Consider the following 57224-nt stretch of genomic DNA (forward strand, 5'->3'; position numbering starts at 1 on the left):
GGCCTCCACGAGGGCGAGCAGGGGGGCCTGGTCGTCGGGGAGGCCGGGGGTGGAGCCGCTGGCGAGGCCCAGCGAGCGCAGGAGGTGCGCCGCTGTCGCCGAGTCGGGCTCGCCGAGGTCGGCGAGGCCCGCGGGCAGCGCGGCGAGCACCGCGGCCGCGTCCACGGGCGGCACGCCGCGCGCCTCGTCCGCCGCGCCGCGCAGGGCCGCCTCCAGCTCGTCGATCCGCCCCTCGGTCACCGGGGTGACGGTGAGGTGCGTCGTGTGCGGGAGGTGCGTCCCGTCGGCCTGGGTCAGTCCGGGCTGCAGCTGCAGCACCCAGCCGCGGCGTCGCGCACGGTCCGCCCAATGGTGCGGGTCGACCCTGCGCTCCGGAGGCACGGTGTCGTCGGTCACGACGGCCAGCAGCGGGCCGGTCGGGTCGCCCAGCACGCGCAGTCCCTCGATGTCGGCCACGATGTCCTGCAGCGCCCGGGTGGCGCGACGGCACGACTCGGCGAGCTCCGCGAAGCCCCGGGCGCCGAGGGCCTGGATGATCGCCCACGAGGCCGCGAGGGCTCCCGCCGACTTCGACCCGAGCAGTGTGGGGTTGACGACCGGGTAGCCCGGCCATCCGGTCGTCGCGAAGTACTGCCGCCGCTGCCGGTCGCGTCCGCGCTGCAGCAGGACGCTGGCGCCCTTCGGCGCGTAGCCGTACTTGTGCAGGTCCGCCGAGAGGCTGGTCACGCCCGGTACGCGGAAGTCCCACAGCGGCAGCGCCGAGCCGTCGGCGGCGCGCCAGAACGGCAGGATCCATCCGCCGATGCAGCCGTCGACGTGGCAGGCCACCCCCGCCTCCTCGCAGGCCACGGCGACCGCCTCCACGGGGTCGAGGGTCGCGTACGGGTACGAGGGCGCCGAGACGACGACGAGCGCGACGTCCGGGCCGATGCGCCCGGTGAGCGCGGTGGCGTCGAGCACACCGGTCTCCGGGTCGACGGGGACGAGATCCAGAGTCAACCCGAACAGCGCGGCCGCCTTGTGGAACGCCGCGTGCACGGTGACCGGCGCGAGCAGCCGCGGCACTCCGGAGCCCCCGGCCGCCCGCCACACGTCGCGCGCGGTCTTGACCGCGAGCAGGCACGACTCCGTCCCGCCGGAGGTCACCGAGCCGATCACGTCGTCGTCGCCGTGCAGCAGCTCCCGGGCGAAGCCGACCACCTCGCGCTCCATCACCGCGACCGAGGTGAACGTCGTCGGATCGAGCCCGTTCACCGGCTGCACCAGGCGCATCGCCTCGGCGGCCAGCTCGTCGAGCTCCGGCATCCCGGAGTCGTACACGTAGCTGAGCACGCGGCCGCCGTGCGTCGGCGCGTCCGCCGCCCGCAACGCCGACAGCCGGGCGAGGATCGCCCGCTGGTCAAACGACGCCATCGATGTCCTCCTTCCGCAGCCGGTACCGCGCCAGCGGAACCAGGCTGATCGCGACGACGGCGGCCGGGATGAGGCTGAAGCTGAGCACGATGCCCGCGACGGCGCTCCCCGGCTGGGCGGCGCCGGCCGACTCGGCCGCGGTCCGCGAGACGTAGCCGCTGACCGCCAGCACCAGGCTGAGCACGGTCGCGCCGAGCGCCATGCCGGTGGTCTCCCCCGCCGTCCACATCCCGCCGAACGTCCCGGCCCTGCCCTCATCGTTGCGGCGGGCGTCATGCGAGATCACGTCGGGCAGCATGGCCATCGGCAGCGACTGCATCCCGGCGTACGCGGCGCCCGCCACGGCGACGGGTGCGTACACCCAGGCGCCCGGCGCCCACAGCAGGCCGAGCATCGACAGCGCGGCGGCGGCGAACAGGATGCTGGCGACGACGAACCCGCGCTCCTTGCCGACCCGGCGCGCCACGACGCCCCAGAGCGGCGTGACGACGAGCGCTGGCGCGATCAGGGCCACGAACAGGAACGTCACCGCGTCCTCCGAGCGCAGCACCCAGGTGGCCACGTAGTTGGCGCCCGCGAGCATCATCCCGGTGGCGAGCCCCTGCAGCAGGAACGTCAGCAGCAGTGCCCGGAACGGCTGGCTGTCGCGCAGCACCCGCACCCCGGCCGCGTAGTTCGACCGCAGCGTCGCGGCGACGCTCTCCTTCGGCGGCGGCACAGCAGCGGGCAGGCCGCGCGGCGCGACGAAGGCGGAGGCCAGCATCCCGGCGCCGATCACGACGCCCGCGACGAGCGCCATCAGCAGGTAGCCGGCGAAGGAGTTGCCGCCGCCCAGCGACCGGAGCGCGGGGCCGCCCGCGCCGAACAGCAGGATCGCGAACGTCAGCACCACCACCCGCCAGGTGAGCAGCCGCGTGCGCTGGTCGTACCCGGAGGCGAGCTCGGCCGGCAGGGCGATGTACGGCACCTGGAACAGGCTGAACGCGGTCGCCGTCAGCACGAACGCCAGCAGCACCCAGAGCGCGGCCGCGACGGCCGGAGTTCCCGGCGGGACGGCGAAGGTGAGCAGGAAGAACACCGGCAGCGCGGCGCCGCCCAGCAGCATCATCGGGCGGCGCGACCCGCGCACGGCGAGCATCTGGTCGCTCCGGGCGCCGATCACCGGGTCGATGATGACGTCCCAGACCTTGGCGACCGTCACCACCACGCCCGCCGCCAGGGCTGCGACGCCGAGTGAATCGGTCAGATAGTAGACGAGCACGAGGCCGGGCAGGGTCGCGAACCCGCCCGTGCCGAGCGACCCGACGGCGTAGCGCGCGACGGTCGCCCTGCTGAGCGACTGCTCCGTTGCGATCATGTCCGCAGCGTAGTGGATGCGTGCTCGCCCGGGCCGCCGTGCCGCGTCAGGTGGACTCGGTGTCGTACGGCGGCACGGCGCCCGCGGTGAGCGGCATCCGGCGCTGCGCGTACGCGGACTGCGTCACCGGCTTTATCGCGCCCGGCGCCTCCGCCTGGTCCTCCAGCAGCGCCTCGCGGATGATCCGGCGCGGGTCGTACTGCCGCGGGTCGAGCTTCTTCCAGTCGACCTCGTCGAACTCGGGGCCCATCTCGTCGCGCATCCGGTCCTTCGCGCCGTTGGCGAAGTTGCGCAGGGAGCGCACGAAGGTGCCCAGTTTCGCGGCATAGGCGGGGAGCCGTTCCGGGCCGATGACGAACGCCGCGATCACCGCCACGATCAGCAGCTTGTCGAAGGTCAGCCCGAACACGTTTCCAGGGTATCGCGGCGGTGCCTCCACGGATGCCGTGCGAGCCGACCGTATCCTCGGAGTTGGCCGGACGAACGGCCGGACGACGGGAGCGCTGTGTCAGACAAGGACTCGAACTGGAGGTTCGCCGACGACGTGGTCGTCGAGAGCGAGGTCATCGTCCGCGCGCGGCAGCAGTCGCTGGAGCTGGGCATCGAGCCCATCTCGCCGGCGACGGGCGCGCAGGCGGCGGTCGTCGTCGCGGCGACCCGGGCGGAGAACGTGGTCGAGATCGGCACGGGCGTCGGCGTCTCCGGCCTCTGGCTGCTGACCGGCGGCACCGAGGCGCAGCTGACCTCCATCGACGTGGAGGTGGAGAACCAGCAGCACGCGCGCGCCTTCTTCACCGAGGCCGGCATCCCGGCGAACCGTGTGCGGCTCATCCCGGGCCGGGCCCTCGAGGTGCTCCCCCGGATGAACGAGAACTCCTACGACATCGTCTTCATCGACGCCGACCCGCAGTCGGTCATCGAGTACGTCGAGCACGGGCTGCGCCTGGTCCGCCCGGGCGGCACCGTGCTCGTGGCGCGCGCCCTCTGGCGCGGTCGCGTCGCCGACCCCGCCGCGCGCGACGAGGTCGCCACCGGCTTCCGCACGCTCATCACCGAGACCTCCGCGTCCGGCGCCGTGATCAGCGCGCTCTCGCCCGTCGGCGAAGGACTGCTGCAGATCACGAAGCTGGCGCCGTAAGGCCTTCTGCGCACTACGACGAGGTACCCGTCGAGGCTGCCTCGATATCGGTGATCCGCTGGACGAGACGAAGGCTGCTCGGGATGCGGACGAAACCGAGCCGTTCATAGAAGCCGGCGACGGCGTCGGACAGCGCATCGACGACGACCAGTTTCGCCCCGATCACCTGGGTGGCCGCAAGCACGCGCGAGAGGGCATCGGCGACGAGCACTTCGCCCATTCCGCGGCCGTGGAGGCTCGAATCGAGCGCCAGCTTCCCGATCAGCACCGACGGAATCTCTCGCGGGCCACCACGTCCGATCCGCGCGGGCACGTCGTCGCGCTGAACCACGTGAGCCGAAAGCGTGTAGTAGGCGATGACGGCCCCGTCCGGCGCCCAGACCCACGTGACCGCGGTCCCACGCCGAGCGGCCGCGACGGCGCTCTCCCGCAACCAGGTGTCCAGTTCCTCGATGCCGCAACGGAACGCGGTCAGGTCGTCTCGCAGAGGGTCGAGGGCACGGGACGGCAGAGCATCACTCACGTGTCAGGTCCCGGAGCCGGTCGAACGCCGAGGCGAGCGCAGCATTGGGCCGAGCCGGTGCATCGAGAAGGGCTTGGAGTTCGTCGAAGAACTCCGCGGGGACATGAGTGCGAGCGTCGTGCTCACGGAGCACCTGCTCGGCACGGTCCTCGGCGGCGTCGCGCACGAACTCCGAGGTGGTTTCCCCCGACAGTGCGGCAGCACGAGCGATGCGCTCGAGCTTCGCCTTCTTGACGCGGATGTCCACGCGTTCGGATACGGACATGACACCTCCTGTGGGACAATTGTACGACACGTCGGCGACGTGTGCGAGTGTGCACCGCAGACATGAGAAGGGCCCCGATCCGCGGATCGGGGCCCTTCTCGCTACGGCTTGGTCAGGCGGAGGCGACGACGCTCGCGAGGGCGTCGTGGAGTTCTTTGGCCTCCGCGTCGTTGACGGACACCACGAGACGTCCCCCACCCTCGAGCGGCACACGCACGATGATGAGCCGTCCCTCCTTCACAGCCTCCATCGGCCCGTCCCCGGTCCTCGGCTTCATGGCCGCCATGCAGCTCCCCTTTCGTGGATGTCCTTCTATTATCCGACATCCTTGCGGACCTGCGGAAATCGTAGGGGTCACGGAGGTGACCAGTCGTATCCGTCGATCGACCAGCAGATCGCCACCCATCCCGCCTGCAGCGCGACGAAGAGCACGACCATCGCCGCCCGGTAGACCCGGCTCCGCGGCAGCGCGAGCGCTCCGAGCAGCGGGAACAGCGGCATCAGCAGGCGGAACGTGCTCGACTGCGGGAAGAACACCGCGAACAGGTAGAGCGAGTACGCCGCGACCCAGAACCGCAGGTCGACGCCCAGCCGGCGCACGGCGGGCGAGAACAGCAGCACAGCGTACAGCGCGACGATGACGACGAGCGCCATCACGCCGATCCAGCCGGGGATGCCGAGCATGGCGCTGCTCCACCAGTCGGCACCCTGGAACCACGGCGCGAAGGGCACCAGGTGCTTGTAGCCGATGTACGGCGCACGCCAGGCCAGCTCGGTGTCGGTGTACGCCGTCCAGGAGCCGGTCGCGACCGCCGCGATGGCCGGCCAGGCGAGACCCGCCAGACCGCTGAACGCCGTGAGCGCGACGCTGAGCACCCGCTCGCGCACCGGGAACGGGTCGGATCGCCGCCGCACCCAGCGGTAGACCACGTGCAGGCCGAGCGCCAGCGCGAAGGCCAGGCCGCTCGGCCGGGTGAAGGCCATGGCGAGCACGACCGGGAACAGCCAGCCGTACCGCCGCTCCACCAGGAGCAGCAGGGCGGTGACCAGCAGCAGCAGGTACAGCGACTCGGCGTAGGCGACCTGGAACAGCGGCGACACCGGGGCGACGCAGAACAGGACGACCGCGAAGAGGCTCGTGGACGCGTCCAGCCCGACCCGCCGCAGCAGCCGGTGGAAGACGAGGGCCGCACCCGCTCCGGCCAGCACCGACACCAGCACGGCGGCGTACGGCCAGGACAGCCGGGTGACGAACATGACCGCGTCGACCACGCCGGGGTAGCCCGGCATGAACGCCCAGGCGTTCTCGCTGACGTGCACGCCGTCGCTCATCGGCAGTGTCGCCGGGTAGCCGAAGCCCGCGACGATCTCGTACCAACGGCCGTCCCAGATGTTGGCGAAGGTGAAGTAGTCGGGCGACGCCGACGTCCACGCGTTCTTCCCCTCGCCCGCGGCGAAGGCGAGCATGATCGCCGTGGTGACCACCCGCGCGCCGACGTAGACGGCGAGCACGCGCACCCACCACAGCGTCCACCAGGGACCGCGAGCGGAGGGCTCGGAGGCCGCGGTGTCGTTCAGCGCCGTCGGCGCCGCGGGTGTCGGCTCAGCGGGCGCCGCCGGTGAGCCAGGCACGCAGTCCCTCCTCCACCGCCACGATCTGCTCCACGTCGACGCGCTCGTCGTCGGCGTGCGCCTTCAACGGGTCGCCCGGACCGTAGTTGACGGCGGGGATGCCCATCGCGCTGAAGCGGGCGACGTCGGTCCAGCCGTACTTCGGCTTCGCCACGCCGCCGACGGCCGCGACGAACTCCTGCGCGAGCGGTGCGTCGAGGCCCGGCCGGGCCCCGTCGGCGCGGTCGACGACCGTGATCTCGTAGTCTCCGAACAGCTCGTGCATGTGCTCGATGGCCTCCTGCGAGCTGCGCGACGGCGCGAACCGGTAGTTGATGTGCACCATGCACTCGTCCGGGATGATGTTGCCCGCCACTCCCCCGGAGATGCCGACCGCGTTCAGGCCCTCCTTGTAGACGAGCCCGTCGACCTCGACCTCGCGCGCCTGATACGACGCCAGGATGTCGAGGATCGGCGCGGCGTTGTGGATGGCGTTGTCGCCCACCCAGCCGCGCGCCGAGTGCGCCCGCAGGCCGTAGGTGCGGACCTCGACGCGCAGGTTGCCGTTGCAGCCGCCCTCCACGACGCCGTTGCTCGGCTCGCCGAGGATGCCGAAGTCGCCGACGAACAGGTCGGGGCGGTTGCGCGCCAGCCGGCCGAGGCCGTTCAGCTCGGCGTTGACCTCCTCGTGGTCGTACCACATCCACGTCACGTCGACGGAGGGGTCGGTCAGCTCGGCGGCGAGCTTCAGCTGCACCGCGACGCCGGCCTTCATGTCGACCGTCCCGCGGCCCCACAGGTAGCGGATGCCGTCGTGCTCCTCGAAGCGCGTCGGCAGGTTGCCGTTGAGCGGGACGGTGTCGATGTGACCCGCGATCAGCGCCCGGCGCTCCCGTCCGAGGTTCGTGCGGGCGACCAGCGTGTCGCCGTCGCGGATCAGCTCGAGGTGCGGCAGGCCGGAGAGCGCGGCCTCCATCGCGTCCGCGAGGGACCCCTCGTTGCCGGAGACGGACTCGATGTCGCACAGCTGACGGGTGAGGTCGATGGAGGAGGCGGTGAGGTCGAGGTTCTGCACCCTACTAACCTAGGGGCATGCCTTCCGACGCGCCTGAAAGTTCTCCCGCGCCCCGCGCCGCCTGGGGCTACGGCCTCGCGACGGTGGCCTCCGACGGCACCGTGCTCGACACCTGGTTCCCGGAGCCGCGGCTCGGCACCCTCCCGGCCGGCCGCGACCGCTGGATCGCGCCCGCCGAGCTGGAGGAGCTGGCCGGCGAGGACACCCGGCGCGCGGTCCGCATCGACATCGTCACGGTGGAGATCGACCTGGATGCGCCGCCGGCGTCCACGCCCGACGCCTACCTGCGGCTGCACCTGCTCTCGCACCTTCTGGTGCGACCCAACGGCCAGAACCTCGACGGGATCTTCGCCCACCTGCCGAACGTCGCCTGGACCAACGCCGGACCGGTGCACCCGGCCGACCTCGACCGCCTGCGGCCGCGGCTGCAGCGGGCGGGCATCCAGGTCTCGGGCGTCGACAAGTTCCCGCGCCTGCTCGACTACGTCACCCCGGAGCGCGTGCGCATCGCGGACGCCTCGCGCGTGCGGCTGGGCGCCCACCTCGCGCCGGGCACGACGGTCATGCACGAGGGCTTCGTGAACTACAACGCCGGGACGCTCGGCTCCTCCATGGTCGAAGGCCGCATCTCGCAGGGCGTCGTGGTGGGCGACGGGTCCGACATCGGCGGAGGCGCCTCCATCATGGGCACGCTCTCCGGCGGCGGCACGCACCGCGTGTCGATCGGCGAACGTGCGCTGCTCGGCGCGAACTCCGGCATCGGCATCTCGATCGGCGACGACTCCGTCGTCGAGGCCGGCCTCTATGTGACCGCGGGGACGAAGGTCGTGCTCGTGGGCGAGGCGCCCACCGCCGACGGCCGCCCGCAGACCGCGAAGGCCGCCGACCTCTCCGGGGTCCCCGGCCTGCTCTTCCGCCGCAACTCGCTCACCGGCGCCGTCGAGGTGCTCCGCCGCGCCGGCGCCGGCGTGGAGCTCAACGCGGCCCTGCACGCCTAGGTGACACGACACGCCGTCCGCCCCTGCGGCGCGGCGGCGTGTCGCGTCAACCAGGTGGCCGTCAGACCATGGCGAGGACGGACGCGGGGTCGCGCAGGATGCGGCCGATGTCGGCGAGGAAGCGGCTGGCCTGCTCGCCGTCCACGATGCGGTGGTCGAACGACAGCGCGAGGGTGAGCACGTCGCGCAGTGCGATGCCGCCCTCGTGCTCCCACGGCTGACGACGCACGGCCCCGACTGCGAGGATGGCGGCCTCGCCGGGCGTCAGGATGGGCGTGCCGGCGTCCACGCCGAACACGCCGACGTTCGTGATCGTGATCGTGCCGCCAGAGAGGTCGGCGGGCGCGGTGCGTCCGGCCCGGGCGGTCTCGGCGAGGCCGCGGATCGCGGCCGCGAGCTCCCCGAGCGACCGCGCGTCGGCGTCCCGGATCACCGGCACCAGCAGCCCGCGTGGCGTCGCCGCGGCGATTCCGAGATGCACGTACCCGGCCTGCACGATCTCCTGCGCGGCGTCGTCCCACCGCGAGTTGACCTCGGGCGTGCGGCGGACCGCTAGCAGCAGCGCCTTCGCGACGATCGCGAGCAGTCCGGGCTTCGCGTCGGCGAACTCGGGGCGCGCCTTGAGCCGGGCGGAGAGCTCCATCGTGGCGGTCGCGTCCACCGTGAGGAAGACGGTCGCCTGTGGTGCGCCGAACGCGCTGCGGACCATGGCCTCCGCCGTGGCCTTCCGGACGCCGCGGACCGGGATGCGCGTCTCGCGCGACCCTGCGGCCTGCTGCGGCACGGGCTCCGGCTCGGTGTGGCCGCCGCCGGCGAAGGACTGCACGTCGCCGCGCGTGATCAGCCCGCGATCGCCGGTTCCGGTGACCGACGCGAGGTCGACGCCGAGCTCGCGGGCGAATTTGCGCACGGGCGGGGTCGCGCGCGGGCGCTCGGCCAGCGCGGTCGCGGACGCGACGGGGGCTGCGGCGACCGCGGCCGGGGCCGTGATCGCCCCGCCACTCTCCCCGCGGTCGGACACCAGCCCCGGCCGGGCGCGCCGCGCAGGCCGCGCGCCGGACTCGGGCCGAGCACCGTATCCGACCAGCGTCGGCTCCGGTGCGTCGGCGGCCGGTGCTGCCGGAGCGGGAGCTGGCGCCTCCCCCGCCGGCTCGTCCGCATCCACCTCGAACGCGACCAGCGGCTCGCCGACCGCGACCGTCACTCCGGGCTCGACAAACAGGCGCGAGACCCGGCCGTCGTACGGCGCAGGCAGCTCCACGAGCGCCTTGGCGGTCTCCACCTCGGCGATGATCTGGTTCAGCTGCACGGTGTCGCCGACGGCGACTTTCCAGGCGACCAGCTCCGACTCGGTCAGGCCCTCGCCGAGGTCGGGCAGGGCGAACTCCTTGACGGCCATCAGTCCTCCACCCCGGTGAGCGAGTTCGGCCGGTCCATGGCGCGGTCGATGCCGTCCAGGATGCGGTCGAGGTCGGGCAGGTGCGCCGACTCCAGGCGGGCGGGCGGGTACGGGATGTCGTGCCCGGTCACCCGCACCGGTGCGTGCTCGAGGTGGTAGAAACAGCGCTCGGTGATCGACGCCGAGATCTCCGCCGCGAGGCCGCCGGACAGCGCGGCCTCGTGCGTCACGACGAGGCGGCCGGTGCGCTTGACCGAGGCGACGACGGTGTCGAGGTCGAGCGGGGACAGCGAGCGCAGGTCGACCACCTCGACCGACACCCCCTCGTCGCCCGCGGCGACCGCGGCATCCCGCGCCAGCGGCACGAGGCCGCCGTACGTCACCAGCGTGACGTCGGAGCCCTGCGCGACCACACGCGCCGTGCCCATCGGGCGGGCGTCGGCGAGCGGGGCGTCCTCGTCCACCTCGCCCTTGGCGTGGTACCGCCGCTTCGGCTCGAAGAAGAGCACCGGGTCTTCCGAGGCGATCGCCTGCTGGATGAGCGTGAACGCGTCCTGCGGGTCCGACGGGCTGACCACGCGGAGGCCGGGCGTGTGCGCGAAGTAGGCCTCGGGCGAGTCGGAGTGGTGCTCGGCCGAGCCGATGCCTCCCGCGAACGGCACGCGGATGACGATCGGCATCCGCACGTTGCCCGCGGTGCGGTAGTGCATACGCGCGACCTGGTTCACGATCTGGTCGAACGCCGGATAGATGAAGCCGTCGAACTGGATCTCGACCACCGGCCGGTAGCCGCGGTACGCCATCCCGACGGCGGTGCCGAGGATGCCGGACTCGGCGAGCGGCGAGTCCATCACCCGGCGCGGGCCGAACTCGGTCTGCAGGCCGTCGGTGACGCGGAAGACGCCGCCGAGCGTCCCGATGTCCTCGCCCATGAGCACCACGCGTTCGTCGGCGGCCAGAGCGCGGCGGAGGCCGGCGTTGATGGCCTTCGCCATGCTGAGTGAGGTCATCGTCCGTCGCTCCCCACGAAAGTGCGCAGGTAACGCGAGTAGTGGTCGCGCTCGCGGGCGAGCCCCGTGTGCGGCTCGGCGTAGACGTTGTCGAAGACGCTCAGCGGGTCCGGATCCTGCAGGGCCGTGATGCCGGAACGCATCTCGGCGGCGACGGCATCGGCTTTCGCCGCGATCGCGGTGCGGCGCTCGTCGGTCAGTGCGCCCTGCGCGGTCAGGTACGCCTCGACGCGCGCCAGCGGGTCCTTGCCGCGCCAGACGTCGAGCTCGGCCGGGTCGCGGTAGCGGGTGGGGTCGTCGGCGGTGGTGTGCGGGCCCATCCGGTACGTGACTGCCTCGATGAAGGTGGGGCCGCCTCCCGAACGCGCCCGATCGAGCGCCGCTCGCGTCACCGCGAGCACGGCCAGCACATCGTTGCCGTCGACGCGCACGCTCGGGACGCCGAACCCCGGCGCCCGCTCGGCGATCGGACGCTGCGCCTGCAGCGAGACGGGCTCCGAGATCGCGTACTGGTTGTTCTGGCAGAAGAACACGACAGGGGCGGCGTAGGTCGCGGCGAAGATCAGCGCCTCGCTCACGTCGCCCTCGCTGGTGGCGCCGTCGCCGAAGTACGCGACCGCGACCGCATCCGTGCCGTCGGCCTGGATGCCGAGGGCGTAGCCGGTGGCGTGCAGAGTCTGGGCGCCGATGATGACCTGCGGTGTCGCCATGTTGATGTCGTACGGGTTCCAGCCGCTCTGCGTCGTGCCGCGCCACACGCGCAGCAGATCGACGAGGCCGGCGCCGCGGCAGTAGGCGACGCCGTGCTCGCGGTAGCTGGAGAAGACGAAGTCGTCGGAGCGGAGCGCGCGGCCGGAGCCGATCTGGGCGGCCTCCTGGCCGAGCAGCGGCGGCCAGAGACCCAGCTCGCCCTGGCGCTGCAGGGCGGTGGCCTCGGCGTCGATGCGGCGGATGACGCGCATGTCCTCGTAGAGATCGAGGAGCTGCTCCAGGCCGATGTCGGAGACCCAGGCGTCGAACCGGTCGTCGCCGTGCCGGACGCCGTCGGCGTCGAGCAGACCGACGAGGTCGAGTCCGTCGAGGCGGAGGTCGCCGAGGGACTCGAGGCCGGGGTGAGCGTCACTCCGGCGGGTGGCAGGCTGATTGTCGATCGTCACGGTTCACGCAACCTTCACTCTCGCGCCCGGCGGGCGGCGCTTGTGGCGCGCCCGACGGCTTCCGGCCCCTTCGCCGGAATTACCGGAAGGCTACGCTGCGGGGTCAGCCCGCACAACCATCGGCGTGTCGACCGTGCACCCTGCACTACCGCGACGGAGCTACGGGTGCTAGTTTTCACACTATGCGCAGCTTCGACAATACCGACCGCCGCATCCTCCTCGCCCTCGCGGACGATCCCCGGTCGACCAACGTCGCCCTCGCCGACCGGCTCGGCCTCAGCCGCAACACGGTGCAGGCGCGGGTCGCAGAACTGGAGCGCAACGGCGCGTTCCTGTCGTTCGAGCGGCGCATCTCGGCGCGGGTCGCGGGCTACCCGCTCGCCGCGTTCGTCAACGTGCACGTGCAGCAGCAGCGCCTGGCGGACGTGGTCGAGAGCCTTGCGGCGATCCCCGAGATCGTGTCGGCGCACGGTCTCTCCGGGCCGTCCGACCTGCTGCTGCGCGTCGTCTGCGTCGACGCCGAGGACCTCTTCCGGATCACCGGCATCATCCAGTCCACCGAGGGCGTCGACCGCGCCGAGACCTCCCTCGACATGGGCGAGCTCATCCCCTACCGCCTCCGCCCCCTCCTCACCCGAGACGCCTGACCCTCTCCAAGCCGTCAGCTCCTGAGTTCTTCGAGCGACACGCCGCGCGCATCTCGAAGAACTCAGGAGCTGATGGCTTGGGCGTGCGGCAGATGCGCGAAGGCCGCGCCGACTTCAGTCGGCGCGGCCTTCGTGAGAGGCGAGGCGGGTTACGCCTCGGCGGGGGCCTCCGCAGGGGCCTCGGCGGCCTCGGGGGTGTCCTCGGCGATCACCGGGGCGAGCGAGAGCTTGCCGCGGTCGTCGATCTTGGTGATCTCCACCAGGATCTTCTGGCCGACGCCGAGCACGTCCTCCACGTTCTCCACACGCTTGCCACCGGCGAGCTTGCGGACCTCGGAGATGTGCAGCAGGCCGTCCTTGCCCGGGAGCAGCGAGACGAACGCACCGAACGCGGCGATCTTGACGACGGTTCCGAGGAACTGCTCGCCGACCTCCGGGTTGGTGGGGTTCGCGATCGCGTTGACCTGGGCGCGGGCCGCCTCGGCCGACGGGCCGTCGACCGCGCCGATGTAGACGGTGCCGTCCTCCTCGATGGAGATGTCGGCGCCGGTCTCATCCTGGATGGCGTTGATCGTCTTGCCCTTCGGGCCGATCAGCTCGCCGATCTTGTCGACCGGGATCTGGACCGAGATCACGCGCGGCGCGGTCGGGGCCATCTCGTCCGGACGGTCGATCGCCGCGTTCAGCACGCTCAGGATCGTGGTGCGGGCGTCCTTCGCCTGGTTCAGCGCGCCGGCGAGCACCGACGACGGGATGCCGTCGAGCTTCGTGTCGAGCTGGATCGCGGTGACGAACTCGCTGGTGCCGGCGACCTTGAAGTCCATGTCGCCGAGCGCGTCCTCGGCGCCCAGGATGTCGGTGAGCGCCGCGTAGCGGGTCTCACCGTCGACGACGTCGGACACCAGGCCCATCGCGATGCCGGCGACCGGGGCGCGCAGCGGCACACCGGCGTTCAGCAGCGACAGGGTGGAGGCGCAGACGGAGCCCATCGAGGTGGAGCCGTTGGAGCTGAGCGCCTCGGACACCTGACGGATCGCGTACGGGAACTCCTCGCGGCTCGGCAGCACCGGCACGAGCGCGCGCTCGGCCAGGAAGCCGTGGCCGATCTCGCGACGCTTCGGCGAACCCACACGGCCGGTCTCACCGGTCGAGTAGGGCGGGAAGTTGTAGTGGTGCAGGTAGCGCTTCTTGGTGACCGGCGACAGCGAGTCGATCTGCTGCTCCATCTTGAGCATGTTCAGCGTGGTGACGCCCAGGATCTGGGTCTCGCCGCGCTGGAAGATCGCCGAGCCGTGGACGCGCGGGATGACCTGCACCTCGGCGTCGAGCGGACGGATGTCGGTCAGGCCACGGCCATCGATGCGGACGCCCTCGCGCAGCACGCGGCCGCGCATGACCACCTTGGACACCGACTTGTAGGCGGCCGAGAACTGGTCGAGGGTCTCCTGCGGGAGCACGCCCGCCTCCACCTTCTCGATGATCGCGGTCTTGACGCGCTCCTTGAGGGCGTCGTCGGCGTTCTGGCGCTCGACCTTGTCGGCGATCTGGTAGACGTTCACCAGCTCGTCGTAGGCGAGGCCGGCGACGTTGTCGTAGGTCTCCTGCGAGTAGGGCAGGAAGACCGGGTACTCCTTGATCTCCTTGGCCGACTGCTGAGCCAGGACGTTCTGCGCGCCGACGAGCTCGCGGATGAACGGCTTGGCCGCCTCGAGGCCCTGGGCCACGACCTCCTCGCTCGGCTTGGTGGCGCCGCCCTGGATGAGGTTCCAGCTGTTCTCGGTGGCCTCGGCCTCGACCATCATGATCGCGACGTCGCCCTCGGAGCCGTCCTCGTTGACGAGGACGCGGCCCGCCACGACGAGGTCGAACACGGCCTCCTCGAGCTGCGAGGCCTTCGGGAACGCGATCCACTGGTCCTCGTGCGTCCCGTTGCCCGGGATGAGCGCGAGGCGCACACCGGCGATCGGGCCGGAGAACGGCAGACCGGAGATCTGCGTGGAGGCGCTGGCCGCGTTGATGGCGAGAGCGTCGTAGAACTCGTCCGGGGCGATGCTCAGGACGGTGATGACGATCTGCACCTCGTTGCGGAGGCCGTCGACGAACGACGGGCGCAGGGGGCGGTCGATCAGGCGGCACACCAGGATCGCCTCGGTGGACGGGCGGCCCTCGCGGCGGAAGAACGAGCCGGGGATCTTGCCGGCGGCGTAGGAGCGCTCCTCGACGTCGACGGTCAGCGGGAAGAAGTCGAAGTTGTCCTTCGGGTGCTTGCTGGCGCTCGTCGCGCTCAGCAGCATGGTCTCCTCGTCGAGGTAGGCGGCGACGGCGCCCTGCGCCTGCTGGGCGAGGCGTCCGGTCTCGAACCGGACGGTGCGGGTGCCGAAGCGGCCGTTGTCGAGGACGGCTTCGGCGAATTTGATCTCAGGACCTTCCAAGAGGTCTGTCTCCTTTGTTTAACGTCGCCACCCCGTGTGGGCGCGACTTCATCCAAGGAGCAGGAACAGGCAGATCGACACGCGTATGTACGGACATCGAGCGTGTACGGGGCATCCCATCGGGGTGCGTGGGCCGAGCCCGTCTGGCCATCAGTAGAAATACACGGTTGCGCCCTGCGCATCCGGATACCACCACCGAGGACCAGCTCCTGCCGGCCTGCTCCGGGTTCCTTCTCGGTATTGAGTTGGACGGTCGGCGCACGGCCGACCACCAGTATCCTATCAGTCGGCGGCGTGGAGTACGCAGGAGGCGGGTCTCCCGCCCGCGCGCCGGGGTTACGATGCTGCGCATGGACGAGGGAGTCTCGCGGGCGATGCGGCCGGTGGTGGACGCCTCCTGGCGTCGCGCCGAGCGGGCGCGGCTCGACCCGGAGCACGTCAGCGCTCCCCTCGTGCTCGACGGCCCGGCGCTGGACGACGCGCGGAGGGCGCACCCGATCTCCGCGGCGCTCCCCGTGATCCGGCAGCTGCTGGTGCGCGACGCCGATCCGGACTCCCGCGTCGTCGTGGCGATCGGCGACGAGCGCGGACGACTGCTCTGGGTGGAGGGCGACCCCGTGCTGCGGCGCCGCGCGGAGTCCATGCTGTTCGTGCCGGGCGCCGCCTGGGCCGAGGGCGACGTCGGCACGTCGGCCCCCGGCACCGCGCTCGCGATCGGCGGCGGGGTGCAGATCCGCGGCGCCGAGCACTTCTCTTACGAGGTGAAGCCGTGGAGCTGCACCGCCGTCCCGGTGCGCGACCCGGAGTCCGGCGACATCATCGGCGTCGTGGATGTGACGGGCGAGGACCAGGTGGCCGCGCCGCACGTGCTCCCCCTGGTGGAGGCGACGGTCGCCGCGGTCGAGCGCGAGCTCCTCATCGCCCGGCTGCGCGACCGCGGGAGCGGTCACCCGGCAGCATCCCGCGCCCACCGCTCCCCCGCCCGGGCCGCGCAGCTGCGCATCCTCGGCCGCGACACCGGCGAGCTCACCGGGCAGAGCGGCCGCACCGGGACGCTGAGCACCCGGCACAGCGAGCTGCTGGCCCTGCTGGCCTGGCACGGCGATGGGCTCTCCGCCGAGCGCCTGGCCGAGCTGGTGTACGGCGACGCCCGCCGCGCCGTGACGCTCCGCGCCGAGATGGTGCGGCTGCGGCGGGCGCTCGGGTCGGTCGCCCCGGAGCTCGGGCCGCTGACGCGTCCCTACCGGCTCGCCGCGCCGCTGGAGACCGACATCGGCGCGGTCGTCGACCTGCAGCGGCGCGGGGCGCACCGCGCGGCGGTCGCTGCCTACGGCGGCGGCCCGCTGCCCGGTTCGGCGGCACCGGGGCTGGACGAGCTGCGCGAGGAGGTCGTCGGGCGGCTCCGCGAGGCGCTGCTGGAGTCGGGCTCGGCCGACCTGCTCCTCGCCTGGGCGGAGACCGACCGCGGCGCCGACGACGTGGAGATCTGGCGTGCCGCCCTGCACGCCCTCCCGCCGCAGTCGCCCCGGCGCGCACTCGTCGTCGCGCACCTGCTCGCCCTCGAGTCCGCCGAGTAGCCGCCTCCCGCATCCACGGCGATGCAACGGGATGCAACCCTCCTCCGGCTAGCGTGCGGAGCGCGCGCGACCGGCGCGCACCCATGTGAAGTCGAAGGAGACCAACCATGACTCTGAGTCCGGAACAGACCGCCGACGAGACGACCGCCCCGGCCGAGAAGCCGAGCGTCTACGCCCGCCCCGGCAGCGAGGGCGCCGTGATGAGCTACGCCCCGCGCTACGACCACTTCATCGGCGGGCGCTACGTCGCGCCGCGCGGCGGCCAGTACTTCGAGGACGTCACCCCGGTGACCGGCCGCCCCTTCACGGAGATCGCCCGCGGCACCGCCGCCGACGTCGACGCCGCGGTCGACGCGGCCTGGGCGGCGTTCCCGGAGTGGAGCCGCACCTCCGTCGCCGAGCGCGCGCTGCTGCTGACCCGCATCGCCGACCGGATGGAGGCCAACCTCGAGGTGCTCGCCGTCGCCGAGACCTGGGAGAACGGCAAGCCGGTGCGCGAGACCCTCGCGGCCGACATCCCGCTCGCCATCGACCACTTCCGCTACTTCGCCGGAGCGATCCGTGCGCAGGAGGGCGGCATCAGCGAGCTCGACCACGACACGGTCGCGTACCACTTCCACGAGCCGCTCGGCGTCGTCGGGCAGATCATCCCGTGGAACTTCCCGATCCTCATGGCGACCTGGAAGCTCGCCCCCGCCCTCGCGGCCGGCAACTGCGTGGTGCTGAAGCCGGCGGAGCAGACGCCCGCGTCCATCCACGTCTGGCTCGACCTCATCCGCGACCTGCTGCCGGACGGCGTGCTCAACATCGTGAACGGCTTCGGCTTCGAGGCCGGGGCGCCGCTGGCGTCGCACCCGCGCATCCGGAAGGTCGCGTTCACCGGAGAGACGACCACCGGCCGGCTGATCATGCAGTACGCGAGCGAGAACCTCATCCCGGTCACGCTCGAACTCGGCGGCAAGAGCCCGAACATCTTCTTCGAGGATGTCGCGAGCGGCAAGGACGCGTTCTACGACAAGGCCCTGGAGGGCTTCTCGTTCTTCGCCCTCAACCAGGGCGAGGTCTGCACCTGCCCGTCGCGCGCGCTCGTCCAGTCGTCGATCTACGACGGGTTCGTCGCCGACGGCCTGCAGCGGGTGAAGGCGATCAAGCAGGGCGACCCGCTCGACGTCTCGACGATGATCGGCGCGCAGGCCTCCAACGACCAGCTGGAGAAGATCCTCTCCTACATCGACATCGGCAGGCAGGAGGGCGCCCGGCTGCTGACCGGCGGCGAGCGCGCCGACCTCGGCGGCGAGCTCTCCGGCGGCTACTACGTGCAGCCGACCGTGTTCGAGGGCGACAACTCGATGCGCATCTTCCAGGAGGAGATCTTCGGGCCGGTGCTCGCTCTGACCCGGTTCGACGGCTTCGACGACGCGATCGGCATCGCCAACGACACGCTGTACGGCCTGGGCGCCGGCGTCTGGAGCCGCGACGGGTCCCAGCTGTACCGGGCGGGCCGGGCGATCGAGGCCGGCCGCGTCTGGTGCAACACGTACCATCAGTACCCGGCGCACGCGGCCTTCGGCGGCTACAAGCAGTCGGGCATCGGCCGGGAGAACCACCGGATGATGCTCGACCACTACCAGCAGACCAAGAACCTGCTGGTGTCGTACGCCGACGGCGCGATGGGCTTCTTCTAGGAGTCGCCGTGACGGACTCGCCTGCCACGCGGGTGGACGTCACGCCGGCCGCCGCGGACATGCTGCGGCGCCTGGCGGCCGTCCACGGACCGCTCCTGTTCCACCAGTCCGGCGGCTGCTGCGACGGGTCGGCGCCGATGTGCTTCCCGGTCGGGATGTTCCGCACCGGAGGCTCCGACGTGCTTCTCGGCCGCCTGGCCGTCGAGGGCATCGATCCGGTGCCGGTCTACATGTCGGCGTCCCAGTTCGAGTACTGGAAGTTCACCCACCTCACCATCGACCTGGTCGACGGCCGCGGCAGCGGCTTCTCGGTGGAGGCGCCGGAGGGCAAGCGCTTCCTCCTGCGCTCCCGGATGCTGTCCGACGCCGAGCTGGCCGCGTTCGGCCTCGTGTAGCGGGCGATGAGCTGCGGGAGGGCGTCGCATCGAGGCGCGACCGGCGTCCTCCCGCGATCACTCAGTGGGCGTCGTGGTCGGCGCGCGGGTAGTCGCCGATGCGCTGCCGGGTGCTGCGCACGAGCGGCGGCTCGCCGTCGTGCTGGGCGCCGACGTAGGCGCCGAGCGTCTCCTGCTCGACCGGGTCGTCGTCCGCGCCGGTGTACCGGCCGTGCACGCGCCGCGGCTCCGCCGTCTCCGGCTGCGCCTGCGTGTAGCGGCCTTCGACGAGGTCGCGTTCTCCGCGTTCTGTCATGGTCCTCGCCTCCTTCAATTGCGATAGCGCAATCATCCCGCGTTCCGGGGCGGGTGTGAAGGGGGGCTCAGGATGCTGTGCGCCGACGTTCAGAGGGCGAGCGTCGCCCGCGCGGCGTCGGCCAGCGCGACGCCGTACGACGGCCCGTGGCCGGCGGCGTGCACCGCGAGCGGATGCAGCTGGTGCACCGGGATCCGGCCGCGCCAGCCGGCGCGCAGCGGCCGCGCCGTGTCGTAGCCCGCAACGATCTCCTCCAGATACGGGGCACCGAACAGGGCGAGCATCGCCAGGTCCGTCTCCCGGTGGCCGCCGTGGGCCGCCGGGTCGATGAGCACGCCGCCGCGGTCGTCCCAGAGCAGGTTGCCGTTCCACAGGTCGCCGTGCAGCCGGGCCGGAGGCTCGTCGTCGTCGAACTCCCCCGCCGCGACACGGTCGATCGCCTCGCGGATCACGGGAAGCTGCGACGACGTCACGCCGCCCGCGTCGACCGCGATCGACAGATACGGGAGCACCCGGTCGCGCGCGTAGAAGCGGCCCCAGCTGCTCTCGTGCGCGACGGGGAGCGCCCGCCGCCCGATGAACAGCGGCCCGTCCCAGCCGTCGGGCGGCGCCCCGAAGGCGGCCGCGCCCGCGGCGTGGGTCACGGCGAGCGCCGCCCCGAAGGCGCGCGCGCCGGCCGGCGTCGGCCGGCCCTCGTGGATGCGCTCCAGCTCGATCCGGCCGGCCCCGGCCGCCACGACGCGCACCACGCGGGCACCGCCGCCGGCCGCCGGCTCCCCCAGCCAGCGCAGGCCCGCCGCCTCCGCCTCGAAGAATCCGTCCGGCGCGTCCGCGCGCTGCTTCACCACCGTGTCCACCCGGCCACCCTACGACCGGCTGCGGCGCGCGTCGGGTGACTGCGGCCTGTCGGAACCTGCGCGCCCGCTCGCGCAGCCGCACTCGTTCCGTAGCACCGCAGTCGCCGCCGGCGGCCAACAACTGTGGCGACAGCGGGCGAGATCGCGGGCTAGCGTCGCTCCATAGGGGAAGGAGGCACCATGCTGCTCAGTGTCGTCGCGTTCGTCAGCCTCGACGGCGTCGTGCAGGGACCGGCCGCACGCGATGAGGACCGCAGCGGCGGTTTCACGCGCGGCGGCTGGCTGGTGCCGCACGCGTCTCCGGCCCTCGACGCCGTGGTCCGCACCTGGATGGGCCAGGCGGGCGCACTGCTCGTGGGGAGGAACACGTTCGAGCGGATGTGCGAGCACTGGTCCGAGGTGGCCGATCCGGGTGACGCCGTGGTGAGCGTCCTGACCGCCGGTCCCGTGTTCGTCGTGAGCTCGACGATTCCCGACGACGAGGTGGGAGCGACGACGACGCTGATCCGCGGGGACCCGGTGGCAGCGGTCCGCGCCCTCCGGGAGCAGCCGGGCGGTGAGCTGCAGGTGCACGGCAGCTGGCGGCTGACGCGCACCTTGCACGACGCCGGACTCGTCGACTCCTACCGGCTCGTGCAGGTGCCGGTGGTGATCGGTCAGGGCAAGCGCCTGTTCGAGGCCGGCGCGGTCCCGGCGTTGTACCGGGTCGACGCCGCCGAGTCGGTGCTCCTCGAACGGGGTGCGGTGGCGCTCACACTCCGGCGCGAGCGGTCCGCGGCCTCCCACCCGGGACGGCACGCGGTCACCGCGGCGACCCCGCGGCACGCCGTGACCGGGAGGTGACGGCGAAGGCGACCGCCGCGCCGATCAGAGTGCCGAGCGTGTTCGCCAGCACGTCCCGCGCATCCGTGAACCGGGCGGGCAGGAACAGCTGCACGAACTCGATCCCGAGCGTCGCCGCGATCCCGAGCGACACCGCGAGCCACCAGCGCCACCTGCCGAGCAGCAGCGTGAACAGCAGGCCCATCGGCACGAACAGCAGGATGTTGGCGGTGAACTCGGCCACCGCGTAGTCCACCCAGCCGAGGCCGGGGACGGCGGAGACCGCGCGCAGCAGCGAGCGCAGCAGCGGGTTCCCCGCGGGGTCGCCGGGCGCCGGGTTCAGGGTGATGTACGCGACGGCGGCCAGGTAGACGACGGTCAGCACGGACAGCACGGGACGTCGTCGCATCCTCCTATGCTGGCGCACATGACCGCTGCCTTCCGCATCCCGATGACCGGGCGCTCCACCGACGAGCGGCACCGCGTGTCCAGCCCGCTCGAGCTGCTGTTCGACCTGACGTTCGTCGTGGCGATCGCCCAGGTCGCGGGCCGGCTCGCCCTCGCGGGCGAGGAGGGGCACATCCTCTCGAAGCTGCCGTTCTACTGCATGGTGTTCTTCGCGATCTGGTGGGCGTGGATGAACTTCACCTGGTTCGCCTCGGCCTACGACACCGACGACGTGCCGTACCGGCTGATGACGCTCGTCCAGATGGGCGGCGTCCTGGTGCTCGCCGCGGGCATCCCCGCCGCCTTCGACGAGGAGAACTTCACGGCGATCATCGTCGGCTACCTGATCATGCGGTTCGCGCTCGTCGGCCAGTGGCTGCGTGCCGCGGCCGAGCACCCGGAGGGGCGGAAGACGGCCCTCCGCTACGCGTTCGGCGTGGCGGCAGTGCAGGTGCTCTGGGTGGCGTGGGGCTTCGTCCCACCGCAGATCGCGGTGTGGATGTTCCCGATCGGCGCCGTGCTGGAGCTCGCCGTGCCGCTGTGGGCCGAGCGGCCGGGCATGACGAGCTGGCACCCGCACCACATCGCGGAGCGCTACGGGCTGTTCACGATCATCGTGCTCGGCGAGTCGGTGTCGGCGTCCGCGATCGGCGTGCAGAACGCGCTCGCGCGGTCCGGCTTCTCGGCCGCCCTGGTCTGGATCGCCGTCGCCGCCCTCGTGCTGCTGTTCGCGCTGTGGTGGCTGTACTTCCTCGAGCCCGCGGCGGAGGGCCTGCGCTCGCGGCGGAGCCGGTCGTTCTACTGGGGCTACGGGCACTACTTCGTGTTCGCGTCCCTCGCCGCGCTGGGTGCCGGCCTCGAGGTGGCGGTGCAGGAGGGCGCGGCGCACTCGGCCGCGACGAACACCGCGGTCGAGTACGCGATCGCCGTCCCGGTCGCGCTCTTCCTGCTGATGCTCTACGTGCTGCATGCTCCGCTCGTGTCGGAGGTGGTCATCCGGCCGCTGAAGACCGGCATCGCGCTGGTGCTGATCCTGGCGCTCCCGCTCGCCTCCCCCGTGCTCGGGCTGGTCGGCGTGGCGGTCGGGATCGCGCTGATCGCGTCGGGACTCGTCGCAGCCACGCTGGTGGACCGCGCCGTCGCCGCACGGCGCGCTGCCTTGTCGTGACGGCCGGACCGCGGGAGAGTCGGAGGATGAGCCAGCGAGACGACCGCGCCGACCAGTTGACCACCGGCCCCAAGGCCGACGAGAGCGACGCGGCGCCGCGCATCGACGTCACCGAGGGCGACGACGGCCGCCGCCGCATCGACCTGCGCGACGACGCTGCGGTCCGGCCGGGCGCCGACCCCGACCACCGCTGAGGGGGCGCCGTGACCGCACCGATCCCCGGCTCCCCCCGCCCGCCCGCGGTGGAGCGCCCGGATGCGCTGAAGGGCATCCGGAGGGCGGCCGTCGTCGTGCTCATCGCCTCCTTCTCGGTGACCGCGCTCGTGGGATGCGTCGTGCTGCTGACGAGCGGCTTCGGCGAGACGCAGGGGCGCGTGATCCTGACCACCCTGCTGATCGGCGTGTTCAGCTCGGTGTCGCTGTGCCACCTCGCCGTCGTGTCGCGCCCGGTCAGGGCGGTCGGGTTCGCCGGGCTCGCGGTGAGCGCGGTCGCGCTCGTGCTCGGGCTCGTGCTGATCTGGGTCCCGTGGGGTGCCGGCTCGTGGGAGCTGCTCGGTCAGGCCTTCCGCTGGTTCGGCACGGCGGGGATCGTCGCGCTCACGCTCGCCCAGGTGAATCTGCTCCTGCTGCTGGCCGGCCGTCGCCGTCACGCCATCGTGCGCGTCGGCCTGCCCGTGACGATCGTTGCCGCCTCGGTGGTCGCCCTGATGCTCGTGCTGCCGGTCGTCACCGAGGGAGCCATCCCGGGCAGCGGCGCGGGCGACCTGTACTGGCGGCTGTTCGGCGTCATCGGCATCGTGGACGCGCTCGGCGTCGTCGCACTCCCGGTGCTCGCGCGGCTGCTGCGGGCCGGCACGCCGGGCGAGACGGGTGCCGCACCGGTCGCACCGGTCGCACCGGTCGCACCGGCGGCAGCGACGCTCGACGCCCGCATCGCCGCGCTCTCCGCGGCGACCGGCCTCGACCGCGAGACGCTCCTGCAGCGCGCCCTGGACGCCTTCGAGGCGTCGAGCCACGGACGACCGTGATCCCGGACGGCCGTGACCCCGGGGGCAGGGAGTCCCCGAGCACAGCAGAACGGGCCGCCGCCCGAAGGCGACGGCCCGTCCTGTAAGAAGTTCGCGGTGTCGATCGACTAGCGACGAAGACCGAGACGCTCGATCAGCGAGCGGTAACGGTTGATGTCGATGTCTGCCAGGTAGCCCAGCAGACGGCGACGCTGACCGACCAGCAGAAGCAGGCCACGACGCGAGTGGTGGTCGTGCTTGTGCTCCTTGAGGTGCTCGGTGAGGTCCTTGATCCGCTTGGTGAGGATCGCGACCTGCACCTCGGGGGATCCGGTGTCACCGGGGTGGGTAGCGTACTCGTCGATGATCGCCTTCTTGGTGTCTGCATCCAGCGCCATAGAGGGATCCCCTTTCTGTTCGTTGCGCGGTGCCCGGGGCCGTATGCCTGGGCTCTCTTGATCCGCGGCCGTTCGACGGCAACTGGAAGAGTCTACCAGAGGCGGCGGGCGCGAAGACCCGCTCAGACGGGCTCGGGCTCCGGCTCCAGGAGGCCGAACACGGCACCCTGCGGGTCGACGACCTCCGCCCAGCGGCCGACCCCCGCGGCCGACTGCGGTTCGGTGCGCAGCGTGCCGCCGAGCTCGGTGGCGCGCACCACGGCGGCGTCGAGGTCCGCGACGTTGAAGTAGAGCAGCCAGTGCGGCTCGCCAGTCCCGTCGCTGTGGTCGGCGCCGTCGCTGCGGTAGGCGCCGGCGACGCTGGTGTCGCCGACGTCGAAGAGCCCGTACGGCTCGTCGCCGACCCGCATCTCGCTCACGCCGACGCCCAGCACCCGCTCGTAGAACGGGTAGGTCGCGGCGGGGTCGGCGGCGACCAGCTCCAGCCAGTCGACCGCTCCCGGCTCGTCGCGCAGCCACGGAGCGTTCCGCTCCTGGCGCTGCCAGAGGCCGAACACGGCCCCGGCCGGGTCCGCGACGATCGCCAGCCGGATGCCCGGGACGGGCTCCCCGGGAGCCAGCAGCACCGACCCGCCGGCGTCGAGCACGGCGGTCGCGGCCGCATCCAGGTCGTCGACCGAGAAGTAGGCGGTCCACGTCGTCGGGGCCGGCGCGTCCGGCAGCGGGCCGAGGGCGGCGACGGCCACTCCCCTGGCCGTGGCGAGCGAGAAGCCGCCCGTGGCCTCGTCGGCTGCTCCCACCTCCCAGCCGAAGAGCTCGCGGTAGTACGTGCGGGAGGCGGGCTGGTCGCCGCTCTGGTGGTCGACCCAGATCGGGGTGCCGTGCGGGAACGCGTCTTCGATGGGCATGCGGCAACGGTAGTCCCCCGGCAGCCCTGCGCAGCAGGGGTGAGGTCAGGCGGTTCCCGGAACGATGCGCTCGCGCTCGACCGCCTGCGCGAGCGTGCGCAGGCCGTCCGGGATCTGATCGGCCGGGATGCCGCCGAAACCGAGCAGGATGCCGTCGGCGCCCGACGCGACCCGGAAGCGCGAAACCGGCTGGACGGACACGCCCGCGACCGCCGCGCGCTCGGCGACCCGGCGCCCGTCGACCGCCGCCTCCTCCGACCCCTCCGGCGCGAGCAGCGCCAGGTGCAGCCCGGCGGCCGACGGCACGGGCACGAAACCGGGAAGCAGCTCGGCCGCGGCCGCCTCGAGCACGCGGTGCCGCTCCTCGTACACGCGGGTCGCCTGCTTGACGTGCCGCGCGAAGCCCCCGGAGTCGAGGAAGCGCGCCATCGCCCGCTGAGTGACCACGTCGTTGTGCCAGTCGGTGAGCCGCTTCGCGTGGCGGAGCGCGGGCAGCAGGCCGGGCGGCGCCACGATGAAGCCGAGCCGGAGGGCGGGGAGCATCGTCTTGGAGAAGGTGCCGACGTAGACGACGCGGCCCTGCGCATCCAGCCGCTGCAGCGGGTCGAGCGGCCGGGAGCCGAACCGGTACTCGCTGTCGTAGTCGTCCTCGATCACGACCGCGTCGTTGCGGGCGGCCCACTCCAGCAGCGCCACCCGGCGCTCCAGCGGGAGCACGCCGCCGAGCGGGAACTGGTGCGACGGCGTGACGTAGACCAGCCGCGCGCGCGGCAGGAGGTCGACCCGCAGCCCGCGCTCGTCGACCGGCACCGTCACGACCCGCGCGCCGAACGTCTCGAACAGCTGGCGGACGGGAGGGTAGCCCGGGTCCTCGATCGCCACCGTGTCGCCCGGGCGCAGCAGCACGCGGGCGATCAGGTCGAACGCCTGCTGCGCGCCGTGCGTGACCAGCACGTCGGCCGGCGACGCCTCCACGGAGCGGGCGAGGCCGAGGTGCCGCGCGATCCCCTCCCGCAGACGCTCGACGCCCGCCGGGTCGCCGTACAGCCCGGCGCGCCGGAGGCCGCCGCGCAGCTCACCGGCGACGAGGTGACGCCAGGTATCCAGCGGGAAGACCGCGGGATCGGGCGAGCCGACGCTGAAGTCGTAGGCGATCGGGCGCGGCTCGGTCCAGAGCGGGTCGTCGAGGTCGCGCCATGCGGGCGCCGGACGTGCAGCGCCCGCGGGCCGCCTGCCCGAACCGCCGTCACCTGCGCCCGCGTAGGCGACGAAAGTGCCCGCGCCGACCCGCGCGGCGAGGTACCCCTCGGCCGTGAGTCGCTCGTAGGCGGTCGAGACCGTCGAACGCGACACCTGCAGTCGTTCGGCGAGCTCCCGCGTGGCGGGCAGCCGCTCGCCACGGCGCAGGCGCCCGTCGACGACGGCGTCGCGCAGCTGCCGGTAGATGCGGTCGGCGCGGTCGCCGCGACCGCCGATGGCGACGTGGATGTCCACAGGCGGCCTCCGAATGGTCTGGTTGGAATCGATCCGATTGGAGCTTACAACCGGCCAATGGCGTTCGTAGCGTGGAGCCATGACCGAACGCATCCAGATCCCCGCCCTCGCAGCAGAGGGCTACCGCACCATCGTCAAGCTCGACGGCTACGTCGGCCGGAACATCGAAGAGCCGCTCGGCGACCTGATCAAGCTGCGCGCCTCGCAGATCAACGGCTGCACCTACTGCGTCGACATGCACTCCGTCGACCTGCAGGGCCGCGGCTTCCCGCTCCGCAAGGTGTTCGCCGTCTCCGCCTGGCGGGAGTCGCCGTGGTTCGACGAGCGCGAGCGCACCGCGCTGGAGCTCACCGAAGCGGTGACCCTCATCCACGAGGACGGCGTGCCCGACGAGCTGTACGAGCGGGCGCTCGCGGAGTTCGGCGAAGAAGGGCTCGCCAACATGCTGCTCGCGATCGCGACCATCAACGTGTGGAACCGGGTCGCCATCCCGACCAGGATGCAGCCGCCGAGCCTCTGACCCGGTACCATCTGCACCCGGAACGACGAAGCGCTCCCCCGGCCGTGGCCGAGGGAGCGCTTCGCGTGTGCGGGGACGCTCAGCTGACGCCGAGCAGGTCGATGACGAAGATCAGGGTCTTGCCCGAGAGCGGGTGACCGCCGCCGGCCGGGCCGTAGGCGAGCGCCGGCGGGACGGTGAGCTTGCGGCGTCCGCCGACCTTCATGCCGGGGATGCCCTCCTGCCAGCCCTTGATGAGGTTGTTGAGCGGGAAGTTGATCGACTGGCCGCGGCTCCAGGACGAGTCGAACTCCTCGCCGGTCTCGTACTCGACGCCGAGGTAGTGCACGTCGACCTTGGCGCCCGGCGTCGCCTCGGCGCCGGTGCCCTCGACGATGTCGACGATCTCGAGGGTCGCGGGGGCCGGACCCTCGGGAGCGTCGACCTCGGGCTTCTGGTTGGTGTTCTCTGCCATGTCCCCCATCCAACCGGTGCTGCGGGCCCCCGTCAAAGCCCGTTCGCTCAGCGCGCAGAACCGGGCGGGGCGCGATCGGGGGTTGCTTTCCCGGGATGGCGGGGGCATCCTTAAGGCCATAACTCGATCCCCCGGGAGAGCTGCAGGCATCGCCGCACCACCGGGGGTCGAGTCCGTTAACGGCCCCCGAAGACCTTGCCCGGGTTGAGGACGCCGAGCGGATCGAAGACCGACTTCAGCTTCACCTGGAGCTCGTACGAGTCCGGTCCGACCTCGTCGGCGAGCCAGCGGCGCTTGAGCACGCCGACGCCGTGCTCCCCGGTGAGGGTGCCGCCGAGCTCGATGGCGGTGCGGAACAGGTCGTTCGCGGCGTCCCACACCACGGCGGGCACCTCGTCGCCCGTGTACACGAAATTCGGGTGCAGGTTGCCGTCCCCGGCGTGCGCGACGGTGGGGATCGGGATGCCGTAGCGGGCGGAGATGCGCTCGATCGCCGCGAACATCTCCGGCATGCGGGAGCGCGGCACCGCCACATCCTCGATCAGCACCTCGCCCGACGCGGCGAGCGCGGGGTGGAACGCCCGGCGCAGGGCCAGCAGCCGCTCCCCCTCCGCCGCGTCCGCGGCGACGCGGACCGTGCCGCCCGTCTCCGCGATGAGCGTGCCCGCGGCCGCGGCGTCGGCCGCGGCCGTCGCGCCGTCGAACTGCACGAGCAGGTAGGCCGCGCCGTCGCTCGCGCCGAAGGCCTCCTCCAACGTCGCCCGGCCGAGGTGCGCCGAGATGCGTTCGAGGGCCGGGGCGTCGAGCAGTTCCATGACCGCGGGGCGCAGCCGGGCGGCGGTCACCCGCGCCGACGCCTCCGCCGCGGTGCGGACGTCGGGGAACAGCGCACCGAGGGTGACGGGCTCCCCCGGCGGGATGGGCTGCAGCCGCACCGTCGCGCCCACGATGACGCCGAGGGTGCCCTCCGAGCCGACGAACAGGGCGGTCAGGTCGTAGCCGGTGACGCCCTTCACGGTGCGGTGTCCGGTGCGGAGCAGCCGGCCGTCGGCCAGCACGACCTCGAGGCCGAGCACCGCCTCGCGGGTGACACCGTACTTGGCGCACAGCAGGCCGCCCGCGTTGGTGGCGATGTTTCCGCCGACGGTGGAGACGGCGCGGCTGGCCGGGTCGGGCGCGAAGAACAGCCCGTACGGCTCCAGTGCGGCGTTGAGGTCGCTGTTGATCACGCCGGGCTCGACGACGGCGAGCTGGTCCTCCGCATCGATCTCGAGGATGCGGTTCATGCCGGACACGTCGAGCACGATCGAGCCGTCGGTGCCGTTCGCCCCTCCGGCCAGCCCCGTGCCCGCGCCGCGCGGGACCACCGGGACGCGGAACTCGCTCGCCGCACGCAGCGTCGCCTGCACGTGCTCCACGGTGCGGGCGCTGACGATCGCGAGGGGCATGCCGTCGGCGGCCCAGCCAGACTTGTCCGCGCGGGCCGCGTCCAGCAGCCCGGGGTCCGTCGAGAGCACCCCGGCCGTCCCGGCCTCCTCGCCCAGTGCCGCCGCCAGCCACTCCAGAACGTCCATCCCCTCAGGCTACCGACCGCTTTCGTCGGAGATCCGCACCGCCTTCGCCCGAACCTCCGACGGGATGCGGCCCAGACGGGGATTCGAACGTCCGGGTGCTCGGTTCGACCGCCGGGTGATGTCCGATTTCCGCTATGAATCGTCGGTGGCCGGTGCGAGGCTGAGGACATGAGCACTATCGAGCACGCCAAGGGACCGCTCGCCGACCCGGTGTTCGCCGAGCGCTACCGGGCGATGAGCGCGAGGGATGCCCGCTTCGACGGGCAGTTCATCACCGGCGTGCACTCCACCGGCATCTACTGCCGGCCGAGCTGCCCCGCCGTCACGCCGAAGCCCGGCAACGTCAGCTTCTACCTGACCGCCGCGGCCGCGCACGAGGCGGGGCTGCGCGCGTGCAAGCGCTGCCTGCCCGACGCGGTACCCGGTTCGCCGGAGTGGAACGTGCGCGACGACCTCGCCGCCCGTGCCATGCGACTCATCGCCGACGGCACGGTCGAGCGGGAGGGCGTGCCCGGCCTCGCCCGCCGGCTCGGCTACACGCCGCGCCACCTCGGGCGGGTGCTCACGGCCGAGCTCGGCGCGGGTCCGCTCGCGCTGGCCCGGGCCCACCGGGCGCAGACGGCCCGGCTGCTGCTCACCGGCACCGACCTGCCGATCACCGACGTCGCGTTCGCGGCCGGCTTCCGGAGCGTGCGGCAGTTCAACGAGACCATGGCCGAGGTGTACCGGCTGACGCCGGGGGCGCTCCGGGCCGCGGCGAAGCGGCCGACGGCGGTCGCGCACGCAGAGGCGGGCGCGACGACGCTGAGTCTGCGGCTGCCGACCCGACCACCGTTCGACGGGGCGTCGGTGCTCGCCTTCCTCGGCGCCCGCGCCGTCGCCGGCGTCGAGGCGTCGTGGACGACGCCCCATGGTCCCGTCTACGCCCGCGCCCTGCGCCTTCCGCACGGGCCGGCCGTCGTGCGGCTCGCCCTCTCGGGTTCCGCCGCCTCGCCGGCGGTGCAGTGCGACGCGGCCCTCGCCGATATCGCCGACCTCGCACCGCTCGTGGCCCGGGTGCGACGGCTGCTCGACCTGGATGCGGACGCCGAGGCCATCGACGCCGCCCTCGCCGCCGACCCCGCGCTCGCTCCGAGCGTTGCCGCGTCGCCCGGCGTCCGCCTCCCCGGAGCGGTGGACCCGGAGGAGATCGTGTTCCGCGCGCTGATCGGTCAGCAGGTGTCGCTGGCCGCGGCGCGCACCGCGCTCACCCGGCTGACGGACGCCGTGGGCGAAGCGATCGAGTTGCCTGTGCCCGGGGTGGATGCGCCCGGCGCCCCGGAACGCTTCACCCGCCTGTTCCCGACCGCTGCGGCGATCGCCGAGCACGGCCGGGAGGTGCTGCGCGGACCCGGCCGCCGCATCGACGCCATCGTGGGCGCGGCGTCCGCGCTCGCGGACGGCAGCCTCCGGATCGATGTCGGCGAGTCGCGGGAGGACCTGGAGGCGCGCTTGCTCGCGCTCCCGGGCATCGGGCCGTGGACCGCCGGCTACATCGCGCTGCGCGTGCTCGGCAGCCCGGACGTGCTGCTCACGGGAGACCTCGCCCTCCGCCAGGGCGCCGCGCGGCTGGGCCTCCCCTCCGACCCCGCCGGCCTCCGGGAGCACGGCGCGCGCTGGGCGCCGTGGCGTTCCTACGCCGGGTTGCACTTGTGGCGCGCGTGAGTCGTCTCGTGGTTCCGTCACCTCGGTCATAGGCTCATCCTGTGCCCACCATCTCCGTCGTCATCCCCGTGCTCGACGACGCCGCCATGCTCGCGCGGTGCCTCGCCGACCTCGCGGCGCAGCTGCGACCGGCGGACGAGATCGTCGTCGTCGACAACGGCAGCAGCGACGACAGCGCCGCGGTCGCCCGTGCGGCGGGCGCGCGCGTGGTGGAGCAGCCGGTGCGCGGGATCTGGCCGGCCGCCTCCGCCGGGTACGACGCTGCGGCGGGCGACATCATCGCGCGCCTCGACGCCGACTCCCGCACCCCGACCGACTGGCTGCTGCACATCGAGGCGGAGCTGACCGCCGACCCCGAGATCGGCGTGCTGACTGGCCGCGGCGTCTTCTACGACGGCAACCCGATCGTCGCCGGGCTCGGCCAGGTGCTGTACATCGGCGGCTACTTCTGGTCCATGGGGATCTGGCTGGGCAACCCGCCGATCTTCGGCTCGAACTTCGCCATGCGCCGTGAGGTGTGGCTGGATGCGCGCGAGCGCGTCCACCGCGACCGGGGCGACATCCACGACGACCTCGACCTGTCGTTCCACCTCGACCTCGACACCGTGGTCCGCTACGACGACCGCCTCACGGTGGGCATCTCGGCCCGGCCGTTCTCGACCTGGCGCGGTTTCGGCCGGCGCCTCCGCTGGGCGTACACCACGCTGGCGCTGCACCTGCCGGAGCACTCCCCCTGGCGACGCCGCGTCGCCCGCCGGCGGCGTGCCGACGAGCACGAGGCCCCGGGCGCCGTCGCCTGACAGCCACGGGTTCGGCCGCTGAGGAGAACCCGGATAGCCTGGGTGGGTGAGATTCTCGCACCTCAGCACCGACGCCGATGCCCATCCCCGACTCGCCGCCGTCCTCGGTGACGGGGCGCTCTTCCTCGACGAGGTGATGGAGCGGGCGCCGCGCGACCTGCAGGATCTGATCGAGCGCGGCGACGAGGGTCTCGCCGAGGTCCGCGCCGTCGTTGAGGCCGCGGAGGCGTCCGGACGCGAGCTGACCCCGGTCCACGGCCTGCGCCACGCGTCGGCGGTGCTGCGCCCGCCGCACGTCATCGCGATCGGCGCGAACTACGCGGCGCACGCCTCCGAGCTGAAGCTGCGGAGCGAGAAGGCCGCCACCGTCTTCAACCTGTGGCCCAATTCGCTGACCGGCCACGGCGCCACCACCTCCTGGCCCGCCGACCTCTCCACGCAGGTCGACTACGAAGCCGAGCTCGGCGTCATCATCGGAACCCCCGCGCGCAATGTCTCTGTGCGCGACGCCCTCGACTACGTCTGGGGCTACACGGTCGTCAACGACATCACCGCCCGCGACCTTCAGTTCTCGGAGGCGCAGTGGTCCCGCTGCAAGTCGTTCGACGGCTTCACCCCGACCGGCCCGGTGGTCGTCACCGCCGACGAGATCCCCGACCCGCAGGACCTGTGGCTGACGACCAACGTCGACGGCGCCATCCTGCAGGACGCCTCCACGGCCGACATGGTGCGCTCGGTCGCCGAGATCATCGAGTTCCTGTCGCGCTCCGCCACCATCCCCCCGGGGACCCTGATCTCCACCGGAAGCCCCGGCGGCGCCGGCTACTCCCGCACCCCTCCGGTGTTCCTGCGCGACCGCTCCACCGTGACCGTCTCCATCGGCGGGATCGGCTCGCTGACCACGTACTGCCGCGTCGTCTGAGCCCCCCGGCGCGCCGAGTGGGCTAGCGTAGCCTCGTGTCCATCGGTGAGAGGCGCCCGGTCACGGGCGGGGACGACGAGGCCGCGCGCCTCGATGCCGCCCTGCCCGACATCGACTGGTCGGTCGCCCCGGTCGGGACCGTGTTCTCGGGTTTCCGCGCCCCGAGCGGCGAGCTGGCGGTCGCCTCGCTGGGCGACCCCGGCGACCCGCGCGTCGTCCTCATCCCGGGCGTGACGGGCTCGAAGGAGGACTTCTACCTCCTCGCCCCCATCCTCGTCGCCGCCGGCTACCACGTGCAGAGCTTCGACCTGGCCGGCCAGTACGAGTCGGCCGATGCCGGGCCCGCGGCGGGCGAGCGGTACACGTACGACCTGCTGGTGGCCGACGTGGTGGCGTTCCTCCGCGACGGCGCCCCCGCCCATGTGCTCGGCTACTCGTTCGCAGGCATCCTCGCCCAGCTGGCGCTCGTGCAGCATCCCGAGCTGTTCCGCTCCCTGACGTTGCTGACCGCGCCGCCGGAGCCCGGGCAGTCGTTCCGCGGGGTGCGCATCATCGGCTGGCTGAGCTGGCTCACCACGCCGCACATCGCCGCCTCGCTGATGATCTGGGGCATCGTCACGAACAAGAACCGGGTGTCGGACAGCCGGCTCGCTTTCGTGCGGTCGCGGTTCTCGCTCACCCGCCGGTCCAGCGTGGACGACATCGTCGGCCTGATGAAGCATGTCCCTGACGTGCGCGCGCGGGTCGCCGCCAGCGGCATCCCGCTGCTCGTGGTCACCGGCCAGCACGACCTGTGGCCCACGCATCTGCATGCCGCGAACGCAGCTGCCCTCGGCGCCCGCTTCGCGGTCTACCGGACGGGTCACAGCCCCTGCGAGACCGCCCCGCACCAGCTGGGCCGCGACATGCTCGCGCTGTTCCGCGAGGCCGAGGCGCGCGGCGCCTGACACCGGCCCAGCACGGACTCGTGCCACTTTTGGGGGATAGCGTCGATCCTGCGAATCGCCTCAGGATGAAGGTGCAGCGAGGGGGACGAGATGAACAGATGTCGGAAGCCGACTTCCTTCACCCGCCGCACGCGCCGCGGCTTCGCGAGCATGTGGGGATGATCCGCTGGCGCCGGACAGGCGACGGCGAGTGGGCGATGGAGACAGCCCGCGGCCAATACGTCGGGGGCGACAGCAAGGTCTGGCGGGTCCGCCTGTACGACGGCATCGAGCTCGAGTACGACCTCGACGATTGGGCGCCCTTCCAGTGAACCCCTCCGGCGTCCTCTCCGGCCGAGGCACCGGCCCGGGCGGAGAGGACGTCGCATCCCCTCGATTGGGGGAATACCGCACGTTTTAATATCGGCCGTAGTGTGCATCCATGACGCATCGGCCGCTGCACCCGCGCACACCGGAGCACCCCCGAATTCGGGCGACGCCACGACCCGGGTGCAGGCGGTACCGTGTGTCGGAGACGGACCCCCGCGGCCCTCAGCCGTCGCGGTGAAGGACGGGTGCCGGCGCCCGGTGCAGCGAGAGTCAACGGCGCCGGCACCCTTGTCGTCATGTCAGGCATGACGACCTCTGTGAAGGCCTGCCTCAACTCTGGCGAACGACCGGCCGGGAAGCCTAGACACCAATGTCCGCATATCGGCGCCGGCGGCGCAGGAGCACCGTCCAGAGCAGGGCGCCGGAGGCCAGCAGCGCCAGCGCGAGCCCACCGGCCGCGGACAGGTCGAGGCCCGTCGCGGCCAGCAGCGTCGCCACACTGAGGTACACGACGGCGGTCGCCTGCGCGCACTCCGTGACCGCGGCGGCATCGCCCTGGTGCCGGGAGCAGACGCTCGCGGTGTTGGAGATGCTGGATGCGGCGGTCCCGGTCCGCACCGTCACCCGCACGTTCACCTCCGGCGCCGACGGCGCGGACGCCGAGAGCGGGCCGAACAGCGTGCAGGTCAGCGTCCCGCCGAACCCGTCGCCGTCGGAGCCGACGACCGCGCAGTCCTGCCAGCGCGGGAACGCCGTGGTGTCGGTGGCGATGGAGTCGACGCGCAGGTCCGCCGGGATCGGATCGGTCAGTGTGACCGGATCCGCCGCGCCGAGGCCGAGATCGTCCACCTGCAGCGTGTAGCCGAAGGTGCCGCCCGGATGCGTGAGCGGGGTGCTCGCGGTCTTGACGATGCCCACCTTGGCGACCCGGGCGACCGCGCAGGCCGTGGCGGCGGGCGGGTACACCACGGTGTAGGTCTCGGTCGGGTTGACGCGGATGGTCACCGTCGACGGGTACCGCCAGGCGTCGGTGGCGACCGTCGACGGGTCGTAGACCAGCCCCTCGAACACCTGGGCGGGCGGGAAGCGCAGTGCGCCGCTCGCGTCGTAGTCGCTCTCGGCGATCGGCCGCCAGCCGGGGAAGCCGACGCCGACACCGTCGCCGTCCACGGCGGCGCCCGGCCACAGGATGGTTCCGCTGTCGCCGTCGTGCAGCGTCCTGGTGACCCCGGCCGGGTCGGGGGCCAGATCGCTCGCGGGCACACCGTTCGTCCCCGGCTGCGACGGCGTCCACTGCAGCGTCACCGGCTCGCCGGACAGGTTCGGCGTGGTGCGGACGTCGTAGTGCAGGTACGGGACGTCCGCCTGGCACTGCACCCAGACGTTGGCCGCGACGGCGCTCTGCGGCACGGACGCCGCAGAGCAGTCGTTCGACGGGTCGACGTCCTCCGCGACCGCCACGCACGCCCGGTTATCGATCGTCGCGGGCGGGGTGACCGGGTCGGGCCCGTCCTGCCCCGGCGGTACGGCCCCGACCGGCGCGTCGACCGAGCCGTGAACGACAGGCCGCACCAGGACATGGATCCGGATGGCCGCGGTGCCGCCCACCGCGAGCGACGGGATGCGCACGGTCACGGTGGAGGTCGCCGGGTCGAACGCGGGTGTCCAGCCGGCGGGGACGTCGTCGAAGCCGCCGCTCCCCTTCTCGACGTCGAGGTCGATCTGCTCCGGGAGCACGTCGGTGACGACGGCGTCGGTCGCGGCGGTGTCGCCATGGTTGGTCACCGTCAGCGTGTACGCGTACTCGCTGCTCGCACCCGGGTCGTCATCCACAGGACCCTCCGTGGAGGCCGTCTTCACCATCCCGAGATCGATGCGCGGCACGTCGTTGCTGGTCGTGCAGCTCGGGCCGTCGTCGGCTGGCGGCAGGCAGTGACCGGTGCCGGGCACGAGGGTGTTGGTGAGCGTGCTCCCCGCGGCGTCGTCGGCGACCGTCGCGGTGTAGCCGACGGACACGGTCGCCCCCGCGGGCACGGCGGGCAGCGTCCACGTGAGCCGGTCGGAGCCGTCGCGGCTCAGTCCCGCGCCGAGGGCACCGAGCGTGGCGCGGCCGGTCAGGCCGCTCACATCGTCCGTCTCCGTCTGCCCGGCCGGCAGGTCGACCGCGGTCGGGTTGTGGGCGGACAGCGTGTAGGCCACCGTGCCGCCCGGGAGCACCCGCGTCGGGTCGGCCGGGTCGGCCTTCGACGTGACCGTGGCCGTCTTCCACAGTTCGAGGTCGGGAGTGCTCGACGTCGTCTCGCAGGTGCCCTCCGGGCAGGTCACGTCGCGCGGCGGCGTCAGCGCGTTCCGCAGGGTGACGCCCCACGCATCCTGTGCCACCCGGAAGCTGTACGCGACCGTGAGGGCCCCGCCCGACAGGTCGGTCAGGGTCCAGTCGAGCCGGCCGTCCTGCAGGGTGGCGGCGCCGGACGAGGCGGACAGGCTTCCCGGCACGAACGCGGCGTGCGGTGTCACCCCGCTCAGGTCGTCGATGTCGCGGAGCAGCAGCAACCGCGGCAGCACGCCGGCGGTGTGCGTCAGCGTCAGCTCGTAGCGGATGACATCCCCCGGCATCACGGTGGCACCGCGGTTGCTCGTCTTGCTCAGCGTCCAGGCGGCCGGGATGGCGCGGTTGGTGAAGGTGCACACCACGTCGTCCCCCTCCGCCAGGTGTAGGGTCGGGTCGGCGACGGTGGTGTCGAGCACGGTGCCGTCGACCGTGTTCGTGCAGCTCAGGCCGGCGAGCTCGTACCCCGCGGGGGCCGCGGACGCGTCCTCCGAGAGGGTGTAGTCGCCGACCGCGGCGCCGATGTGCGTGATCGCGGGGTCGGGCTGCGACGGGTCGTCCGAGCCGGGGCCGCCGAAGAAGGTGGGGCCGGCGGCGGAGACGATCCAGTCGCTCGGCACCCCCCGGCCGCCCGTGTCGCCGTTGTCGACGACCTTCACCAGCGTCAGCCGAGGCAGAGCGGCCGTGTTGGTGATGGTGCAGGTGACGTCGGCGCCGAGCGGGATGGTGACCGCCGAGCCGTCGACGCTCGCCCCCTCACAGGTCCACCGCCCTGCGGCGAAGCCAGAGGGGCCGGACTCGGACAGGTCGTACCGGCCCGCCCAGACCGCGACGGAGGAGACGCCGTCCGGGCGCTGCGGGTCGCCGCGGCCGCTGACCGGCTCGAAGCCGTCGAAGGCGGGCGTGGCGGTCAACGTCCAGTCGTGCGGGGTCCTGGTCGTGCCGCTCCCGTCCGGATCGGCGACCTCCTTGATGAGGGTCAGGTGCGCGGGGCGGGGCGTGTTCGTGAACGTGCAGGTCAGGTCCATCCCCGGGGCCAGCTCGACCGCGCCGCCGCGGACGGCCACCGCGCCGTCCTTCGCGTCGGCGCAGGTCAGCCCGGTGAGCGCATAGCCCGGGATGGCCGGCCCCTCGGTGAGCGCGTACGAACCGGTCGGCACCACGACCTTCGTGATGGCGGGGTCGGGGTCGCTCGCGGTGTAGCGTCCGCTGATCGTCCGGCCGCTGCTGCCGGCGGCGGTGAGGGTCCACGCGTCGGAGCGCTGGTCGCCGCCGAAGCCCGCCGCGACCGTCTTCACCAGGGTGATCGTGCCGGTCGGCAGGTCGGCGCAGGCGTCGGCCTCGGTCGTGATGCTCCCGGTGCTGAGGGTCGCGGCGTTGAACAGCCCGGTGCTTGCGCCGTCGCAGGTCGCCTGCGCGGTCTCGAAGGCGGCGACGTCGACCTCCAGGGTCACCGTGTAGTGGTCGGTCACGGGATGCTCGGGGCTCCCGCCGCCGATGCCCGCCCCGGAGGCGAGGGTGCCGCCGTCGTAGGGCACCGGGTCGCCGTTCTTCGTGGCCGTCGCGGAGACCACCGTCGCACCGGGGGCCGGCTGCGGCGTGTCGGCGAGATCGTAGAACTGCGGCTTCGGCGTCGTGTTGCTCACGACGATGTCGTAGCCGATGGTGACGTGCCCCTGCGGTCCTTGGGCGACCTCGCCCGCTGTCTTCCGGACGGTCAGCGTGCCCGGGCTGTCGCAGGCGGACGACGAGCTCGTCTCGCCTGCAGAGGTGACGGTCGCGGTGTTGAGGAACCCGCCGTCCCCCGAGCCGTCGGGGCAGTCGGTGGTCCGGTCGCGCCAGGCGGACGCCCCGACCGTGGCCGTGACGCTCACCGTGAAGTCGGCGGTCTGGCCCGCGGCGAGCGCCGCGCCCTGAGCGAGGGTGGCCGTGGTTCCGGAGAAGGCGCCGGAGGTGGGACCGCTCCAAGTCGCCTGCTGCACGACGATGCCGCCGCCGAAGTGGAGCGCGTCGGCGAGGTCGTACGTCGTGGCGGCGAGCGCGCTGCGGTTGGCGACGGCGAGTGTGTAGCCGATCGTCCACGTCCCGTCCGGGTTCTGCGTGGCGGGACCGGCGAGCGTCTTCTGCAGGCGGACGCCCTGGTCTTGGTGGGTGTTCGTCACGGTGCAGACGACGGCCTGGCCGGCCGAGAGTCCGCGCAGGGTCGCCGCTCCGGGCCCTGTGCGGTCGACGGTCAACGATCCGCCGGCGGTGTCGGTGCACGTCCACTCCCCGGCGGCGAACTCTCCCGTCCCGTCGGCGCCCGCTTTCGGAGCCTCGGAGAGGGTGTACGCGGCGCCGGTCCGGACCGCCACCGCCGCGGTGCCGCCGCCGTCCGGGTCGGTCACGGTCGGCGAGTAGTCGCCGGTGCCGGTGAGCACCCAGTCGGTGGGCGGCAGCACCTCGTCGGTGACGATCTTCTCCAGCTGCAGCGTCGGATGGATCTCGGCGAGCGGGTTCTGCACCGTCACGGTGGCGTCGCCGCCGGCGTCGATGGTGAGCGGTGCCGGGTCGAACACGGGATCGCCCCAGGTGCCGCCCGGCACCGCGGCAGGCGCGTCCTCCTGGAACGTCACCACGGCGCCCGCGGGCAGGCCGGTGACGCTCTGCGGGACACCGGCGATCAGGCCGAGGGTTCCCGCACCCGGCCGGCCCGCGATCCCGCCGGTGTAGCTGTAGTGGACGGTGAAGACGGCTCCCGAGGGCGCGAGGTACGCGCCGTCGCCGCTGACCCGCTTCGCGATCGTGAACCCGCCGGTGTCGACGGTGTAGACGTTGGTGAGGGTGACGGCCACGGTCTGCCCGTCGCCCTCCACGACGACGGGACCGGCCGGGCTGAAGGTCCCGGAGCGCCAGCCGACTCCCGGGAACGACGGGTGCGCGCCCTCCGTCAGGGTGACGGCCGCACCGACCGGCACGTCGGGGATCTCGACCGCGACCCCGTCGTTGTGGACGGTGATGGTCCCGTCGCCCGCCGGGTAGCCTCCGTTCGGCGCGGCCTCCCAGCGGTACGCCACCGTGAAGGCGGCGTCGGCGGGAACGGCGCCCGAGCCGTCGCCCGCGACCGATTTGACGACGCTGATCGTCCCGGTGTCGTGGCTGATCGGGTTGGTCAGGGCGATCGCGACGTCGGTGCCGTCGCCGATCACGATGTCGTTCGCCGAGAACACCGGGTCGCCCCAGGTGCCGTTCGCGATCGGCGGCCGGGCCGCCTCGGAGAGGTGGACGACGGCGCCCTGCGGGAGGGGATCCGAGCGCACGGCGCCGCCGTCCGGGGTCACCGTCAGGTGGCCCGACCCGGACGGGTAACCCGATCCCGCCGGGTAGCTGTAGTCCACGGTGAACGGCGTGTCGCCCGGCACGAGCCCGGCGTCGCCGGAGAGGTGCTTGGCGACCGAGAACGTCCCCCGGTTCAGCGTGTAGGTGTTGGTGACGACGACGTGGATGGTCGCGTCCTTGTCCGCGATGCGGAGGGGGCTGTCCGGAGCGAAGGAGACGTCGCTGAGCGACGCGCCCGCGACCGGCGCGGCCGGCAGCTCGCCCAGCACGACGCTCGCGCCGACGGGAACCCGCGGTCCGGCCACGACGACCCCGTCGTTGCGGATGGTGAGGGAGCCGTCGCCGGCCGGGAAGCTCCCGTCCGCCGCGGCATCCCACTGGTAGTGGATGCGGAACTGCGCGTCCGCCCCGACCAGCCCGGCGGCGTCTCCCGCGACCGCTTTGCGCACGTCGAAGCTGCCGGTGTCGTGGGTGATCGGGTTGGTGAGGGTGACCGCCGTGGTCGTGTTCGCGGCGATCGTCACCGTGGAGGACGGCGCGAACGAGGGGGTGCCCCAGGTGGCGCCGGGCACGGCGGCCGGCGCGGCCTCGGTCAGGGTGACGACGGCTCCCGTCGGGAGGTTCGGGCTCGTCGCCGTCGCGCCGTCGGTGATGCTCAGGTCGCCGCTGCCGGCGGCGTAGCCGGCGCCGGCCGGGTAGCTGTAGTGCACGGCGAAGCCCGTGCCCGCGGCCGCCTGCGCGCCGTCGCCGGTGACGTGCTTGGTCACGCTGAACGTGCCGTAGGTCTGCACCTGCTTGTTCACGAACACACACGACATGGCCACGCCCGCCGCGCCGGTGAAGCTGATCGTCGTCCCGCTGCCGCCGATCGCGACGGATTGGCCGTCGACCCGGCAGGAGGAGTTCGCCCGGTCGAGCGTGTAGCCCGGCTGCGGGGTCTCGGTGAGGGAGACGGTCGGTGACGAGCCGGCGGCGACGCCCACGGGGGCGCTCGTGAAGCCCGTGCTGCCGTTCTGCGTCGCGGTCGGGGCGAACGCGTCGATCGTGCCGGAGGAGACGCTGCCGGAGAAGTTCCAGCCGTTCGCGGCCGGTGAGTTGTCGACGATCGTGCCCGAGGCGGTCTCGATCCGCTTCTGGACCGTCACCGTGTTGCTGCAGGAGCCGGTGGCCAGCTGCTTGAGCGTGTCCCCGAATCCCGTGTCGGATTCGGCGAAGTAGTCGCTGCCCGCGGCCGGGCCGGAGACGGCGCGCAGGTTCTCCTCGCCGCCGTCCACGCCGATCCCGACCGCCACCAGCCGCTCGCCCAGCGCGCCCTTGATGCGGTTGGCCGAGAACATCCCCTGCTCGACGTAGGCGATGCGCGCGTTGCTGCCGTCGACCGTGCCGCCCGCGTACGTGGTCGGGTTGCCGTCGGTCAGCAGGATCACCAGGTCGAAGCCGGAGCCGACCTGGCCGAGGCCGCGGTCCCAGTTCGTGTAGCCGCTCGGCGTCGCCAGGCCGTTGATGAAGGTGTGCAGCGGCTGAGCGGCCGACGCTGACGCGGTGGAGGTCGCCGCGATGCTCGGTCCGGTGGTGTCGGAGAACGTGTAGACCGCGAGGGTGGAGGGCGTCCCGGTCAGCGAGGTGACCACGTCGTTCGCCGCCGCCTTGAGCGCGGTCTGCTTCGCGCCCGCCATCGAGCCGGACTGGTCGAGCACGAGCGCGATGCGCAGGCCGCACATCTGCTGCACCGCGGGGTTCTGAAGGGACTGCGCCAGCATCCCGCTGAACCGGTTGCCGTTCGCGTCGGTGTAGACGCTCGTGACGTCGGTGCCCGGCACCGTGGTGGTGGAGTTCGCGGCCAGCGTTCCCGTGCGGAACGCGTACGTCGTCGGCGAACCGCTCGACGAGCCGCCGACATCCAGGCTCGGGCTCAGGTAGTACCCGGGGGCCGCGGTCTGCGCCGAGACGGTGTAGGCGGCGCCGGCGGGGACGGAGAGGGTGCACTGCCCGGAGACGAGTGCGCAGGTCGCCGCCGCGCCGCCGCCGACCGGGACGGCCTGGTACACGGCGCCGTCCGGCAGCGCGCCGACGGTGGCGGCCCCGGTGCGCTGGCCGCCCGCACGGACCACGATCGACGCCGTCGGCGGGGCCTGGTACGTGTTGGTGATCGTGCAGGATGCGGTGTCGCCGGCGTGCAGCTGCAGCCCGGCGAGCGTGCCGCCGGAGAACGTGCCGTTGGCGGTCGCGCCGGTGCAGACGATCCCGCTGAGCACGTAACTCCCTGGGCCGCCGCTCTCGGTGATCGAGTACGTGCGCAGCACGCTCGCGCCGTTGCCCGTGGTCGCCGTCGCCGTCACCGACCGGGCGACGCCGCTCTGGAAGGTGTACCCGACCGCGGGGCTGACGTCGTTGCCGTTGTTCCGCTTGCCGGTGAGGGTGTACGTCCACGACGACGGGGTCGCGGTGCCGCCTCCGGTGTTCACGACGACCTTCGTGATCGTGAGCACGGGGTCGCCGGCCGCCAGCGCGGCGACCTCCGGCGCGGCGGCTGCCTGCGAGGGGGCGGCCTGCTGGGACGGAGCCGCGGGCGCCGGCGCGGGGGCGGGTGCCGGGGCCGTCTCCGCCGACGGGGTGGGCGAGGCCGACGCTGACGGCGGCGACGACGAGGGCGTGGTGGACGGGGCGGCCGGGGCGGGTGCCGCCGGCTGCTGCGTCGACGGCGCCTCCTCCGCCCGCGCGGGAGCGCCCGACGCGGCGACCGTCACGCCCAGCACGAGCGCCGGGGCGGTGATCAGGGCGAGCACCGACTCGCGCCACGACCAGTACCCGCGCTCGCGGGTCGTGCGAGGGGCGGAACGGCGCCCACGTCGGGTTTTCGGGCGCGCTGAAGAGCTGCTTCGGGTACGCATCAGAGACCATGCCTTGTTCGGGTCGGCATCCCCGGTGGGGTAAGCACCGGGCACTCCCGCGGCAGCGTCACCGCGATTGGGGCACACCCTAGGTCCGCATTTCGGGGGACGAAAGACAGTCGCCGGATTCGTCCCGATCCTGTGACCGAGCGGTGCTCGCCGCCGGGTCCCCCTGGCACGACTGCCTTTCAGGCGCCGCCGCCGCGCCCTACCCTGCAGGCATGGACGACACCGCCGGCTTCCTCGCAGAGCTCTTCCACGACGGCGTCGTCAAGACCGTCACGATGCCGCCGCCGGAACACGGCGAGCCCCCGCCGCACATCCGCGTCCCCGCCGTCGACGCGGGCGGGCAGCGGGTGATCGACGTGTTCCTGCTCAGCGACGCCTCCGGATGGCCCGGACGCGCCCGCTACCGCTACGCGGGGAGCATGCCCGTGCGCGGCTGATCGGCGACCATGCCGCGCGGGGTGTAGTCCCATCGCCGGATGGGCGGCGACGCGGGCGCGGAGAGCGCGGCCTGCAGCTCCAGCAGGAACAGCGTGAACGACCGCGTCACATCGTCCGCCCCGGCGAGGCCTGAGAGCGCCGGGTCGCCGGAGACCCGCCGCACCGTCTCCGCGATCGCTCCGGGGCGGATCCCGACGATCGCGCTGCGGCCGTCGGCCGTGCGCACCCGCAGCACGGGTCCGGTGCGGTCGACCACCTCGAGACCCGGGACGCGCTCCATCGCGCCGAGGAAACGTGCGACCAGCAGCTCGTCCCTCGCCACCCGCGCCGCCCTCCGCCGTGGAACACCGGCACTCCGGCCGGGTCGGCGCGGAACACGGTGTTCACCCCTTCGCTGGGGTAGACGAGGGCTGCGGCGGAACGATGACGCGGCGGTCAGTCGCCGTCTTCGCGCGCCTCCGCGATCGCCTCGGCCTGGATGACCGGGATGGCGGTCGTGATGACCTCCAGGCCGCTCAACCGGGCGGGCGACAGGAGACGGGTCACTTCTTCGCGGCTCATCAGCTTCGCCTCGACGACGAGATCGGCGACGTTCCGGCCCGTCAGCAGGGCCGACTTGGCGAGGGCAGCGGCCGCCGCGTAGCCGATGTGCGGGGTGAGCGCCGTGATCACGCCGATCGACGATCCGACCATGGCGCCGAGGCGCTCCTCGTTGGCGGTGATGCCGTCCACGCAGTTGATCCGGAGCGTGCGGAAGGCCTGCGCCATCCACGTGATGCTCTGCAGCAGCGAGTGCGCGATGACCGGCTCGAACGCGTTCAGCTGCAGCTGGCCGCCCTCCGCGGCCATGGTGACGGTGACATCCGCCCCTGCCACCGAGAACGCGACCTGGTTGACGACCTCCGGGATCACCGGGTTCACCTTGCCCGGCATGATGCTGGAGCCCGCCTGGCGAGCCGGCAGGTTGATCTCGCCGAGACCCGCCTGCGGACCCGAGGACAGCAGTCGCAGGTCGTTGCAGATCTTCGACAGCTTGATTGCGCTGCGCTTGAGCGACCCGGAGAACGACATGAACGCTCCGGCGTCGCTGGTCGACTCGATGAGGTCGGGTGCGGTCTCCAGGTTCAGACCCGTGATGGCGTTCAGGTGGCGCACGGCGGCGGCCGCGTATCCGGGGTCCGCGGTGATGCCGGTGCCGATCGCGGTCGCGCCGAGGTTGATCTCGGCGAGCAGCCACTTCGTCTCGGTGAGGCGCGCGTGGTCCTCGGTGAGGGTGGTGGCGAACCCGTGGAACTCCTGGCCGAGTGTCATCGGCACGGCGTCCTGCAGCTGCGTGCGGCCGACCTTGAGGATGTTGCGGAACTCCGCCGCCTTGTGCGCGAAGGAGTCGCGCAGCAGCGCGAGCTCGTCGAGCAGGTGGCCGAGTGCGAAGGTGAGCCCGATCTTGATGGCGGTGGGGTAGGTGTCGTTGGTGCTCTGACTGCGGTTGACGTCGTCCAGCGGGTGCAGGTGGGCGTAATCGCCCTTCTCGCGGCCGTCGAGCTCCAGGGCGATGTTGGCGATCACCTCGTTGGCGTTCATGTTGGTCGAGGTGCCTGCGCCGCCCTGCATGACGCCGACGACGAACTGGTCGTGGAAGCCGCCGTCGATGATGAGCTGGCAGGCACGGTCGATGAGCTCGGCCTTGTGCGGCTCGAGCACCCCGATCTCCAGGTTGGCGCGCGCCGCGGCCTGCTTCACGCTGGCCAGGGCGACGATGAGGTCGGGATAGACCGAGATGGGCCGCTTGGCGATCGGGAAGTTCTCGAGCGCGCGCGAGGTGTGGACGCCCCAGTAGGCGTCTGCCGGGATCTCGCGGCTGCCCAGCGAGTCGGTCTCGACGCGGGTGGGGCGGCCGTCCGCGGTGGGGGTGGGAACGTCGGAGACGTTCTCGGAGGAGTCGATCACGGGGATGGGGGTGGTCTTCGGGTCGCCCATGGTTGCTGTCGGGTTCACGGTTGGCACCGTTGCCTCTCGTTGTGCGTTGGCATGCGTATCTGGCGCCGGACGTTCGTGGCCTCCGGCAGTGCCGAGCCTACCCCCGGGATCGGGTCGCCGAGTGGACGTGCTGTCCGCTATCCCGGACTCCCTTCGACACGCTGGCGGTCAGCCGAGCTTGCGCAGCAGACCGCGCGCGAAGCGGTCCTTGCCCTCGGTGTACGGCGGGTAGACGAGTTGCATCGTGTCGGGGGCGAGCGGCTTGCTGAGCACCGCCTTCTCGTGGCTGAACGTCCGGACGGACCGCTCGCCGTGGTAGGCGCCCGCGCCACTCTCCCCCACCCCGCCGAACGGCAGGCCTGCGACCGCGAGGTGCGCGGCCGGGATGCCGAAGCCGACCGCGCCCGAGCTGGTCTCGGTCAGGATGCGGCGCCGCACGGTTGCGCTCGACGTGAAGACGTAGAGGGCGAGCGGCTTGTCGCCTGCGCGGATGAAGCGGATCGCGTCGTCGAGGCCGTCCACCGGCAGGATGGGGAGGATCGGGCCGAAGATCTCCTGCGCCATGGCCGGGGCGTCCCCGGGTACATCGACCAGGACGGTCGGCGCGAGGTACCGCGTGGCGGCGTCGTGATCGCCGCCGATCGCGGTCGTGCCGGAGTCGAGCATCCCGGTCAGGCGGGAGAACTGCCTGTCGTCGACGATGCGGCCGTAGTCGGGGCTCTGCGCCGGGTCGTCGCCGTAGAGCTCGCGCACGGCGTCGCGCAGCGCGTCGGTGAGTCGCGGGACGACCGCCCGGTCGGCGAGCACGTAGTCGGGCGCGACGCAGGTCTGGCCGGCGTTCATGAACTTGCCCCAGGCGATCCGGCGGGCGGCCGCGGCGATGTCGACCGTGCCGTCGACGTAGACCGGGGACTTGCCGCCGAGCTCCAGGGTCACCGGCGTCAGGTGCTCCACGGCGGCCGCAGCGACGATCCGGCCGACCCGCCCGTTCCCCGTGTAGAAGATGTGGTCGAAGCGCTGCGCCAACAGGTCGGTGGTCTCCTCCACGCCGCCCTCGACGACCGCGACGGCCCGGCGGTCCAGGTACTGCGGGATGAGGCGGCCCATGGCGGCGGAAGTGGCCGGCGCCAGCTCGCTGGGCTTCAGCACGACGGCGTTGCCCGCCCCGAGCGCACCCACCAGCGGGGCGAGCAGCAGCTGCACCGGATAGTTCCACGGCGCGATGACGAGCACGACGCCGACGGGCTCCAGCAGGGTGGATGCGCGTGCCGGCAGCAGCGCTCCGGGCACCGACACCCGCTTCGGGCGCAGCCAGCGGCGCAGGTGCTTCAGCGCGTGGTCGATCTCGCCGACGACGAAACCGAGCTCGGCGATCTGCGACTCGGTCGGGTTCTTGCCGAGGTCGGCGAGCAGGGCGTCCTCGAACTCCGCCGACCGCTCGGTGAGCATCCGCCGCAGCGCCCGAAGCTGGGCGAGCCGCCACGCGAGGGGCTTGGTGATCCCGGCATCGAAGGCGGACCGGAGCTCCTCGACCGTGTGCGTCATGCGCCCATCCTAGGGACACTCCCGCACCGTCAGCTCCGGACTTTTTCGACCCGGTTGCGGCGTGTCGGGTCGAACAACTCCGGAGCTGATGGCTGGGGTGGGGCGGGTCAGCGGGCGGGGCGGTACTCGAGGTCGAAGATGGCGTGGCCGAGGCGTTCGCCGCGGCGCTCGAACTTGGTGACCGGGCGGTCGTCGGGGCGCGGGACGAAGCGGTCGGCGCCGGCCTGGTTCACCAGGGCCGGCTCGGCGTCGAGCACCTCGATCATGTGCTCGGCGTACGGCTCCCAGTCGGTGGCGAGCCGCAGCACGCCCTCCGGCGCGAGCGCCCGCACGAGCAGCCGGACGACCTCCGGCTGCACGAGCCGGCGACGGTGGTGGCGGGCCTTCGGCCAGGGGTCGGGGAAGAAGATCAGGATCTCGTCGACGGATCCTGCCGCGAGTCCGCGGTCGAAGACCTCGACCGCGTCGTGGCGGACGATGCGGATGTTGCGGAGCCCCCGGTCGCGCATGGCGCCGAGCACGCGGCCGATGCCGGCGCCGTGCACCTCGATCCCGAGGAAGTCGCGGTCGGGGTGGCGCTCGGCGAGCGTCAGGAGGTTCTCGCCGTTGCCGAAGCCGATCTCGACCACGCGCGGCGCGGTGCGGCCGAACGCGGCGTCGAGGTCGAGCGGCGACCCGTCGAACTCGAGGCCGAAGGTCGGCCACAGCTCGTCGATCGCCCGCTGCTGGGCTTCGGTCTTGCGTCCCCGGACGACGAAGCTGCGCGGCCGGACGAGGGGGGATGGTTCCATCCCCCCATTGTCCCGCACCGCGACTGCGGCCTCGCGTAACGTCTGCGGCTGCGCGAGCGCCCGCATCGGTCACAGCAGGCCGCAGTCACCGACTAGAGCCAGGCGAAGGGAAGCGCCATGAGGCCGACGCCGAGCCCGACGACGGCGAACGCGATGCCGATCGCGGCGCCCGCCAGCATCACGGCGTTGAGCACGATGCCCCAGATGGCGAAGGTCCGTCCCAGCGGCTCCCGCCTCAGGGCCAGGATGCCGAGCACGAGCCCCGCGATCGGGGCGACGAGAGTCCAGCCGAAGACGATCGACGAGAGCCCGATCACGAAGCTCGTGACGCTCAGGGTTCGGACGGGCGCGGCGGTCTGGTACGGAGTGGTGGTGGTCATGCATCCATCCAACCGACCCGCGCTCGCGCCCGGTATCGGGGTAACCCCCGACTTGTCCCTGAGGTCACCCCGCCGTTCGTCACGAATGGGCGCCATTCGTGACGAACAGCGCCCATTCGTGACGAATCGCCGGGCGGGTCAGACCTGACCGAGCAGGCCCTCGATCGGGCCGCGCGCGAAGTAGATCAGGAAGCCGGCCGCCACGATCCACAGCAGCGGGCTGATCTGGCGCGCCTTCCCGGCGAGAGAGCGGATGAGCACCCAGCTGATGAAGCCGACGCCGATGCCGTTCGCGATCGAATAGGTCAGCGGCATGACGATGATCGTCAGGAACACCGGCAGCACCACCGAGAACTCGCTGAAGTCGATGTGCCGGATCTGAACCACCATGAGGGCACCGACGACGACCAGGGCCGCGGCCGCGACCTCCAGCGGGACCACCTGGGTCAGCGGCGTGAAGAACATGGCCAGCAGGAACAGCACGCCGGTGACGACGCTCGCGAACCCGGTCTTGGCGCCCTCGCCGATTCCCGAGGCGGACTCCACGAACACCGTGTTGGACGACGCCGAGACGCCGCCGCCGACGATCGCGCCGACACCCTCCACGATCAGCGACGACTGCAGCCGCGGGAAGGTGCCGTCCTCATTCGCGAGTCCAGCGCTCCGGGCGAGGCCCGTCATCGAGCCCATGGCGTCGAAGAAGTTGGTGAAGACGAGCGTGAAGATCAGCATGATCGCGGCCAGCGCGCCGATCCGGCCGAAGGCGCCGAACAGGTCGACCTGGCCGACGAGGCTGAGGTCCGGGAGCGACACGAGCGAGGTCGGCAACTGCGGGACGGTGAGGTTCCAGCCGGCCGGGTTCTTGCCCATGGACGGGCCGACGTGCCAGATCGCCTCGGCGATGATCGCCACGACCGTCGCGGCGACGATGCCGATGAGGAGCGCGCCCTTGACCTTGCGCGCCATGAGCACGCCCATGATGACCAGCGCGATCAGGAACGTGATCGTCGGCAGCGTCGCGATGGAGCCCGCCTCGCCCAGCTGGACCGGCGGCGACGACAGCGTCGTGGTGCGGACGAAGCCGCTGTCGACGAAGCCGATGAACGCGATGAAGAGGCCGATGCCGACGGTGATCGCCGTCTTGAGGGGCGCGGGGACGGCGTTGAAGATGAGCTTGCGCAGCCCGGTCGCCGACAGCAGCACGATGATGATGCCGTTGATGACGACGAGTCCCATCGCCTCCTGCCAGGTCAGGATCTTGACCACGTTGACGGCGAGGAACGAGTTGATGCCGAGGCCCGCGGCGAAGGCGAACGGCAGGCGCGCGATCAGGCCGAACAGCACCGTCATCACGCCGGCGCTGAGGGCGGTCACCGCGGCCACCTGCGTGGTGCCGAGCGTGTGGCCGACGACGTCCTTCGTCCCACCGAGGATGAGCGGGTTCAGGATGACGATGTACGCCATGGTGACGAAGGTCAGCACGCCACCGCGCACCTCGGTGCCCCAGGTGGTGCCGCGGGCACTGATCTCGAAGAAGCGGTCGAAGCGCCCCTTGGCCGTGGTGGGCGCGCTGGTCGAAGCGGAAATGGTGAACTCCCGTAGGATCGGTGGGCGGTGCCCGGCGAGGATTCAGGTTCGTCGAGTATGCGCGAATGCGCAGCACCAAGCCTATTCCGACTCGAGAGCACTGAAGGACACGCATGGCACTGCCCTGGACGCTGCACGGCGACGGCAAGAAGGTCGGAGCGCACGAGATCGTGCTGCCCGGCGAGCGGCTCACCTGGCCCCGGACGATCGGGCTCGGCGCCCAGCACGTCGTCGCGATGTTCGGCGCGACGTTCCTGGTGCCGCTGCTGACCGGCTTCCCGCCGGCGACGACGCTACTGTTCTCCGGCGTCGGGACGCTGCTGTTCCTCGTCGTGACCGGCAACCGGCTGCCCAGCTACCTCGGTTCATCGTTCGCGTTCATCGTCCCGATCGTCGCCGCCACGAAGGCGCACGGGATGCCGTCGGCGCTGTTCGGCATCCTGATCACGGGCATCCTGCTCGCCATCGTCGGGCTCATTGTGATCGGGACGGGCACCCGCTGGATCGACGGGCTCATGCCCCCGGTCGTGGCCGGCGCCATCGTCGCCCTGATCGGCTTCAACCTGGCACCCGCCGCCGGCGCGAACTTCGCCAAGGCGCCGGTGACCGCGCTCGTGACGCTCGCCGCCGTCATCCTCTGCACCGTCCTGTTCCGCGGGATGCTCGGCCGGCTCTCCATCTTCCTCGGCGTCGCGGTGGGCTACGTCTTCGCGGTCATCGTCGGGCAGGTCGACTTCAGCGGCGTCGAGAAGGCCGCGTGGATCGGGCTCCCGCAGTTCACCCTCCCGGCCAACCCGTTCACCTCCCCCGCCTCGACCTGGGGCATCCTGCCCGCCTTCCTCCCGGTCGTGCTCGTGCTCATCGCCGAGAACGTCGGCCACATCCGCGGGGTCGCCCAGCTCACCGACCCGTCGGTGAACCGTCTCACCGGCCGCGCCCTGTTCGCGGACGGCCTGGCCACAACCATCGCCGGCTTCTTCGGCGGCTCCGGGACGACCACCTACGGCGAGAACATCGGCGTCATGGCCGCGACGCGCATCTACTCGACGGCCGCGTACTGGGTCGCCGGTATCGTCGCCATCCTGCTGGGCCTCTCCCCCAAGGTCGGCGCGGTCATCAACACGATCCCGGCCGGCGTGCTCGGCGGCGTCACCACGGCGCTGTACGGCCTCATCGGCATCATCGGCGTGAAGATCTGGCTGGACAACAAGGTCGACTTCTCCAAGCCGAAGAACCAGTTCACGGCGGCCACCGCGCTCATCATCGGCATCGGCGACTTCACGTTGAACCTCGGCCAGCTGACCTTCAACGGCATCGCGCTCGGCGCCATCGCCGCGATCGTCGTCTACCACGTCATGAACGCGATCGCCCGCGCCCGCGGCACCGACTGACCCTCACGCTGAGGTGCTCGCAGATGCTCCAATTCCGCTGGAATCGCAGCATCTGCGAGCACCTCGGAGAAGGGGCTACTGGTGGAAGTACGGGATGATCAGGTACAGGCCGTAGAGGACCGCCAGCGCGCACGCGGTGAAGCAGGCGTAGGCGCCGGTCAGCGCCAAGCGCTTGCGGCCGGCGGTCAGCGGGTTCTTGCGCTGGGCCTTCTCGGCCTTGCGCTGCAGCTTGGCCGCCTTCTCGGGCGTGAGCACGGTGATCGCGTCGGTGAACTCCACCGGCTCGACGAAGAGGGCCCGGCCCGCCACCGCGAGCAGGCGCGTGCCGAGCGCGTAGAACGCGACGACGACGCAGGAGCCGACGAGGGCCGCCACGAAGACGAGGACGAACGCTGCCCAGTCGATCATGCCGACCTCCTCGGCCGCTCGCGCTTGAGCGGCTTCACCTTCTCGATCTTGACGGCCTTGCCGGACTGCGCGACCTCGCTCTTTCCCTGCAGCGGCACCGGCTTGACCGCGTTCTCGCTGCTGACCCGGTTGCGGCGGGCGCGCCAGAAGATGTAGACGACGACGGCGGTGCCCACGATCGTGTCGATGATGACGCCGACCGGGCCGAGGTTCGCCAGCAGGCCCGCGGCCGCCCCGACGATCGCTGCCGACGGCAGGGTGAGCAGCCAGCCGATGCCGATGCGGCCCGCCGTCCCCCAGCGAACCGACGAGCCGCGGCGGCCGAGTCCCGAGCCGATCACGGAACCGGAGGCCACCTGCGTCGTGGAGAGCGCGAAGCCGAGGTGGCTGGACGCCAGGATCGTGGCCGCCGTGCTCGTCTCCGCCGCGAAGCCCTGCGCGGGCTTCACCTCGGTCAGGCCGCGGCCGAGCGTGCGGATGATGCGCCAGCCGCCCGAGTACGTTCCGAGGGCGATCGCGAGGGCGCAGGCGATCACGACCCAGATCTCCGGGCCGGAGCCGAGCGGCTGCAGGCCGGCCGAGATCAGCGTCAGGGTGATGACGCCCATGGTCTTCTGAGCGTCGTTGGTGCCGTGCGACAGCGCGACAAGCGACGACGAGAAGATCTGGCCGTAGCGGAAGCCGCCGCGGCCGTCGGGCCGGCCGTCGTACCGGCGCGTGATCCAGTACGCGAGCTTCGTCGCGCTCCACGCGACCACCCCCGCGGTGAACGGCGCGATCAGCGCGGGCAGCACGACCTTGTCGAGCACGACCACGAAGTCGATGGATTGGATGCCCGCCCCCACGATCGCGGCGCCGATCAGGCCGCCGAACAGCGCGTGGCTGGACGACGAGGGCAGGCCGAACAGCCAGGTCACCATGTTCCAGACGATCGCGCCGACAAGGCCCGCGAAGATGAGCACCGGGGTGATCTGCACGCCGCCGTCGCCCTCCTTGATGATGCCGCCGGAGATGGTCTTGGCGACCTCGGTGGACAGGAACGCACCGATCAGGTTGAGCACGGCGGCGAGCGCCACCGCGACTTTCGGGCGCATCGCACCGGTCGCGATGGGGGTGGCCATCGCGTTGGCGGTGTCGTGGAAGCCGTTCGTGAAGTCGAAGAAGAGCGCCAGCAGGATGACCAGCACGACGATGAGGGTGAGGTCCACCGTTATCTTTCTCGTGTCGTCGGATGCGTCCCTCCCGACCTAAGACGTCATCGGGAGTTCATGCAAGGGACTGGCGCTGTTCAGACACCGTGACGATACTCACACGGCGCCTGCGTCGGGTCAAACTCGTCAGAGCCGCCCGACCGAGGTGACCCGCACCACGGCGACGCCCTCGCGCGCCGAGTCCTCCAGGAGCACGTCGGCGGCGATGCCCCAGTCGTTGTCGCCGGCGGGATCGGCGATGATCTGGCGCACCCGCCAGACGCCCTCCTCGCCGTCGGGCTTCTCGTCGACCAGGAGCATCGCGGCGGAGCGCGCGGAGGCGTCGGTGAGGATCTCGTCGTGCTCGGCGTAGTACCGCTCCAGCGCCTCGTCCCACTGCGCCTCGGTGAACGGCGGGGCCCCTCCGGCGAGCACTGCGGCCTCCGCCTCCAGGACGCCGAGGTCGTGCACCCGGTCGAGCGCGGCCAGCTGGACGCGGCGGAACAGTTCGTTCCGCACCAGCACGAAGAACGCGCGCCGGTTGGTGGTGACGTTGCGGGGGGCCGGCGGCGCGAGCTCGGTCGTCTCGGCGGCGTGGCGGGCGGCGTCGGGGTGGACGAGCTCCTCCCACTCGTCGAGCAGGCTGGAGTCGACCTGCCGCACCAGCTCGCCCAGCCACTCGACGATGTCGCGCAGCTCCTCGGTGCGGGCCTCGAGCGGCACCGTCTGGTTGAGCGCGCGGTACGCGTCGGACAGGTAGCGCAGCACGACGCCCTCCGACCGGGCGAGCTTGTAGAACGCGATGAACTCGCCGAAGGTCATGGCCCGCTCGTACAGGTCGCGCACGACCGACTTGGGGCGCAGCTCGAAGTCGGCGACCCACGGCTGGCTGGAGGCGTAGGTGGCGAACGCCTCGTGCAGCAGCACGTCGTGGGGCTTCGGATGCGTGACCTCTTCGAGCGCCTCCATCCGTTCCTCGTACTCGATGCCCTCGGCCTTCATCGCCGCGACGGCCTCGCCGCGGGCGTGGAACTGCTGCGCGGAGAGCACCGGCCGCGGGTCGTCGAGCGTCGCCTCGACGACCGACACGATGTCGAGCGCGTAGACGGGCGACTCCGCGTCGAACAGCTCGAACGCGGCGAGCGCGAACGGCGACAGCGGCTGGTTGAGGGCGAAGTTGGGCTGCAGGTCGACCGTGAGACGGATCTCCACCGAGCCGCCCGTGCGCACGGCCTCGACGACACCGGCCGTCAGCAGCGACCGGTACAGCTCGATCGCGCGGCGGGCGAGCGCGAGTTGCCGCTTCCACGGCTCGTGGTTGTCGAACACCAGGTCGCGGACGTGGCCGTACACGTCGCCGCCGCGGCCGATCACGTTGATGAGCATGGCGCTGGTGATCTGCATCGACGAGGTGAGCGTCTCGGGCTCTGCCTCGATCAACTTGCGGAACGACGGCTCGCCCCAGGACACGAAGCCCTCCGGCGCCTTCTTGCGCACGATCTTGCGGCGCTTCTTCGGGTCGTCGCCGGCCTTCTCCAACGCCTTCAGGTTCTCGGACTCGTGCTCCGGCGCCTGGGCGACCACGGTGCCCGCCGTGTCGTAGCCCGCGCGGCCGGCCCGGCCGGCGATCTGGTGGAACTCGCGCGCGTTCAGTTGGCGCATCCGGGTGCCGTCGAACTTGGTGAGCGCGGTCAACAGCACCGTGCGGATCGGCACGTTGATGCCGACGCCGAGCGTGTCCGTGCCGCAGATGACGCGCAGCATCCCGCGCTGCGCCAGCTGCTCGACCAGGCGCCGGTACTTGGGCAGCATCCCGGCGTGGTGCACGCCGATGCCCTGCCGGAGCAGGCGGGAGAGCGTCTTGCCGAAGCTCGTCGTGAAACGGAACTCGCCGATCAGGTCGGCGATCGCCTCGCGCTGCTCCCTGCTGGCGATCTTGGCGCTGGAGAGTGACTGCGCCCGCTCCAGCGCCGCCAGCTGCGAGAAGTGGACGACGTAGATCGGCGACTGGCCGGTGTGCAGCAGGTCCTCGATCGTCTCGTGGACCGGGGTGACCTCGTAGTAATAGTGCAGCGGCACGGGCCGCTCGACGCCCGTGACCGTCGCGGTGGCGCGGCCGGTGCGGCGCTCCAGGTCGGCGGCGAGCGCCGTGACATCGCCGAGCGTGGCCGACATGAGCACGAACTGGGTGTGCGGGAGGGTGAGCAGCGGCACCTGCCACGCCCAGCCGCGGTCGGGGTCGGAGTAGAAGTGGAACTCGTCCATGACCACTTGCCCGACCGGCGTCTCATCGCCGTGGCGCAGGGCCAGGTTGGCGAGGATCTCGGCGGTCGCGCAGACGATCGGCGCATCGGCGTTGACCGCGGAGTCGCCGGTGGTCATGCCGACGTTCTCCGGCCCGAAGATGTCGACGAGGGAGAAGAACTTCTCCGAGACCAGCGCCTTGATCGGGGCCGTGTAGTACGTGCGCTCCCCGCGGGCGAGCGCGGCGAAGTGCGCGCCCACGGCGACGAGCGACTTCCCGGTGCCGGTGGGTGTGCTCAGGATGAGGTTCGCACCGCCCACGACCTCGATGACCGACTCGTCCTGCGCCGGGTAGAGCTGGATGCCGCCCGCCTCGACCCACGCCACGAAGGTGTCGTAGACCGCGTCCTCGCTCACCGACCCCGGCCCGGACCACCCCGGGATGTCCTCGACGCGCAGGCGGCGGGCGGCGGGCGGGGCGGCGTCGGACATGATCCCCAAGCCTGTCACACCCATGCGCAGAGGGACGGTTCCGAAGGTCCGGAACCGCCCCTCGCGTTGCTCACTGCCTACGGCTGCTGCCGTCGGAATGCGGCATCATCGGCTTCTCGACGCTCGAGCCACCGAGCCACCATGGCGGCTGGAACGATCACGAACAGGGTGCAACAGTAGATCCCCAGCGGAGCCCAGTTGCTGGGGTCGATGATCCCTCCGTTGGGCAACCAGAGGGCGAGGGCGATCAGGATCGCTATCCAGAACACGGACACGAACCAAATCCACTGGCGAAACTTCATCGCAATGCCTTTCCTTCCGCCAACCTACGCGCAACCCGCTTTGACGAGCTGACCGAGGTAGGTGTAGCTGAACGCCCAGTTGCGGCAGCGGCTCAATCCGGTTCAAACCTGCTTGCGAGCCCGAAACCGCCGGTATCTCTGCCCGAGGAAGTAGACTCCGGGAGCTCCGAGCGCGGTTGCGAGAATCGCCCGCGGCGAAGCGTCGATCGTCACCAGGACTGCTGCCAAAGCAGCACCGACGAGGAGCGAAACGAAGAAGTCCTCGACGAGGGAGAAGAGCCCCGCCTTCGGCTGGTCACCATTTGACATCGTAGATGAGCCCCGGTCCGACATGTGGAATGTTCAGCTGGATACAACGTCCCGCTCGGAGAGCGTTGGTTGCAGCGTTCTTGACGACGCACACGCCGGCCAGCGTTGCCATCGACACGTTCACACGAGATCTCCGCATCGAGAACCTCCACTTTCGTTCCTCATCGAACGAGCGGACAAACTGTCCTTCACCCGACCCGTCAGGCCGGAAAGGTCGCAGTCCGCAACCGCACGGGCATCAACTGCCTGCACCCCGAACACTGCCGGAAACCCGCATCGCACCGTCGATTTAGGACAACACGACCCCGGACATGATCCCTCGGGTGTCACACCCCGACGACAAGGGCGGCCCGGCGCCGGACGGCGGGATCGAGCGCGCACACAGCCGGCGGCAATAGGTTTGACCCATGGCTGAGTTCTGGCGGCCGGCGGCGGCCGGCGTCGCGAGCGTCGTCGCGGGTGTCGGGCTCGCCGAGCTCGTCAGCGCCTTCGTCGTGCAGAACGGCAGCCCGGTGCTGACCGTCGGCGCGCTCCTGATCGATCTCGCCCCGGCGTGGCTCAAGCAGGCCGTCATCGCCGCGTTCGGCACGGGCGACAAGGCGTTCCTGATCGTCGCGCTCGCCGTGGTCGTGCTGGCCGGCGCCGGTCTCGCCGGCTGGCTGGAGTTCCGGCGGCCGCCGCTGGGCCGCATCCTGATCGGCCTCGGCGGGGTGATCGGCGTCGTCGCCGCGGTGACGCGCGCGGGCAACGGCGTCATCGACGCCGTGCCGTCGGTGCTCGCCGCGGTGGTCGCCGTGCTGCTGCTCGGCTGGCTGATCGGGATGCTGCGCGACACGCGGCCCACCCGCGTCGCGCCGCGCGGGCGGGTCAGCCGGCGGCGCTTCGTCGGCAGCACGGCAGCGACGGCCGCGGCCGGTGCGGTGGCCCTGGTGGTCGGCCAGGCGTCGGCCTCGGGCTTCCGCGGCGCGACAGCCGCCCGTGCGGCGGTCAAGCTGCCGTCCCCGGCCGCCACCGCTCCCCCGATCCCGGCCGGGGCGTCGTTCGACATCCCGGGCCTCTCGCCGCTCATCACGCCGAACGCCGACTTCTACCGCATCGACACCGCCCTGCAGATCCCGGGCATCGACCCGCGGGGATGGCGGCTGCGCATCCACGGGATGGTCGATCAGGAGGTGGAGCTGACGTTCGCGCAGCTGCTCGCGCTGCCGCTGGAGGAGTCGACGACGACGCTGACCTGCGTCTCGAACGAGGTCGGCGGCGACCTGATCGGCAACGCGACCTGGCTCGGCTACCCGATCCGGCACCTGCTGGCCCGGGCGAAGCCGTCCGCCGGCGCCGACATGGTGCTCTCGACCAGTCAGGACGGCTGGACGGCATCCACCCCGATCGAGGCCCTGACCGACGAGCGGAACGCGATCCTCGCCGTCGGGATGAACGGCCAGCCGCTCCCGCTCGAGCACGGCTACCCGGTGCGGATGGTCGTCCCCGGCCTCTACGGCTACGTCTCGGCCACGAAGTGGGTGGTGTCGCTGGAGGTGACCCGCTTCGCCGACCACACCGCGTACTGGACCGAGCGCGGCTGGTCGGAGCGCGGACCGGTGAAGCTCTCCTCCCGGATCGACGTCCCCGCCGCGGGCCGGGAGGTGAAGGCCGGGACGGTCGCGGTCGCCGGCGTGGCCTGGTCGCAGCACGTCGGCGTCAGCGCCGTGCACGTGCGCGTGGACGACGGACCGTGGCAGGAGGCGACGCTCGCCGACGCGATCTCGGCCGACACCTGGCGGCAGTGGCGGTACGCGTGGGACGCGGCTCCCGGCGCGCGCACCCTGACCGTGCGGGCGACGGATGCGAACGGCACGGTCCAGACCTCGACCGTGCGGGACGTGGTGCCGGATGGCGCGACCGGGCTGCACAGCGTCAGCGTCACCGTGGTCTAGCGTCACCGTCGTCTGAGGCAGCGCGGTGGGAACCGGGCCGCGGGTGTGATTGGCTGAGATCATGGCCCTCCCGCCCCTGGTCGAACCCGGTCCCGAGCTGACGCCGGAGCGCACCGCCCGGTACGCCCGCACCACGCAGCTGCCCGGCTTCGGGCCGGTGGCCCAGCGCCGACTGCGTGCCGCGCGCGTGCTCATCGTCGGTGCGGGCGGGCTGGGCTCCGCGGTGCTGCCGCTCCTCGCCTCGGCCGGGTTCGGAACGATCGGCATCGTCGACGACGACCGCGTGGAGCCGAGCAACCTGCCGCGCCAGGCCATCCACACCCCGTCCGACGTCGGTCGGGCCAAGGTGGAGTCGGCGGCGGAGACCGTGCGCGCGCTCGA

At 72.0% G+C, this 57224-nt stretch carries 51 protein-coding genes (1 of these 51 running past the window's edge); 20 read left to right on the forward strand and 31 right to left on the reverse strand.

Features of this window, described 5'->3' with window-relative positions; genetic code table 11:
- The 3 genes from HNO83_RS04695 to HNO83_RS04705 form a co-directional block, all read right to left on the reverse strand.
- On the reverse strand, positions 1–1413 hold a 1413-nt coding region (locus tag HNO83_RS04695), incomplete at its 3' end, for a pyridoxal phosphate-dependent decarboxylase family protein (RefSeq protein WP_175336371.1).
- Complete coding sequence (locus HNO83_RS04700; protein ID WP_175336372.1) at positions 1400–2770, reverse strand: MFS transporter; 1371 nt, start codon at positions 2768–2770, stop codon at positions 1400–1402. The genes HNO83_RS04700 and HNO83_RS04695, both read right to left, overlap by 14 nt.
- Before the next feature lie 46 nt (positions 2771–2816).
- Positions 2817–3179, reverse strand: a complete 363-nt coding sequence (locus tag HNO83_RS04705) for a twin-arginine translocase TatA/TatE family subunit (protein ID WP_175336373.1) — start codon at positions 3177–3179, stop codon at positions 2817–2819.
- A 96-nt stretch (positions 3180–3275) separates the two neighbouring features.
- Between HNO83_RS04705 and HNO83_RS04710 the strand changes: the two genes are divergently transcribed.
- Positions 3276–3908: an O-methyltransferase gene (locus HNO83_RS04710; protein WP_175336374.1), complete on the forward strand. Its 633-nt coding sequence runs from the start codon at positions 3276–3278 to the stop codon at positions 3906–3908.
- 13 nt (positions 3909–3921) lie between these two features.
- Here HNO83_RS04710 and HNO83_RS04715 read toward each other — a convergent pair whose 3' ends face one another.
- The 5 genes from HNO83_RS04715 to dapE form a co-directional block, all read right to left on the reverse strand.
- Positions 3922–4431 (reverse strand): GNAT family N-acetyltransferase, encoded by a 510-nt coding sequence (locus HNO83_RS04715; RefSeq protein WP_349627074.1) that lies wholly within the window; start codon positions 4429–4431, stop codon positions 3922–3924.
- Complete coding sequence (locus tag HNO83_RS04720; RefSeq protein ID WP_175336376.1) at positions 4424–4678, reverse strand: type II toxin-antitoxin system TacA family antitoxin; 255 nt, start codon at positions 4676–4678, stop codon at positions 4424–4426. The genes HNO83_RS04715 and HNO83_RS04720 overlap by 8 nt, the downstream gene beginning before the upstream one ends.
- Before the next feature lie 130 nt (positions 4679–4808).
- Entirely contained in the window at positions 4809–4982 is a 174-nt protein-coding gene (locus HNO83_RS04725) for a DUF3117 domain-containing protein (protein WP_115695182.1), read from the reverse strand.
- Between the two features lie 68 nt (positions 4983–5050).
- The gene (locus HNO83_RS04730) at positions 5051–6328 is read right to left on the reverse strand and encodes a hypothetical protein (RefSeq protein WP_349627075.1); all 1278 of its coding nucleotides are present in this window, start codon (positions 6326–6328) and stop codon (positions 5051–5053) included.
- Positions 6300–7382 carry a succinyl-diaminopimelate desuccinylase gene (dapE, locus tag HNO83_RS04735; protein ID WP_175336377.1) on the reverse strand — a complete coding sequence of 361 codons (1083 nt, stop codon included), beginning with the start codon at positions 7380–7382 and terminating at the stop codon, positions 6300–6302. Before dapE ends, HNO83_RS04730 begins: the two co-directional genes overlap by 29 nt.
- 17 nt (positions 7383–7399) lie before the next feature.
- Here dapE and dapD point away from each other — a divergent pair, with 17 nt between their 5' ends.
- A complete protein-coding gene (dapD, locus tag HNO83_RS04740; RefSeq protein WP_175336378.1) occupies positions 7400–8380 on the forward strand; it encodes a 2,3,4,5-tetrahydropyridine-2,6-dicarboxylate N-succinyltransferase in 981 nt (326 codons plus the stop codon).
- 61 nt (positions 8381–8441) lie between these two features.
- On the opposite strand, the gene HNO83_RS04745 is transcribed toward dapD, so the two are convergent.
- The 3 genes from HNO83_RS04745 to pdhA are packed head-to-tail and all read right to left on the reverse strand — an operon-like array spanning position 8442 to position 11946.
- Positions 8442–9779, reverse strand: a complete 1338-nt coding sequence (locus HNO83_RS04745; protein ID WP_175336379.1) for a dihydrolipoamide acetyltransferase family protein — start codon at positions 9777–9779, stop codon at positions 8442–8444.
- A complete protein-coding gene (locus tag HNO83_RS04750; RefSeq protein WP_175336380.1) occupies positions 9779–10789 on the reverse strand; it encodes an alpha-ketoacid dehydrogenase subunit beta in 1011 nt (336 codons plus the stop codon). Before HNO83_RS04750 ends, HNO83_RS04745 begins: the two co-directional genes overlap by 1 nt.
- The gene (pdhA, locus tag HNO83_RS04755; RefSeq protein WP_175336381.1) at positions 10786–11946 is read right to left on the reverse strand and encodes a pyruvate dehydrogenase (acetyl-transferring) E1 component subunit alpha; all 1161 of its coding nucleotides are present in this window, start codon (positions 11944–11946) and stop codon (positions 10786–10788) included. Before pdhA ends, HNO83_RS04750 begins: the two co-directional genes overlap by 4 nt.
- 182 nt (positions 11947–12128) lie before the next feature.
- Between pdhA and HNO83_RS04760 the strand changes: the two genes are divergently transcribed.
- Positions 12129–12593 carry an Lrp/AsnC family transcriptional regulator gene (locus HNO83_RS04760; protein ID WP_175336382.1) on the forward strand — a complete coding sequence of 155 codons (465 nt, stop codon included), beginning with the start codon at positions 12129–12131 and terminating at the stop codon, positions 12591–12593.
- 149 nt (positions 12594–12742) lie between these two features.
- On the opposite strand, the gene HNO83_RS04765 is transcribed toward HNO83_RS04760, so the two are convergent.
- Positions 12743–15025, reverse strand: coding sequence for a polyribonucleotide nucleotidyltransferase (locus HNO83_RS04765; RefSeq protein ID WP_175336383.1), 2283 nt, complete (start codon positions 15023–15025; stop codon positions 12743–12745).
- Between the two features lie 350 nt (positions 15026–15375).
- Between HNO83_RS04765 and HNO83_RS04770 the strand changes: the two genes are divergently transcribed.
- The 3 genes from HNO83_RS04770 to HNO83_RS04780 all read left to right on the forward strand — a co-directional run bounded on the left by HNO83_RS04770 (position 15376) and on the right by HNO83_RS04780 (position 18682).
- Complete coding sequence (locus HNO83_RS04770) at positions 15376–16602, forward strand: GAF domain-containing protein (RefSeq protein WP_175336384.1); 1227 nt, start codon at positions 15376–15378, stop codon at positions 16600–16602.
- A 107-nt stretch (positions 16603–16709) separates the two neighbouring features.
- Positions 16710–18287, forward strand: a complete 1578-nt coding sequence (gene exaC, locus HNO83_RS04775) for an acetaldehyde dehydrogenase ExaC (protein ID WP_283810061.1) — start codon at positions 16710–16712, stop codon at positions 18285–18287.
- Positions 18288–18295: 8 nt separating this feature from the next.
- On the forward strand, positions 18296–18682 hold the full coding sequence (locus HNO83_RS04780; protein WP_435871294.1) for a DUF779 domain-containing protein: 387 nt from the start codon (positions 18296–18298) through the stop codon (positions 18680–18682).
- A 61-nt stretch (positions 18683–18743) separates the two neighbouring features.
- Here HNO83_RS04780 and HNO83_RS04785 read toward each other — a convergent pair whose 3' ends face one another.
- Positions 18744–18977: a hypothetical protein gene (locus HNO83_RS04785; RefSeq protein WP_175336385.1), complete on the reverse strand. Its 234-nt coding sequence runs from the start codon at positions 18975–18977 to the stop codon at positions 18744–18746.
- 89 nt (positions 18978–19066) lie between these two features.
- A complete protein-coding gene (locus tag HNO83_RS04790) occupies positions 19067–19825 on the reverse strand; it encodes a fructosamine kinase family protein (RefSeq protein WP_175336694.1) in 759 nt (252 codons plus the stop codon).
- A 189-nt stretch (positions 19826–20014) separates the two neighbouring features.
- Between HNO83_RS04790 and HNO83_RS04795 the strand changes: the two genes are divergently transcribed.
- On the forward strand, positions 20015–20677 hold the full coding sequence (locus tag HNO83_RS04795; RefSeq protein ID WP_175336386.1) for a dihydrofolate reductase family protein: 663 nt from the start codon (positions 20015–20017) through the stop codon (positions 20675–20677).
- On the opposite strand, the gene HNO83_RS04800 is transcribed toward HNO83_RS04795, so the two are convergent.
- Entirely contained in the window at positions 20637–21065 is a 429-nt protein-coding gene (locus tag HNO83_RS04800) for a VanZ family protein (RefSeq protein WP_175336387.1), read from the reverse strand. The two genes, HNO83_RS04795 and HNO83_RS04800, sit on opposite strands and share 41 nt — an antisense overlap.
- An 18-nt stretch (positions 21066–21083) precedes the next feature.
- Between HNO83_RS04800 and HNO83_RS04805 the strand changes: the two genes are divergently transcribed.
- From HNO83_RS04805 to HNO83_RS04815, 3 genes are read left to right on the forward strand one after another with little or no spacing between them, the layout of a single operon-like run.
- Positions 21084–22271 (forward strand): low temperature requirement protein A, encoded by a 1188-nt coding sequence (locus tag HNO83_RS04805; protein ID WP_249776512.1) that lies wholly within the window; start codon positions 21084–21086, stop codon positions 22269–22271.
- Between the two features lie 26 nt (positions 22272–22297).
- Positions 22298–22465 (forward strand): hypothetical protein, encoded by a 168-nt coding sequence (locus HNO83_RS04810; RefSeq protein ID WP_175336389.1) that lies wholly within the window; start codon positions 22298–22300, stop codon positions 22463–22465.
- Positions 22466–22474: 9 nt separating this feature from the next.
- Positions 22475–23299, forward strand: coding sequence for a hypothetical protein (locus HNO83_RS04815; RefSeq protein WP_175336390.1), 825 nt, complete (start codon positions 22475–22477; stop codon positions 23297–23299).
- Between the two features lie 107 nt (positions 23300–23406).
- Here the strand turns inward: HNO83_RS04815 and rpsO are convergent, their stop codons facing one another.
- The 3 genes from rpsO to pdxR form a co-directional block, all read right to left on the reverse strand.
- On the reverse strand, positions 23407–23676 hold the full coding sequence (gene rpsO, locus HNO83_RS04820) for a 30S ribosomal protein S15 (RefSeq protein WP_175336391.1): 270 nt from the start codon (positions 23674–23676) through the stop codon (positions 23407–23409).
- Between the two features lie 122 nt (positions 23677–23798).
- Positions 23799–24584: a VOC family protein gene (locus HNO83_RS04825; RefSeq protein ID WP_175336392.1), complete on the reverse strand. Its 786-nt coding sequence runs from the start codon at positions 24582–24584 to the stop codon at positions 23799–23801.
- A 45-nt stretch (positions 24585–24629) separates the two neighbouring features.
- Positions 24630–26078, reverse strand: coding sequence for a MocR-like pyridoxine biosynthesis transcription factor PdxR (gene pdxR / locus HNO83_RS04830; protein WP_349627076.1), 1449 nt, complete (start codon positions 26076–26078; stop codon positions 24630–24632).
- A 79-nt stretch (positions 26079–26157) separates the two neighbouring features.
- On the opposite strand from pdxR, the gene HNO83_RS04835 reads away from it, so the two are divergent.
- Positions 26158–26598 (forward strand): carboxymuconolactone decarboxylase family protein, encoded by a 441-nt coding sequence (locus tag HNO83_RS04835; RefSeq protein ID WP_175336394.1) that lies wholly within the window; start codon positions 26158–26160, stop codon positions 26596–26598.
- Positions 26599–26677: 79 nt separating this feature from the next.
- Here HNO83_RS04835 and HNO83_RS04840 read toward each other — a convergent pair whose 3' ends face one another.
- Together HNO83_RS04840 and HNO83_RS04845 are read right to left on the reverse strand one after the other, a co-directional pair.
- A complete protein-coding gene (locus HNO83_RS04840) occupies positions 26678–27052 on the reverse strand; it encodes an FKBP-type peptidyl-prolyl cis-trans isomerase (RefSeq protein ID WP_039921815.1) in 375 nt (124 codons plus the stop codon).
- A gap of 176 nt (positions 27053–27228) precedes the next feature.
- Positions 27229–28626 (reverse strand): FAD-binding oxidoreductase, encoded by a 1398-nt coding sequence (locus tag HNO83_RS04845; protein ID WP_175336395.1) that lies wholly within the window; start codon positions 28624–28626, stop codon positions 27229–27231.
- Between the two features lie 168 nt (positions 28627–28794).
- On the opposite strand from HNO83_RS04845, the gene HNO83_RS04850 reads away from it, so the two are divergent.
- The 5 genes from HNO83_RS04850 (at position 28795) to HNO83_RS04870 (ending at position 33310) form a co-directional block, all read left to right on the forward strand.
- Positions 28795–30330 carry an AlkA N-terminal domain-containing protein gene (locus tag HNO83_RS04850; RefSeq protein WP_175336396.1) on the forward strand — a complete coding sequence of 512 codons (1536 nt, stop codon included), beginning with the start codon at positions 28795–28797 and terminating at the stop codon, positions 30328–30330.
- Between the two features lie 41 nt (positions 30331–30371).
- Positions 30372–31130, forward strand: a complete 759-nt coding sequence (locus tag HNO83_RS04855; protein WP_175336397.1) for a glycosyltransferase family 2 protein — start codon at positions 30372–30374, stop codon at positions 31128–31130.
- A gap of 46 nt (positions 31131–31176) precedes the next feature.
- Positions 31177–32052 carry a fumarylacetoacetate hydrolase family protein gene (locus HNO83_RS04860; protein WP_175336398.1) on the forward strand — a complete coding sequence of 292 codons (876 nt, stop codon included), beginning with the start codon at positions 31177–31179 and terminating at the stop codon, positions 32050–32052.
- A 35-nt stretch (positions 32053–32087) separates the two neighbouring features.
- Positions 32088–32999: an alpha/beta fold hydrolase gene (locus HNO83_RS04865; RefSeq protein ID WP_175336399.1), complete on the forward strand. Its 912-nt coding sequence runs from the start codon at positions 32088–32090 to the stop codon at positions 32997–32999.
- Between the two features lie 158 nt (positions 33000–33157).
- A complete protein-coding gene (locus tag HNO83_RS04870) occupies positions 33158–33310 on the forward strand; it encodes a hypothetical protein (RefSeq protein ID WP_249776513.1) in 153 nt (50 codons plus the stop codon).
- 358 nt (positions 33311–33668) lie between these two features.
- Here the strand turns inward: HNO83_RS04870 and HNO83_RS04875 are convergent, their stop codons facing one another.
- Entirely contained in the window at positions 33669–41741 is an 8073-nt protein-coding gene (locus HNO83_RS04875) for a DUF5979 domain-containing protein (RefSeq protein ID WP_175336401.1), read from the reverse strand.
- 326 nt (positions 41742–42067) lie between these two features.
- Between HNO83_RS04875 and HNO83_RS04880 the strand changes: the two genes are divergently transcribed.
- On the forward strand, positions 42068–42292 hold the full coding sequence (locus HNO83_RS04880) for a hypothetical protein (RefSeq protein WP_175336402.1): 225 nt from the start codon (positions 42068–42070) through the stop codon (positions 42290–42292).
- Here the strand turns inward: HNO83_RS04880 and HNO83_RS04885 are convergent.
- The 6 genes from HNO83_RS04885 to HNO83_RS04910 form a co-directional block, all read right to left on the reverse strand.
- The gene (locus HNO83_RS04885) at positions 42262–42615 is read right to left on the reverse strand and encodes an ABC transporter substrate-binding protein (protein ID WP_175336403.1); all 354 of its coding nucleotides are present in this window, start codon (positions 42613–42615) and stop codon (positions 42262–42264) included. The two genes, HNO83_RS04880 and HNO83_RS04885, sit on opposite strands and share 31 nt — an antisense overlap.
- Positions 42616–42728: 113 nt before the next feature.
- Positions 42729–44270: an aspartate ammonia-lyase gene (locus HNO83_RS04890; RefSeq protein WP_175336695.1), complete on the reverse strand. Its 1542-nt coding sequence runs from the start codon at positions 44268–44270 to the stop codon at positions 42729–42731.
- Positions 44271–44438: 168 nt separating this feature from the next.
- Positions 44439–45815: an aldehyde dehydrogenase family protein gene (locus HNO83_RS04895; RefSeq protein ID WP_175336404.1), complete on the reverse strand. Its 1377-nt coding sequence runs from the start codon at positions 45813–45815 to the stop codon at positions 44439–44441.
- A gap of 107 nt (positions 45816–45922) precedes the next feature.
- The gene (gene trmB / locus HNO83_RS04900) at positions 45923–46606 is read right to left on the reverse strand and encodes a tRNA (guanosine(46)-N7)-methyltransferase TrmB (protein ID WP_175336405.1); all 684 of its coding nucleotides are present in this window, start codon (positions 46604–46606) and stop codon (positions 45923–45925) included.
- Positions 46607–46698: 92 nt separating this feature from the next.
- Positions 46699–46986, reverse strand: a complete 288-nt coding sequence (locus HNO83_RS04905) for a hypothetical protein (protein WP_175336406.1) — start codon at positions 46984–46986, stop codon at positions 46699–46701.
- A 138-nt stretch (positions 46987–47124) separates the two neighbouring features.
- Complete coding sequence (locus HNO83_RS04910; protein ID WP_502708420.1) at positions 47125–48513, reverse strand: NCS2 family permease; 1389 nt, start codon at positions 48511–48513, stop codon at positions 47125–47127.
- A 173-nt stretch (positions 48514–48686) separates the two neighbouring features.
- Here HNO83_RS04910 and HNO83_RS04915 point away from each other — a divergent pair, with 173 nt between their 5' ends.
- Complete coding sequence (locus HNO83_RS04915; protein ID WP_175336407.1) at positions 48687–49964, forward strand: uracil-xanthine permease family protein; 1278 nt, start codon at positions 48687–48689, stop codon at positions 49962–49964.
- A gap of 75 nt (positions 49965–50039) precedes the next feature.
- Here the strand turns inward: HNO83_RS04915 and HNO83_RS04920 are convergent, their stop codons facing one another.
- The 4 genes from HNO83_RS04920 to HNO83_RS04935 all read right to left on the reverse strand — a co-directional run bounded on the left by HNO83_RS04920 (position 50040) and on the right by HNO83_RS04935 (position 54600).
- The gene (locus HNO83_RS04920) at positions 50040–50372 is read right to left on the reverse strand and encodes a peptidase (RefSeq protein WP_175336408.1); all 333 of its coding nucleotides are present in this window, start codon (positions 50370–50372) and stop codon (positions 50040–50042) included.
- Positions 50369–51580 (reverse strand): inorganic phosphate transporter, encoded by a 1212-nt coding sequence (locus HNO83_RS04925; protein WP_175336409.1) that lies wholly within the window; start codon positions 51578–51580, stop codon positions 50369–50371. Before HNO83_RS04925 ends, HNO83_RS04920 begins: the two co-directional genes overlap by 4 nt.
- A gap of 129 nt (positions 51581–51709) precedes the next feature.
- Entirely contained in the window at positions 51710–54298 is a 2589-nt protein-coding gene (locus tag HNO83_RS04930) for a DEAD/DEAH box helicase (protein WP_175336410.1), read from the reverse strand.
- A gap of 77 nt (positions 54299–54375) precedes the next feature.
- Complete coding sequence (locus tag HNO83_RS04935) at positions 54376–54600, reverse strand: hypothetical protein (RefSeq protein ID WP_175336411.1); 225 nt, start codon at positions 54598–54600, stop codon at positions 54376–54378.
- Between the two features lie 716 nt (positions 54601–55316).
- Between HNO83_RS04935 and HNO83_RS04940 the strand changes: the two genes are divergently transcribed.
- Positions 55317–56843, forward strand: coding sequence for a molybdopterin-dependent oxidoreductase (locus HNO83_RS04940; RefSeq protein ID WP_175336412.1), 1527 nt, complete (start codon positions 55317–55319; stop codon positions 56841–56843).
- A gap of 61 nt (positions 56844–56904) precedes the next feature.
- On the forward strand, positions 56905–57224 hold the 5' end (the start) of the coding sequence (locus HNO83_RS04945; protein ID WP_175336413.1) for a ThiF family adenylyltransferase. Its footprint extends 811 nt past the window's final position; the window shows 320 of its 1131 coding nt (coding positions 1–320); the start codon lies at positions 56905–56907; its stop codon lies beyond the right edge, outside the window.

The sequence above is a fragment of the Leifsonia sp. C5G2 genome, assembly GCF_013359685.1.
GTDB lineage: Bacteria > Actinomycetota > Actinomycetes > Actinomycetales > Microbacteriaceae > Leifsonia.

Excerpts from the sequence above, each read along its gene's own strand:
- HNO83_RS04700 (WP_175336372.1), bottom strand. The coding sequence starts at position 2,770 with ATGATCGCAACGGAGCAGTCGCTCAGCAGGGCGACCGTCGCGCGCTAC.
- HNO83_RS04725 (WP_115695182.1), bottom strand. The coding sequence starts at position 4,982 with ATGGCGGCCATGAAGCCGAGGACCGGGGACGGGCCGATGGAGGCTGTG.
- dapD (WP_175336378.1), top strand. The coding sequence starts at position 7,400 with ATGCCTTCCGACGCGCCTGAAAGTTCTCCCGCGCCCCGCGCCGCCTGG.
- HNO83_RS04745 (WP_175336379.1), bottom strand. The coding sequence starts at position 9,779 with ATGGCCGTCAAGGAGTTCGCCCTGCCCGACCTCGGCGAGGGCCTGACC.
- HNO83_RS04750 (WP_175336380.1), bottom strand. The coding sequence starts at position 10,789 with ATGACCTCACTCAGCATGGCGAAGGCCATCAACGCCGGCCTCCGCCGC.
- HNO83_RS04760 (WP_175336382.1), top strand. The coding sequence starts at position 12,129 with ATGCGCAGCTTCGACAATACCGACCGCCGCATCCTCCTCGCCCTCGCG.
- HNO83_RS04770 (WP_175336384.1), top strand. The coding sequence starts at position 15,376 with ATGGACGAGGGAGTCTCGCGGGCGATGCGGCCGGTGGTGGACGCCTCC.
- exaC (WP_283810061.1), top strand. The coding sequence starts at position 16,710 with ATGACTCTGAGTCCGGAACAGACCGCCGACGAGACGACCGCCCCGGCC.
- HNO83_RS04785 (WP_175336385.1), bottom strand. The coding sequence starts at position 18,977 with ATGACAGAACGCGGAGAACGCGACCTCGTCGAAGGCCGCTACACGCAG.
- HNO83_RS04795 (WP_175336386.1), top strand. The coding sequence starts at position 20,015 with ATGCTGCTCAGTGTCGTCGCGTTCGTCAGCCTCGACGGCGTCGTGCAG.
- HNO83_RS04800 (WP_175336387.1), bottom strand. The coding sequence starts at position 21,065 with ATGCGACGACGTCCCGTGCTGTCCGTGCTGACCGTCGTCTACCTGGCC.
- HNO83_RS04805 (WP_249776512.1), top strand. The coding sequence starts at position 21,084 with ATGACCGCTGCCTTCCGCATCCCGATGACCGGGCGCTCCACCGACGAG.
- HNO83_RS04810 (WP_175336389.1), top strand. The coding sequence starts at position 22,298 with ATGAGCCAGCGAGACGACCGCGCCGACCAGTTGACCACCGGCCCCAAG.
- rpsO (WP_175336391.1), bottom strand. The coding sequence starts at position 23,676 with ATGGCGCTGGATGCAGACACCAAGAAGGCGATCATCGACGAGTACGCT.
- HNO83_RS04825 (WP_175336392.1), bottom strand. The coding sequence starts at position 24,584 with ATGCCCATCGAAGACGCGTTCCCGCACGGCACCCCGATCTGGGTCGAC.
- HNO83_RS04835 (WP_175336394.1), top strand. The coding sequence starts at position 26,158 with ATGACCGAACGCATCCAGATCCCCGCCCTCGCAGCAGAGGGCTACCGC.
- HNO83_RS04840 (WP_039921815.1), bottom strand. The coding sequence starts at position 27,052 with ATGGCAGAGAACACCAACCAGAAGCCCGAGGTCGACGCTCCCGAGGGT.
- HNO83_RS04845 (WP_175336395.1), bottom strand. The coding sequence starts at position 28,626 with ATGGACGTTCTGGAGTGGCTGGCGGCGGCACTGGGCGAGGAGGCCGGG.
- HNO83_RS04850 (WP_175336396.1), top strand. The coding sequence starts at position 28,795 with ATGAGCACTATCGAGCACGCCAAGGGACCGCTCGCCGACCCGGTGTTC.
- HNO83_RS04870 (WP_249776513.1), top strand. The coding sequence starts at position 33,158 with ATGATCCGCTGGCGCCGGACAGGCGACGGCGAGTGGGCGATGGAGACA.
- HNO83_RS04880 (WP_175336402.1), top strand. The coding sequence starts at position 42,068 with ATGGACGACACCGCCGGCTTCCTCGCAGAGCTCTTCCACGACGGCGTC.
- HNO83_RS04890 (WP_175336695.1), bottom strand. The coding sequence starts at position 44,270 with ATGGGCGACCCGAAGACCACCCCCATCCCCGTGATCGACTCCTCCGAG.
- HNO83_RS04895 (WP_175336404.1), bottom strand. The coding sequence starts at position 45,815 with ATGACGCACACGGTCGAGGAGCTCCGGTCCGCCTTCGATGCCGGGATC.
- trmB (WP_175336405.1), bottom strand. The coding sequence starts at position 46,606 with ATGGAACCATCCCCCCTCGTCCGGCCGCGCAGCTTCGTCGTCCGGGGA.
- HNO83_RS04905 (WP_175336406.1), bottom strand. The coding sequence starts at position 46,986 with ATGACCACCACCACTCCGTACCAGACCGCCGCGCCCGTCCGAACCCTG.
- HNO83_RS04915 (WP_175336407.1), top strand. The coding sequence starts at position 48,687 with ATGGCACTGCCCTGGACGCTGCACGGCGACGGCAAGAAGGTCGGAGCG.
- HNO83_RS04920 (WP_175336408.1), bottom strand. The coding sequence starts at position 50,372 with ATGATCGACTGGGCAGCGTTCGTCCTCGTCTTCGTGGCGGCCCTCGTC.
- HNO83_RS04930 (WP_175336410.1), bottom strand. The coding sequence starts at position 54,298 with ATGTCCGACGCCGCCCCGCCCGCCGCCCGCCGCCTGCGCGTCGAGGAC.
- HNO83_RS04935 (WP_175336411.1), bottom strand. The coding sequence starts at position 54,600 with ATGAAGTTTCGCCAGTGGATTTGGTTCGTGTCCGTGTTCTGGATAGCG.
- HNO83_RS04940 (WP_175336412.1), top strand. The coding sequence starts at position 55,317 with ATGGCTGAGTTCTGGCGGCCGGCGGCGGCCGGCGTCGCGAGCGTCGTC.